Annotated in this window: 60 protein-coding genes and 1 tRNA gene (2 of these 61 cut by a window edge); 26 read left to right on the top strand and 35 right to left on the bottom strand. The window is 62.9% G+C overall.

The window, feature by feature from the left end:
* Positions 1–1,357, bottom strand: the 5' portion of a protein-coding gene (menD, locus tag BLR34_RS13415; protein WP_092703888.1) for a 2-succinyl-5-enolpyruvyl-6-hydroxy-3-cyclohexene-1-carboxylic-acid synthase. Its footprint begins 398 nt before the window's first position; the window shows 1,357 of its 1,755 coding nt (coding positions 1–1,357); the start codon lies at positions 1,355–1,357; its stop codon lies beyond the left edge, outside the window.
* Positions 1,354–2,685 (bottom strand): isochorismate synthase, encoded by a 1,332-nt coding sequence (locus BLR34_RS13410; RefSeq protein WP_092703886.1) that lies wholly within the window; start codon positions 2,683–2,685, stop codon positions 1,354–1,356. Before BLR34_RS13410 ends, menD begins: the two co-directional genes overlap by 4 nt.
* A 205-nt stretch (positions 2,686–2,890) precedes the next feature.
* Here BLR34_RS13410 and BLR34_RS13405 point away from each other — a divergent pair, with 205 nt between their 5' ends.
* Positions 2,891–3,106 carry a ribbon-helix-helix domain-containing protein gene (locus BLR34_RS13405; RefSeq protein ID WP_092703884.1) on the top strand — a complete coding sequence of 72 codons (216 nt, stop codon included), beginning with the start codon at positions 2,891–2,893 and terminating at the stop codon, positions 3,104–3,106.
* A gap of 101 nt (positions 3,107–3,207) precedes the next feature.
* Entirely contained in the window at positions 3,208–3,486 is a 279-nt protein-coding gene (locus BLR34_RS13400; protein WP_092703881.1) for a UPF0058 family protein, read from the top strand.
* Positions 3,487–3,489: 3 nt separating this feature from the next.
* On the opposite strand, the gene BLR34_RS13395 is transcribed toward BLR34_RS13400, so the two are convergent.
* The 9 genes from BLR34_RS13395 to BLR34_RS13355 all read right to left on the bottom strand — a co-directional run bounded on the left by BLR34_RS13395 (position 3,490) and on the right by BLR34_RS13355 (position 12,965).
* Positions 3,490–4,278: an enoyl-CoA hydratase/isomerase family protein gene (locus BLR34_RS13395; RefSeq protein ID WP_092703879.1), complete on the bottom strand. Its 789-nt coding sequence runs from the start codon at positions 4,276–4,278 to the stop codon at positions 3,490–3,492.
* Between the two features lie 107 nt (positions 4,279–4,385).
* Positions 4,386–5,420: a geranylfarnesyl diphosphate synthase gene (gene idsA3, locus BLR34_RS13390; RefSeq protein ID WP_092703877.1), complete on the bottom strand. Its 1,035-nt coding sequence runs from the start codon at positions 5,418–5,420 to the stop codon at positions 4,386–4,388.
* Between the two features lie 3 nt (positions 5,421–5,423).
* Positions 5,424–6,770, bottom strand: coding sequence for a ribonuclease J (locus BLR34_RS13385; RefSeq protein ID WP_092703903.1), 1,347 nt, complete (start codon positions 6,768–6,770; stop codon positions 5,424–5,426).
* 266 nt (positions 6,771–7,036) lie between these two features.
* Entirely contained in the window at positions 7,037–7,909 is an 873-nt protein-coding gene (locus BLR34_RS13380) for a CheF family chemotaxis protein (RefSeq protein ID WP_092703875.1), read from the bottom strand.
* A gap of 106 nt (positions 7,910–8,015) precedes the next feature.
* Positions 8,016–9,125: a midas domain-containing protein gene (locus BLR34_RS13375; protein ID WP_092703873.1), complete on the bottom strand. Its 1,110-nt coding sequence runs from the start codon at positions 9,123–9,125 to the stop codon at positions 8,016–8,018.
* Between the two features lie 54 nt (positions 9,126–9,179).
* Entirely contained in the window at positions 9,180–9,929 is a 750-nt protein-coding gene (locus BLR34_RS13370) for an isopentenyl phosphate kinase (protein WP_218120891.1), read from the bottom strand.
* 6 nt (positions 9,930–9,935) lie between these two features.
* Entirely contained in the window at positions 9,936–10,922 is a 987-nt protein-coding gene (gene mvk / locus BLR34_RS13365) for a mevalonate kinase (protein WP_092703871.1), read from the bottom strand.
* Positions 10,923–10,995: 73 nt separating this feature from the next.
* A complete protein-coding gene (locus BLR34_RS13360; RefSeq protein ID WP_092703870.1) occupies positions 10,996–12,177 on the bottom strand; it encodes a thiolase family protein in 1,182 nt (393 codons plus the stop codon).
* 38 nt (positions 12,178–12,215) lie between these two features.
* On the bottom strand, positions 12,216–12,965 hold the full coding sequence (locus BLR34_RS13355) for an enoyl-CoA hydratase/isomerase family protein (protein ID WP_092703868.1): 750 nt from the start codon (positions 12,963–12,965) through the stop codon (positions 12,216–12,218).
* A gap of 113 nt (positions 12,966–13,078) precedes the next feature.
* Between BLR34_RS13355 and BLR34_RS13350 the strand changes: the two genes are divergently transcribed.
* Complete coding sequence (locus tag BLR34_RS13350) at positions 13,079–13,549, top strand: MaoC/PaaZ C-terminal domain-containing protein (protein WP_092703865.1); 471 nt, start codon at positions 13,079–13,081, stop codon at positions 13,547–13,549.
* Here BLR34_RS13350 and BLR34_RS13345 read toward each other — a convergent pair whose 3' ends face one another.
* Entirely contained in the window at positions 13,550–14,629 is a 1,080-nt protein-coding gene (locus BLR34_RS13345; RefSeq protein ID WP_092703863.1) for a matrixin family metalloprotease, read from the bottom strand.
* A gap of 93 nt (positions 14,630–14,722) precedes the next feature.
* Here BLR34_RS13345 and BLR34_RS13340 point away from each other — a divergent pair, with 93 nt between their 5' ends.
* Positions 14,723–15,166, top strand: a complete 444-nt coding sequence (locus BLR34_RS13340; protein ID WP_092703860.1) for an acyl-CoA thioesterase — start codon at positions 14,723–14,725, stop codon at positions 15,164–15,166.
* A 3-nt stretch (positions 15,167–15,169) separates the two neighbouring features.
* Here the strand turns inward: BLR34_RS13340 and BLR34_RS13335 are convergent, their stop codons facing one another.
* The 7 genes from BLR34_RS13335 to BLR34_RS13310 all read right to left on the bottom strand — a co-directional run bounded on the left by BLR34_RS13335 (position 15,170) and on the right by BLR34_RS13310 (position 19,507).
* Positions 15,170–16,579 carry a dihydrolipoyl dehydrogenase family protein gene (locus BLR34_RS13335; RefSeq protein ID WP_092703858.1) on the bottom strand — a complete coding sequence of 470 codons (1,410 nt, stop codon included), beginning with the start codon at positions 16,577–16,579 and terminating at the stop codon, positions 15,170–15,172.
* 114 nt (positions 16,580–16,693) lie between these two features.
* Entirely contained in the window at positions 16,694–17,176 is a 483-nt protein-coding gene (locus BLR34_RS13330) for a hypothetical protein (protein ID WP_092703856.1), read from the bottom strand.
* 82 nt (positions 17,177–17,258) lie between these two features.
* On the bottom strand, positions 17,259–17,801 hold the full coding sequence (locus BLR34_RS13325) for an NUDIX hydrolase (RefSeq protein WP_092703853.1): 543 nt from the start codon (positions 17,799–17,801) through the stop codon (positions 17,259–17,261).
* A gap of 54 nt (positions 17,802–17,855) precedes the next feature.
* Positions 17,856–18,014, bottom strand: a complete 159-nt coding sequence (locus tag BLR34_RS17075) for a hypothetical protein (RefSeq protein WP_176765327.1) — start codon at positions 18,012–18,014, stop codon at positions 17,856–17,858.
* A gap of 48 nt (positions 18,015–18,062) precedes the next feature.
* A complete protein-coding gene (locus BLR34_RS13320) occupies positions 18,063–18,773 on the bottom strand; it encodes a DUF1028 domain-containing protein (protein WP_092703899.1) in 711 nt (236 codons plus the stop codon).
* A gap of 162 nt (positions 18,774–18,935) precedes the next feature.
* Entirely contained in the window at positions 18,936–19,190 is a 255-nt protein-coding gene (locus tag BLR34_RS13315) for a hypothetical protein (protein WP_092703851.1), read from the bottom strand.
* 101 nt (positions 19,191–19,291) lie between these two features.
* Positions 19,292–19,507, bottom strand: coding sequence for a DUF6199 family natural product biosynthesis protein (locus BLR34_RS13310; protein WP_092703849.1), 216 nt, complete (start codon positions 19,505–19,507; stop codon positions 19,292–19,294).
* A gap of 133 nt (positions 19,508–19,640) precedes the next feature.
* Between BLR34_RS13310 and BLR34_RS13305 the strand changes: the two genes are divergently transcribed.
* A complete protein-coding gene (locus tag BLR34_RS13305) occupies positions 19,641–20,678 on the top strand; it encodes an ABC transporter ATP-binding protein (RefSeq protein ID WP_092703847.1) in 1,038 nt (345 codons plus the stop codon).
* Complete coding sequence (locus BLR34_RS13300; RefSeq protein ID WP_092703844.1) at positions 20,675–21,484, top strand: ABC transporter permease; 810 nt, start codon at positions 20,675–20,677, stop codon at positions 21,482–21,484. Before BLR34_RS13305 ends, BLR34_RS13300 begins: the two co-directional genes overlap by 4 nt.
* 4 nt (positions 21,485–21,488) lie before the next feature.
* On the opposite strand, the gene BLR34_RS13295 is transcribed toward BLR34_RS13300, so the two are convergent.
* Positions 21,489–22,424 carry a DUF106 domain-containing protein gene (locus tag BLR34_RS13295; protein WP_092703842.1) on the bottom strand — a complete coding sequence of 312 codons (936 nt, stop codon included), beginning with the start codon at positions 22,422–22,424 and terminating at the stop codon, positions 21,489–21,491.
* A gap of 87 nt (positions 22,425–22,511) precedes the next feature.
* Positions 22,512–22,883: a CHY zinc finger protein gene (locus tag BLR34_RS13290; protein ID WP_176765326.1), complete on the bottom strand. Its 372-nt coding sequence runs from the start codon at positions 22,881–22,883 to the stop codon at positions 22,512–22,514.
* Between the two features lie 55 nt (positions 22,884–22,938).
* On the opposite strand from BLR34_RS13290, the gene BLR34_RS13285 reads away from it, so the two are divergent.
* Together BLR34_RS13285 and BLR34_RS13280 are read left to right on the top strand one after the other, a co-directional pair.
* Positions 22,939–23,589 carry an adenylate kinase gene (locus tag BLR34_RS13285; protein WP_092703839.1) on the top strand — a complete coding sequence of 217 codons (651 nt, stop codon included), beginning with the start codon at positions 22,939–22,941 and terminating at the stop codon, positions 23,587–23,589.
* A 60-nt stretch (positions 23,590–23,649) separates the two neighbouring features.
* Positions 23,650–24,540 carry a DUF106 domain-containing protein gene (locus BLR34_RS13280; protein WP_092703837.1) on the top strand — a complete coding sequence of 297 codons (891 nt, stop codon included), beginning with the start codon at positions 23,650–23,652 and terminating at the stop codon, positions 24,538–24,540.
* Between the two features lie 118 nt (positions 24,541–24,658).
* Here BLR34_RS13280 and uvrA read toward each other — a convergent pair whose 3' ends face one another.
* Genes uvrA through BLR34_RS13265 form a run of 3 tightly spaced genes read right to left on the bottom strand, consistent with a single transcriptional unit; the run spans position 24,659 to position 28,488 of the window.
* The gene (uvrA, locus tag BLR34_RS13275) at positions 24,659–27,634 is read right to left on the bottom strand and encodes an excinuclease ABC subunit UvrA (RefSeq protein WP_092703835.1); all 2,976 of its coding nucleotides are present in this window, start codon (positions 27,632–27,634) and stop codon (positions 24,659–24,661) included.
* Positions 27,631–27,930, bottom strand: a complete 300-nt coding sequence (locus tag BLR34_RS13270) for a DUF8028 family protein (RefSeq protein ID WP_092703833.1) — start codon at positions 27,928–27,930, stop codon at positions 27,631–27,633. Before BLR34_RS13270 ends, uvrA begins: the two co-directional genes overlap by 4 nt.
* 42 nt (positions 27,931–27,972) lie before the next feature.
* Positions 27,973–28,488: a GNAT family N-acetyltransferase gene (locus BLR34_RS13265; protein ID WP_092703831.1), complete on the bottom strand. Its 516-nt coding sequence runs from the start codon at positions 28,486–28,488 to the stop codon at positions 27,973–27,975.
* A gap of 78 nt (positions 28,489–28,566) precedes the next feature.
* Here BLR34_RS13265 and BLR34_RS13260 point away from each other — a divergent pair, with 78 nt between their 5' ends.
* The 3 genes from BLR34_RS13260 to BLR34_RS13250 all read left to right on the top strand — a co-directional run bounded on the left by BLR34_RS13260 (position 28,567) and on the right by BLR34_RS13250 (position 31,603).
* The gene (locus tag BLR34_RS13260) at positions 28,567–30,012 is read left to right on the top strand and encodes an alpha/beta hydrolase (protein WP_092703829.1); all 1,446 of its coding nucleotides are present in this window, start codon (positions 28,567–28,569) and stop codon (positions 30,010–30,012) included.
* Positions 30,013–30,107: 95 nt separating this feature from the next.
* Complete coding sequence (locus BLR34_RS17070) at positions 30,108–30,788, top strand: SHOCT domain-containing protein (protein ID WP_092703827.1); 681 nt, start codon at positions 30,108–30,110, stop codon at positions 30,786–30,788.
* 101 nt (positions 30,789–30,889) lie between these two features.
* Positions 30,890–31,603: a class I SAM-dependent methyltransferase gene (locus tag BLR34_RS13250; RefSeq protein WP_092703825.1), complete on the top strand. Its 714-nt coding sequence runs from the start codon at positions 30,890–30,892 to the stop codon at positions 31,601–31,603.
* A 72-nt stretch (positions 31,604–31,675) separates the two neighbouring features.
* Here the strand turns inward: BLR34_RS13250 and BLR34_RS13245 are convergent, their stop codons facing one another.
* Positions 31,676–32,395 carry an SDR family oxidoreductase gene (locus BLR34_RS13245; RefSeq protein WP_092703823.1) on the bottom strand — a complete coding sequence of 240 codons (720 nt, stop codon included), beginning with the start codon at positions 32,393–32,395 and terminating at the stop codon, positions 31,676–31,678.
* A 280-nt stretch (positions 32,396–32,675) separates the two neighbouring features.
* On the opposite strand from BLR34_RS13245, the gene BLR34_RS13240 reads away from it, so the two are divergent.
* Complete coding sequence (locus BLR34_RS13240) at positions 32,676–33,224, top strand: type IV pilin domain-containing protein (protein WP_092703821.1); 549 nt, start codon at positions 32,676–32,678, stop codon at positions 33,222–33,224.
* 105 nt (positions 33,225–33,329) lie between these two features.
* On the opposite strand, the gene BLR34_RS13235 is transcribed toward BLR34_RS13240, so the two are convergent.
* From BLR34_RS13235 to BLR34_RS13215, 5 genes are all read right to left on the bottom strand, one after another.
* The gene (locus tag BLR34_RS13235) at positions 33,330–33,845 is read right to left on the bottom strand and encodes a hypothetical protein (RefSeq protein WP_092703819.1); all 516 of its coding nucleotides are present in this window, start codon (positions 33,843–33,845) and stop codon (positions 33,330–33,332) included.
* Positions 33,845–34,720 (bottom strand): sulfurtransferase, encoded by an 876-nt coding sequence (locus tag BLR34_RS13230; RefSeq protein ID WP_245683222.1) that lies wholly within the window; start codon positions 34,718–34,720, stop codon positions 33,845–33,847. The genes BLR34_RS13235 and BLR34_RS13230 overlap by 1 nt, the downstream gene beginning before the upstream one ends.
* A 295-nt stretch (positions 34,721–35,015) precedes the next feature.
* Positions 35,016–35,088: transfer RNA gene (locus BLR34_RS13225), tRNA-Pro, on the bottom strand.
* 71 nt (positions 35,089–35,159) lie between these two features.
* Positions 35,160–35,507 (bottom strand): hypothetical protein, encoded by a 348-nt coding sequence (locus tag BLR34_RS13220; protein ID WP_092703898.1) that lies wholly within the window; start codon positions 35,505–35,507, stop codon positions 35,160–35,162.
* Positions 35,508–35,690: 183 nt separating this feature from the next.
* Positions 35,691–36,194 (bottom strand): metallophosphoesterase, encoded by a 504-nt coding sequence (locus BLR34_RS13215; RefSeq protein WP_176765325.1) that lies wholly within the window; start codon positions 36,192–36,194, stop codon positions 35,691–35,693.
* 73 nt (positions 36,195–36,267) lie between these two features.
* Between BLR34_RS13215 and aroE the strand changes: the two genes are divergently transcribed.
* The 5 genes from aroE to BLR34_RS13190 all read left to right on the top strand — a co-directional run bounded on the left by aroE (position 36,268) and on the right by BLR34_RS13190 (position 40,588).
* The gene (aroE, locus tag BLR34_RS13210) at positions 36,268–37,098 is read left to right on the top strand and encodes a shikimate dehydrogenase (RefSeq protein ID WP_092703815.1); all 831 of its coding nucleotides are present in this window, start codon (positions 36,268–36,270) and stop codon (positions 37,096–37,098) included.
* 86 nt (positions 37,099–37,184) lie between these two features.
* The gene (locus BLR34_RS13205) at positions 37,185–37,562 is read left to right on the top strand and encodes a helix-hairpin-helix domain-containing protein (RefSeq protein ID WP_092703813.1); all 378 of its coding nucleotides are present in this window, start codon (positions 37,185–37,187) and stop codon (positions 37,560–37,562) included.
* A 39-nt stretch (positions 37,563–37,601) separates the two neighbouring features.
* The gene (gene pabB / locus BLR34_RS13200; protein ID WP_092703811.1) at positions 37,602–39,080 is read left to right on the top strand and encodes an aminodeoxychorismate synthase, component I; all 1,479 of its coding nucleotides are present in this window, start codon (positions 37,602–37,604) and stop codon (positions 39,078–39,080) included.
* On the top strand, positions 39,080–39,724 hold the full coding sequence (locus BLR34_RS13195; protein ID WP_092703809.1) for an anthranilate synthase component II: 645 nt from the start codon (positions 39,080–39,082) through the stop codon (positions 39,722–39,724). The genes pabB and BLR34_RS13195 overlap by 1 nt, the downstream gene beginning before the upstream one ends.
* A gap of 3 nt (positions 39,725–39,727) precedes the next feature.
* Complete coding sequence (locus BLR34_RS13190; RefSeq protein ID WP_092703807.1) at positions 39,728–40,588, top strand: aminotransferase class IV; 861 nt, start codon at positions 39,728–39,730, stop codon at positions 40,586–40,588.
* Between the two features lies 1 nt (position 40,589).
* On the opposite strand, the gene BLR34_RS13185 is transcribed toward BLR34_RS13190, so the two are convergent.
* Positions 40,590–40,904, bottom strand: a complete 315-nt coding sequence (locus BLR34_RS13185) for a twin-arginine translocase TatA/TatE family subunit (protein ID WP_092703805.1) — start codon at positions 40,902–40,904, stop codon at positions 40,590–40,592.
* Positions 40,905–41,010: 106 nt separating this feature from the next.
* On the opposite strand from BLR34_RS13185, the gene BLR34_RS13180 reads away from it, so the two are divergent.
* From BLR34_RS13180 to BLR34_RS13155, 6 genes are all read left to right on the top strand, one after another.
* Positions 41,011–42,900, top strand: a complete 1,890-nt coding sequence (locus BLR34_RS13180; RefSeq protein ID WP_092703803.1) for a GLUG motif-containing protein — start codon at positions 41,011–41,013, stop codon at positions 42,898–42,900.
* A gap of 42 nt (positions 42,901–42,942) precedes the next feature.
* Entirely contained in the window at positions 42,943–43,725 is a 783-nt protein-coding gene (locus BLR34_RS13175) for an N-acyl homoserine lactonase family protein (protein WP_092703801.1), read from the top strand.
* Between the two features lie 110 nt (positions 43,726–43,835).
* Positions 43,836–45,026 carry a thiamine ABC transporter substrate-binding protein gene (locus tag BLR34_RS13170; protein ID WP_092703799.1) on the top strand — a complete coding sequence of 397 codons (1,191 nt, stop codon included), beginning with the start codon at positions 43,836–43,838 and terminating at the stop codon, positions 45,024–45,026.
* Positions 45,027–45,040: 14 nt separating this feature from the next.
* On the top strand, positions 45,041–46,876 hold the full coding sequence (locus tag BLR34_RS13165; RefSeq protein WP_092703797.1) for an ABC transporter permease: 1,836 nt from the start codon (positions 45,041–45,043) through the stop codon (positions 46,874–46,876).
* Complete coding sequence (locus BLR34_RS13160; protein ID WP_092703795.1) at positions 46,857–47,915, top strand: ABC transporter ATP-binding protein; 1,059 nt, start codon at positions 46,857–46,859, stop codon at positions 47,913–47,915. Before BLR34_RS13165 ends, BLR34_RS13160 begins: the two co-directional genes overlap by 20 nt.
* A gap of 63 nt (positions 47,916–47,978) precedes the next feature.
* Complete coding sequence (locus tag BLR34_RS13155) at positions 47,979–48,746, top strand: class I SAM-dependent methyltransferase (RefSeq protein WP_092703793.1); 768 nt, start codon at positions 47,979–47,981, stop codon at positions 48,744–48,746.
* On the opposite strand, the gene BLR34_RS13150 is transcribed toward BLR34_RS13155, so the two are convergent.
* Positions 48,743–49,420 carry a cytochrome c biogenesis CcdA family protein gene (locus BLR34_RS13150; RefSeq protein ID WP_092703791.1) on the bottom strand — a complete coding sequence of 226 codons (678 nt, stop codon included), beginning with the start codon at positions 49,418–49,420 and terminating at the stop codon, positions 48,743–48,745. The two genes, BLR34_RS13155 and BLR34_RS13150, sit on opposite strands and share 4 nt — an antisense overlap.
* Positions 49,420–49,947 (bottom strand): TlpA family protein disulfide reductase, encoded by a 528-nt coding sequence (locus BLR34_RS13145; RefSeq protein WP_092703789.1) that lies wholly within the window; start codon positions 49,945–49,947, stop codon positions 49,420–49,422. Before BLR34_RS13145 ends, BLR34_RS13150 begins: the two co-directional genes overlap by 1 nt.
* A 110-nt stretch (positions 49,948–50,057) precedes the next feature.
* Between BLR34_RS13145 and BLR34_RS13140 the strand changes: the two genes are divergently transcribed.
* From BLR34_RS13140 to BLR34_RS13135, 3 genes are all read left to right on the top strand, one after another.
* Positions 50,058–50,258: a hypothetical protein gene (locus BLR34_RS13140; RefSeq protein ID WP_092703787.1), complete on the top strand. Its 201-nt coding sequence runs from the start codon at positions 50,058–50,060 to the stop codon at positions 50,256–50,258.
* 126 nt (positions 50,259–50,384) lie between these two features.
* The gene (locus BLR34_RS17515) at positions 50,385–50,519 is read left to right on the top strand and encodes a hypothetical protein (protein ID WP_281240906.1); all 135 of its coding nucleotides are present in this window, start codon (positions 50,385–50,387) and stop codon (positions 50,517–50,519) included.
* A 290-nt stretch (positions 50,520–50,809) separates the two neighbouring features.
* Positions 50,810–51,211, top strand: a complete 402-nt coding sequence (locus BLR34_RS13135; protein ID WP_092703785.1) for a DUF4864 domain-containing protein — start codon at positions 50,810–50,812, stop codon at positions 51,209–51,211.
* Positions 51,212–51,343: 132 nt separating this feature from the next.
* Here the strand turns inward: BLR34_RS13135 and BLR34_RS13130 are convergent, their stop codons facing one another.
* Complete coding sequence (locus BLR34_RS13130) at positions 51,344–52,795, bottom strand: aldehyde dehydrogenase family protein (RefSeq protein ID WP_092703783.1); 1,452 nt, start codon at positions 52,793–52,795, stop codon at positions 51,344–51,346.
* Positions 52,796–52,898: 103 nt separating this feature from the next.
* A protein-coding gene (locus BLR34_RS13125; protein ID WP_092703896.1) for a 5'-nucleotidase C-terminal domain-containing protein crosses the window boundary here: on the bottom strand, positions 52,899–54,751 show its 3' portion. The gene runs 352 nt beyond the window's last position; the window shows 1,853 of its 2,205 coding nt (coding positions 353–2,205); its start codon lies beyond the right edge, outside the window; the stop codon is at positions 52,899–52,901.

The following is a 54,751-nucleotide window of genomic DNA, read 5'->3' as shown; positions in this document are numbered from 1 at the left end:
CACTCCCGGCACCGAGGCCCGTCGAGATGACTCCGTCGATACCGCTGACGCCGCGGTTTCCGAAGACTCGTACCGGCGCCGGACGCGGCTGTCCGAACCGGTCGAGGTCCCGGACCGGCATGCTGTTGGAGATGAAAAGCGTCGACCCTGCCGGACAGTGCTCGGCGACTTTCCCGACCACGCCGCCCTCGAACAGTCGGTCCGCCCGGGCGTGTTCGACAATGTCCCAGTACGTCTGCTCGGCTGACTCGAACCTGTCTCGGTACGCCGTCGACGGGTCGTCGACTGCACTGGCGAGTACAGACGCAAGCCACGTCGGGTCTGCACACACCAGGTCCGTCGCAGTGAACTCGGCTTCACGCCAGCCGCCGGCGGGGTCGACGACGAACTGGCGCGCGTCGGTCTCCGCGAGGTACTTCCGGAGGTTCTTCGAGGTCGGTGAGGCCCCGAACCTGACGACAACGTCGGGGTCGGGCCAGTCCGGGTCGTCGAGATACGAGTCGTATCCCCCACATACCATCACACCGTCTCGGGAGGAGCCAAACCGGTGACCCGACAGCGGGTCGGCGAGAACCGGGAAGCCGGTCGCGGCCGCGAGGTCAGCCACCGCCTCGCGGGCCGGCGTCGGGGCGTCGGCCGGCCCACAGACCAACAGCCCGCGGTCGGCAGCGGTTAGCGCGTCGGCGAGGCGGTCGACGGTGGCCGCGTCGGTCTGTTTGTGTCCCTGTGTCGTCGCGACGAACGGGCCGTCTCTACCCTCGACAGCCAGGGGAGCGCGCTCGGCCAAGTCGGGCGGAACGTCTCCCTCGACAGGACGTGGCTCTAAGGGCTTGCGAAACGGGACGTTGAGGTGGACCGGTCCGGGCCGCGTTCCGGTCGCTTCAGTCAGCGCACGAGCCGCCGTTACCCTGAGTGATCGGAGCTTGCGGTCGTCGGCTTCGGGCTCAGGGAGTTCTCGATACCAGCGGACCGCATCGCCGTACAGTTTCACCTGGTCGGCCGTCTGGTTCGCGCCGCTGTCGCGAAGCTCCGGGGGTCTGTCTGCGGTGAGTGCGAGAAACGGGACGCGACTCTCGCTGGCCTCCAGCACCGCCGGATGGAAGTTTGCCGCGGCGGTGCCCGAGGTACAGACGACCGGCGTCGGCGTTCCGGTCTGTCGCGCTCTGCCGAGTGCGAAGAAAGCGCTTGCGCGTTCGTCGAGATGGGAGAACGTCTCCACCTCGGGGTGCTCGGCAAACGCGACGGTCAACGGTGTCGAGCGCGAGCCCGGGGAGAGACAGGCCGCATCGACGCCACCGGCGACCAGTTCGTCGACGAGCACGTCGGCCCAGAGTGTGTTCCGGTTGGGTGCAGTCATGTGAGTTCGTCCAGAATCGGGCGGAACTTCAGCTGTATCTCGTCGTACTCCTCGTCGGGGTCGCTGTCGGCGACGATACCCGCACCGGCGAACATCGTCGCTGTCGTCCCGTCAGTGACGGCCGAGCGAATCGCCACGAGAAACGTGCCGTCGCCGTGTTCGTCTATCCAGCCGACAGGAGCGGCATACCAGCCGCGGTCGAACGCTTCTATGTCTCGTATCGTCCGCATCGCCGCGTCGGGCGGGAGGCCGCCGACCGCCGGCGTCGGGTGGAGTTGCTCGACGAGGTCGAGTACGTGTCGGTCCTCGTCGAGCGTGCCACGAATCGGCGTCTGGAGGTGCTGGACGTTCGAGAGTTTCCGGACGGTCCGGTCGCCGGTCTCGATGTCGGTCGCCATCGTTCCGAGTTGACCACGGACCGCGTTGACTACCAGGTCGTGCTCGTGGTTGTTCTTCTCGCTGTCACGGAGCTGTGCTTCGAGCCAGTCGTCTTCGTCTTTTGTCTCACCGCGGCCGATAGACCCGGCAAGCGCCACCGTGTCGACAGTCCGGCCGCGCACCTTGACGAGTCGCTCCGGCGTCGCCCCGAGAAAGCTCGGACCGGTGGCCGGCTCAAACAGGAACTGATAACAGCCCGGGTACGACTCGCCCAACCGCGTCAGCGCGTCGACGACCCGGAGCTCTCTGGTGAGGTCGGCCGACAGCGACTGAGCGAGTACCACTTTCCTGAGGGCGCCGTCTCTGATTCGTTCGACGACCGACTCGACTCCCGTGCGCCAGTCGCCCAGCGTGGGCGTGTGGCGTTTGGTCTCGATACCGGGAGGCGTGCCCGGTTCGAAGACGGGCAAGGCGGCGATACGGTCCCGCCAGCGGTCGAGGCGCTCCGTTGCGGTCTGGCCGGCGTCCGGCCCCGTCGCTGCGGTCGTCAGCCACGTCCCGTTTGAGGTGATGCTCACCTGAACTGCCGGGAGTGTAAACCGTGCGTCGGGGTAGTCACGCCACGGCGGTTCGCGCGACGAGTCGGCAGTAAACGAAAAGCCACCGAACAGCCGAGGTTTGGCGCCTTCCGGTAGTGGTTCGGGCGTCTGAACCCGGTCGAAAAGGTCCTCGGCAGCCGCTTTGAGACGGCCGAACCTGTCGGGGCCGGTCGCCGAGAGTGTCGCCGTCGCACCGCCGGCGACGACAGATGTCGTCGGGGCGGTCCACCCGGTCCGCGGCGCGTCAAAAACCTCGAGTACAGACCGCAACGCAGGGGTCTCGATAGAACACCCACGGACAGCAATTGTCTCGTCGCCGAGAGCTGCATCGTCACCACGAGGAGACTCCATTTCTCAGAGGGTTGGGGCGCAGCCCCTTTGAGCCTGACTATTATAGAAATCCAATCGCCAGAGGTGACGCTGGTCCCGTTGTGTCCAGCAGAACTGAAATTGGGGGTGTAGATGAGATATTTGTGGTTCCAAGAGGTCATTTTCGCCGAGCAACAACGCTCCCCGTCAGTTTTAAATACCCCTCAGGCAAAGAGTCGCACGTCCGATGCCTAAGGTAGAGATAACTATCCCGGAGCATCTCGAAATGCAGATCACCCAGCTCGTCGACGAGGGTGAGTTCCTCAACCGAGAGGAGGCAATCGAGGAACTCGTCGCGACGGGTGTCAAAGCCTACAAAACGAGCGGTCCCGTCGACGATGACGGTGAACCCGGATACGAAGACGACGGTATGATGGGTCACGACGACGAGTACGTCTTCTAGCTTTTCGAGCTGCGTTCGGTGCGCGCGCGTGCACAGCCCTCAAATCAGGTCGGGGAGAGACCAAACATACTTGACCCGATACCGCGTTATTTCTTACACGGATGCACAAAGACGAACTGCTTGAGCTCCACGAGCAGATGGTCATCATCATGGAGTACTTCAAGAGCCTCGAGACCACCGATGACGAACTGTTCGAGCCCTACGACGAAATCGAAGTGACGCCAGACGACGTTCATATGTCCAAAAGCGAGCACAAACACGCGGTTTTCGTCCTCGGGAACGCGCTTGCAAACGCCATGAGTGACGACGAGTTCTCCGACGCTGGCCGCGTCGGCAAGCGCATGAAAGAGCTCGCCGAAGACGCCGAAAACAAGCTGTAGCGGTCACGTCCCCTCGAACTCGGGAGAGCGTCCTTCGAGGAACGCCTCGACACCCTCTGCGAAGTCGTCGGTCCCGAAAGCAGACTCGATAGCGTCGACCTCCGCGTCGATTACCTCGTCGAACGAGCGGTCGAGGCCGCGCTGGAGGAGTCGCTTCGAGTGTGTGAGCCCGACTGTCGGTCCCGTGGTGACGTTTTCGACGTATTCCTCGGCCGCCTGGTCGAACTCGTCGGTCGGATACACGCGGTTGAACAGGCCTAGCTCGTGTGCTCGCTCCGCGTCGAGTACGTCTCCGGAATAGACGAGGTCTTTTGCGGTGTTCTCGCCGACCATCCGCGGCAGGAGATATGACGTACCAGAGTCGACCGAGAGACCCACCCGTCGGAATCCAAAGCTGATTTCGGCCTGCTCGCTCGCCAACACCACGTCACACGCGATTGCGAGCGACGCGCCGGCACCGTAGGCAGGGCCGTCCACCTTCGCAACTGTCGGGATAGAACACTCGTAGACGCACTGGACGGTCCGGTTGATCGGATAGGCGGCTTCTTCCATCAACTCGGCAGTTTCGCGCTCGCTGGTCAGCCCTTCCATCATCAACTCGATATCACCACCGGCACAGAACGTCCCCGACGAGCCCTGCAAGACGACACAGCGCGCGTCGCTGTCTTCGATTGTTTCCAGTGCGTCAGTCAGCGCCTGCGCTGTCTCCAGCGTGAGCGCGTTTCGCAGCTCCGGGTTCGTTATCGTAATCGTCGCTCTGTCGTCGTGGATCTCGTAGTCGAGTACCGACATTGTCCGACGTTTCGGACACGCGGTCATAAAGGTACGCCGCCCGGCTCACAGCGATTCTCGCGGTTATTCTCAGGACCCGGTTAGGTAACGACTCGCAATAATCGCTATCAGTACTCGCGTTCGACGAGGTAGTCGGCGATGTCGAGCAGCCGGTCGTTGGCTTCGTTGTCGGGCAGCGCATCGAGCTGTGCCTTGCCGTTTGCGACGAACTCGCGGGCCGTCTCACGTGCGTACTCGATGCTTCCGGCGTCTTCGAGCACGCCGACAGCCTGCTCGATTTCCGCCTCGGAGACGGCGTCCACTGAGTCGGACTCGACGAGGTTGTCGACATCGACACCCTGCTTGCGCGCGTGGACCGTGATGAGTGTCTGCTTGTTCTCGACGAGGTCGCTCCCGCGCTGTTTGCCAAGCTTCTCGGTCGGCGTCGTCAAGTCCAAGAGGTCATCCTGAATCTGGAAGGCCCGCCCAATCGAGAGCCCGTAGCTATGGAGTGGGTCGACAGCATCGTTGTATCCCAGGAGGACGGCCGGAATGCTCGCGGCCGCCGCGTACAGTACCGCCGTCTTCAGCTCGACCATTTCGAGGTAGTCCTCGGGCGCGACGCTCTCTCGGGTCTCGAACTCGATGTCCAGCGACTGCCCCTCACAGATTTCGGTACAGGTCGTCGCAAGCTCCGAGAGCGCCCGGACCGACCGGTCCGGCGGTGCGCCCGTCCGGAGAATGTTCTCGAAGGCTTTGGAGTAAAGCGTGTCACCCGCGAGAATGGCCGTCGAAACGTCGTACTCGCGGTGGACAGCAGGGACACCACGGCGCATGTCGTCGTCGTCCATGATGTCGTCGTGAATCAGCGTGAACGACTGGATAATCTCGATGCTCACCGCCGCCGAGAGCACGTCGACCGCCTTGCTGTCTGCGGCCGGGAACTGGCGGTAGGACTCGGAGTCGGGGTCGACATCGGCAAGGGCGTCAGCCCCGAGCAGGAGGATTGTCGGCCGGAGGCGCTTGCCACCGGCGTCGAGCAGATACCGAGAGGCCTCGTAGAGCCGCTCCGGGTGTTCGACCGGGAGGTCCTCTGTGATTGCGTCGTTGACCTGCTGGCGACACCGCGCGATAGTCTCCTCGACTGCCTGCTGTCGTGTCATTGGTTACTCGACCAGCTGAATCATCTGGCCGTTGCGGCTGATGTGGAGGTCACGTCCTGCCTTGTACCCCTCGTCCTCGGCGAGACTGACGTACGAGGAGAGTCCCGAGAGGTCCTGGTGGGCGGGGACGACGTGCTGGGGCTGGAGAGCGTCGAGCATCTGGTAGTGACCCTCGCGGTTGAGGTGTCCCGAGACGTGGATGTCGTCGTAGATGCGTGCACCCTGCATCGAGAGCAGCTTCTCGGACTGGTAGCGCTGACCCTCGTTCGTTGGCTCGGGAATGACGCGTGCCGAGAAGATGACCTTGTCGCCGTCGTCCAGTTCGTAGGGCGTCTCGCCACGGCCCATCCGGGTGAGCATCGCGCGGGGCTCGCCCTGGTGGCCCGTCACGATGGGCAGGAAGTCCTCTTTGCCCTCGTTCATGATGCGTTTGAACGTCCGGTCGACGGACTTGCGGTGGCCGTACATCCCCAGATCCTCGGGGAACTCGACGAAGTCGAGTCGCTCGGCGGTGCCGGAGTATTTCTCCATCGACCGCCCGAGCAACACGGGCTGGCGTCCGATGTCGTCGGCGAACTCGACGAGGGATTTCACGCGGGCGATGTGCGAGGAGAACGTCGTCGCGACGATGCCGCCGTCGTAGTCCTCGATGCTGTGCATCACGTCTTGGAGGTGACGGCGTGCGACGGACTCGCTCGGGGTACGCCCTTTCTTGCCGGCGTTCGTACAGTCCTCGATGTAACACAGCACGCCCTCTCCCTCGCGGCCGATTTCGCGGAACCGCTCCATGTCGATTGGGTCGCCGATGACCGGCGTGTGGTCCATGCGCTTGTCCAGCCCGTAGACGACTGCGCCTTCGGGCGTGTGGAGGACCGGGTTGATTGCGTCGATAATCGAGTGCGTGACGTTGACGAACTCGAGTTCGTTGTGGTCGCCGATGCGCATCGTCTCGCCCGCCTCCATCTTGACGAGGTCGTTCTGGACGCCGAACTTCTGTTCGCTCTCGATGTCCTGTTTGACCAGCTCGATGGTGTACGGCGTCGCCACGATTGGCGCATCGTAGCGGTGAGCCAGCTTCGAGATGGCACCGATGTGGTCAAGGTGACCGTGGGTGGGGACGATAGCCTTGACGTCGCCCTCCAGTTCGGACATGACGCGGTCGTCCGGAATCGCACCCATGTCGATGAGATCGAGCGAGTGCATTCGCTCGGTCTCGACGTTGTCGTGAATCAATACCTTCGAAAGGTTGAGACCCATGTCGAAGATGACGACGTCGTCGCCTGCGCGAACTGCCGTCATCTGACGCCCAACCTCTTCGTAGCCGCCGATTGTTGCGATTTCGATTTCCATCGTATCACGCCGAGGCGGTCGTCGCCCGGGAGGCCCGGCGACTGCGAGGACGACCGTCTGTCCGGCCGCGCGCAGTCCCGACTCTGTCGGTCGGCCGCCGTCTGACCCGATGGCCGCAAAGCCATCGCGTCGTCGTCCGGCGGCGCGCCGGTCGCCCATGACGTTTCCCGGGGCGACCGTTCGCTCGGATACGCCTATATTTTACCGCAAGCCTTAAAAACACGTTGATTGCTGTACGGACCCTGAGGGCGGCGAATATCCCGGTCTCAGTCGTTGATACGTTCGAGATACTCGTTGACGACAATCTGCCCTTTCGCGGTCAACACCGGTCCGTTTTCCCCGGACTCGACGAGCCCGTTGTCGTGTAGCGAATGGAGGACGCGTTTCACTGTCTTCGGGTCCATCCCTAACACGCTCGGCAGTGAGACATCCATGTCACCGGTCGAATAGATAGTGGTCAGGGCCTCGGTTTCGGAATCTGACAGCGAAATCTGCTTGAGCGATTCGAGCAGGCGCTGGTACGTGCCACGGAGGTAGCGACCCAGAATCGACAGCTTCCGCGAGGAGTCCGCCGCGGCGACAGTCTCCAGTGCTTCGCCGTTGTCCATGTGGCTGACGACCAGCACCGGCCGGTCTTCGCCGTTGACGGTCCGTTGCTCCCGCGAGAAGTCAACGATACCGTCGAGCGGAATCTCGATTGGTCCCTCGTCGGTATCGAACTGGACGGCTCCCGCCGACAGTCCCATGATGCCGCCCTGAAACTCGGTGTCCATGACGCGGCCACCGACCTTCGACGGATGTTTCAAAATCGTATACGTCCCGTTGAGAATTGCCTTGAACAAGACCGTCTCGAACTTCTTGCTCGTCGTCTCGTCGGCAGAGACGACCGCAGTCGCGCGGCTGTCACCTTCACGGTACGCGACCGTGACAGGCCGGCCCGGCATCGGGTCGACGAACTTCGGCGTCGTTTCCGTGTTGATATCGAAGACGGCATCGATTGGGATTGCCTTCTTGGTATCTTCGTCTTCGGCCAACACGAGTTGTGTCTCGCTCAGCAGGACCCGCCCCTCGATGGGGTCCTCCCAGTCGGCTGCCTCGACGGTGAGATGAGCAACAAAATCCGCAAGCACTGATGCCATAGGCTCTCTCGTTATCACTCTCTCCGGGTAGGAACATATTGAACCTTTGTAAATTATCCGCGAACAACGACGGTGTGGCCGGCGAGTCGGCGCCAGCCCCGGACGGTCACGCGAGCGGGTCCGTATCGGAGGCCTCGCTGTCCTCGTCCGAGATGGCCTCCTCTGTGCCCGAATCCGTTTCCTCTGTGTTCTCCTCCTGTGACACAGACTCCTCGGCGGAGTCTCCAGCCTCAGAGGAAAAGAGTTCGTCAGCGCCGCTATCGTCTGTCTGTGGCTCGCTCACCGGTGTGTCATCGTCAGTGTCGCCAAAGCCGTCGGTAGATTCGTCCGCGCCAGCGCCGGTGAATCCGTCGGAATCGCCGTTTTTCACGCTGTCGACCGGACTGGCGTCCTCAGCCCCATCCGACGAGATAGTTGGGTTGTCCTCGATTACGTCTGCCATCGTCTCAGTTCCGTCTGTGTGGTCGTCCGCATCGGGAGAATCAGTGTCGTCCGGCGGCGCCTCTGTCTCAACTGCCACGTCGTCCTCGTCGTCGGCCGACGGCTGGCGGTCCGGTCCCGCCTCGTCGCTGTCGCCGAAGGCTATCTCTTCGGCCGTCCGTTCCTCGGTACTCGGCGAGTCGTCGGCGAACGACTCCGTCTCGTCGTCTTGGTCGGCGGTCTCGGCCGCGGCGGCACCCGCGGATTCGTCGGCTGTCGGTCCAGTCTCTGGCGGTGTCTCGTCGCTTCCAGCGTCTGTGGTCGTGGGCTCGACAGCCACAGAGTCACTCGGTGCTGTCACGCGGTCGGGCACGTCAGCCGCACCGGGAACGGTCGACTCCGACCCGAACGAGCGGGCGGTCTGTTCGCCCGGCGACGGGCCGACCGGCTCGACTCGGCGCTGTTGTCGTGTTTGCTGTTGGTCCGGCGACCCCTCCGGTGTGGGCGCAGACTGCAGGTCGTCCGGGATACCGCGTGTGACGGCATCCGCAAGCAGCTTGTACGTCAGGCCGAGCGTGCCGGTCACCCAGACGATAACGCCGAGCGCAGCGAGTACCACGCCACCGAGCAGTTCGGGCGACGAGAGTTCCTCGGTGACGGAGCCATCGAGCACGATAGGACCGGCAAGTGCGCCACCCAGCGCCATCCCCCCACCACCCAGGACGACGACGACCAGAAGATACGCGAACAATTTGAACCCGTAAGTCAGACTCTCTGAAACGTCGACAGTTGTCATATCCGATGCATCGAGAACGACGACTAAATAAATTCCGACGGCTGGGACTCCCGGTCACCCGTCGATGACGGTGCCAGCCGCTCCGCGCTCGAAAAACGTCTCTATGTCGTCCAGCTCGAAAATCGACGCGGGAACATCGAGGTCGAGTAGCTGTCGGACCTTGTGTGCCATGCCGCCGGTCACGTCGGTCGCCTCGCTCCCACCAAGTGCCGGCGCAACGTCCTCGTAGGCCTCTATCCGGTCAATGACCTCGCCGGCTGTGTCGAGGACGCCGGGGACCGTCGAGCAGAGCCCGACGTGGTCGGCCGAAAGCGAGCGGGCAAGCGAAACGACGATGTCGTCGCCGCTGAGTATCGTCCCCCCGCGCCCACTGTCGACGACAACGTCGCCGTGGGCGACCGGAGTAAATCCCTCATCGAGCATCGCTGCGACCGAGCCAGCCGGGAAGTCGAGGTGCTCTCGGTTGCGGTGTGCAACCGACAGCGGTCGAACAGGAAGGGCGTCGACGCCGCGGTCCTGTAACGCGTCGACGACCGTCTCGTTTAGCTCGCCCATTGCGCGGTGAATCGCCGTCAGTCCGCGGGCGTCTGTCGTCCCGTCAGTACTGGAGACGCCGTGTTCGGCGGCGTGGTGGTGGCCGAAACTCCCGCCGCCGTGGACGATGACGAGCCGACTATCAGCCGAGCGGACGGCTTCGACGGCGTCACACGCGCGTGCAAGCGAGTCGTCGTCGACAGCCTCGCGCTGGTCTTTGTGTGTGATGACGCTCCCGCCGAGTTTGAGGACAGTCAGTTGGGTACTCACGGGGAGTCACTCCGTTTCGACGCGGACGCCGTCGGTGTCGAGTTCGGCGCGAAACGCCTCCTCACAGCCCGGCGTGTACTCCAGTGCAGTCAACGTCTCGGGCGTCTCGTCGAGCGCGACGATACAGCCGCCACCGCCTGCCCCTGTCAGCTTCGCGCCGAGACCGTCGGCGTTGCGTGCCGCCCAAACCATCGAATCCAGCGTCCGCGAGGAGACACCGAGCGCCGACAACAGCCCGTGGTTGAAATCCATCAGCTTCCCGATTTCCGTGACGTTCTCGGCAGCGAGTGCCCGTTCACCCCGTCTGACGACATCGCCGATGGCCTCGACGGTGTCTGCGGCGAAGTCGTACTGGTCTCGGAGGTCTCGGACACCCGCCACAAGCGCACCCGTATCTCCCGCGCCGCCGTCGTAACCGATTACAAACGGGAGGTCGGGCGAGTCGATAGGCTGGCAGTCCTCGCCCTCGACCCGGACCGCGCCGCCCATGGTCGAACAGAATGTATCTGCACGGGATGCCTGTCCGTTCTGGACAGTGTTTTCGACCTGGTAGGCTCGCTCGGCGATTTCCTCGCTGGGGAGTTCGACGCCGAGTTCGCGCGTCCCGGCCTCGATTGCCGCGGCGGCGACGGCAGCCGACGAGCCGAGTCCAGCGCCAAGTGGAATCTCGCTTTCGATGGTGATGTCGAACCCCGCGTCGGGAGCGTCGGCGGCGTCTCTGACCTGTGCGACGGCCTCGTCGACGTAGCCCATCGCCGCCTCGACCAGCGAATCCGGGGCGTCGATGTCCGGACGGTTGTTGCTGTCACCATCGTACTCGACGGTAAACCCGGAAAGCGAGAGGTCGTCCGCTCGAATCCGCAACCCCCCCTCGCGCTCGTGTGCGGTCACGCTCGCACGCAGTCCGATTGCACACGGGACCGCTGGCTCACCGTAGACGACCGCGTGCTCCCCGAAGAGATACACCTTGCCGGGGGCGCTTGCAGTTACCATGCCTCCACCTCTGAGAGCGAGCCTGTTTTACATATCGGTTTACGTGTCGGCCACGAGACACCCAGAACCGCAGTCACACCCGCTCGATGAGCGTCGCAATCCCCTGGCCGAAGCCGATACACATCGTAGCGAGGCCATACTGGCCGTTACACTCGGCAAGCTGGTAGGGGAGTTTGCCGAGCAGCGCCGCGCCGGTCGCGCCGAGGGGGTGGCCGTGCGCGATGGCCCCGCCCCAGACGTTCGTCCGCTCCCAGTCGGCACCAGTTTCTGCCAGCCACGCGGTCACGACCGGCGCGAACGCCTCGTTAACCTCGAAGCGGTCGATATCCCCGACGGCGAGGCCGTTCTCGTCGAGGATCGTCTTCGTCGCCGGTATCGGGCCCGTCAGCATCGTCGTCGGGTCGACGCCGACGACGTGGGTGTCGACGACGCGAGCCAGTGGCTCCCAACCGTGTTCCTCACAGGCCTCGCCAGAGGCGACAAGCACGCCAGCAGCGCCGTCGACGATACCGGAGGCGTTGCCCGCGTGGACGACGCCCTCCCCGTCCTCGCGGACGAGAAGCGGTAGCTCTCCGAGTGTCTCCAGGTCCGTCCCCGGACGCGGATGCCCGTCCTCCTCGACCGTGACTGCCTCGCCGTCGACGGTCGTTTCGACAGGGACGACCTGTTCGTCGTAGGCACCGGCGTCGGCGGCCTCGCCCCACCGGCGCTGTGAGTCGACCGCTATCTGGTCGACCGCCTCGCGGTCGTGGCCGTATTCGTCGGCGATGCGTTCGGCCCCCTCTCCCTGCGTGGTCAACTCGTCAAAATGCTCGAAGTACGTTTCGGTGACGATGCCCTCGTCGGCGTAGTGTTGGCCGTCGGTGTCTACGTCGCTGGCCAGCGGGACCCTCGTCATGTGTTCGACGCCGCCGGCGACGAGTACGTCCGACAGCCCGCCTCGAATCTCGGCAGCGGCGAAGTTGACCGCCTGCTGGCCAGAGCCACACATCCGGTTCAACTGGACGCCGGGAATCTCCTCGCCCCAGCCGGCCACCAGAGAGGCGACACGGCCGATGTTCAGCCCCTGCTCGCCGACCGGTGAGACACAGCCGTAGATGACATCCTCGACGCGGTCGCCGCGGGCGAGGTCGTTTCGCCTATCGAGCGCGCAGAGCGGTTCGGCGGCCAGGTCCTGTGGGTGTGTGTCCCTGAACGCGCCGCCCTGCTTGCCGAATGGAGTTCGGACGGCGTCGACGATGTACGCATCGGGCATAGGTACAGAAAACAGGCTCTGGCTCTTTATTGCTCGGGTTACTCGTCGTCGAGAAACGCCCCAACGCCGTCCTCGTGGGCCTGTGACCCGTAGGCCTGTATCTGTAACATCGTCTCGTGGTCGAGTGCGTCGTCCCACCCGTGGCCGAGGTTGTCGTGAATCGCCTGCTTTGCGAGTGCGATGGTTTCGGTCGGTCGGTCCGCGAGCGTCTCCAGAAGCGTCGAGACGCGCCTGTCGAGGTCATCGGCCTCGACTGCCTCGGTTATCAGTCCGAGCTCGGCCGCCTCGCTGGCATCGAAGTACTCACCCGTGAACGCGAGTCGCTTTGCCGCCCTGAGTCCAACCAGCTTCGGCAAGAGATACGAGCCGCCGGTGTCGGGAATCAGGCCGACGTGGACGAACGCACAGCCGAAGGTTGCGCCCTCGACGGCGTAGGCGAAATCCGACAGCGCCGTCACCGCCAGCCCCGCGCCGACGGCATCGCCGTTGATTTTCGCGACGACCGGAACGGGACAGTCGAACAGTTCCTCGGCGACCCGGCCGTAGGTCCGGTTGTACCGCTCGTAGGCCTCGCGTGGCCGTTCCTCTCGTTCGGCCATTGCTTCGATGTCGCCGCCGGCGCTGAAGGCCTCGCCCTCGCCGGTCAGGACGACCGCGTCGTGTGTCTCGGGGTCGGCTTCGGCTACCGCGTCCGCGAGTGCAGCCGCTTCCCCGCCGTTGAACGCGTTCATCGACTCCGGCCGGTCGAACGTGACAGAGAGAATCCCGTCTTCCGTGGTGGATTGCATACCGGGGGTTGTAGTCGGGGCGTCTTAACTGTGGAGTTCGATGCGGGCGTAATCGACGTGAGTTCCGGACATTCGAGCGGAACGTATTTACTGATTCTGTGAAACACATGAGTATGGCATACAGTTACGAGCCACACCACTGGGAAGACTTCGAAGTTGGCCAGACGTTCGAGACAGTCGGTCGAACCGTCACCGAGTCGGATTTCACGCTGCACTCGATGTTTACCGGTGACTGGACAGAACTCCACAGCAACGCCGAGTACGCCGAGGATGGCCCGTTCGGTGCGCGCGTGGCTCACGGGCCGATGACGTTCACGCTGGCGACCGGTTTCGTCTACCGCTCCGGTATCGTCGAACGGACCGTCTACGCGTTCCTCGGGATGAACTACATGGACGTCAACGAGCCAGTGTTCATGGACGACACCATCTCGATGGAGATGGAGGTCACCGACAAAAAGGAGATAGACAGCGTCGAGGACGCCGACATGGTTACTATCGACACGGTCGTCACGAATCAGGACGACGTTGCGGTCTTCGAGGGCGACATGAAGTTCCTCATCTACAACCGCGACGCCAAGGAGTGACTACCCCTCGCCGGATTCGACCGTGATGTGAACCAGACCGACGGCCGCGATGTACGCTTCGGTCTCGGGAAGTGACTGCTGGACCGTCGCGTTGTAGCGGTCGACGCCCTCGTTGTACGTCTCGTATCCCCCGTCGCCGCTCGCGATCTGTTCGCTTCCGCTCTTGAGGTACTCGATTGCCGACTGCATCGAATCGACAAACGAGCGTTCCCTGTCGAGTAACTCGACGAGGCGGTCCCGGTCAGCGGGTTCGAACGTGCTCAGTTCGCTGGCGGTCTCGGCGGCTGACTCGACCAGTTCGCTCGCGGTCTGGTAGTGTTCGCCGGCGGTTTCGTACCTGCCCGCGGCCGTCTCGTAGTCCTCGTCGTCGGCGTCGTCGAAGGCGGCCGACAGGACTTCCGCGGCGTCGTTGTACTCTGTAATCCACTGTTTGCGCAGGTCGAGAATCTCCCGGCGCTGTTCGTACTCTGGATACCGCGCTTCGACCGAGTTGTCCATGATGGTTGCTGGCTCGTCGTCGTGGCCAAGCCCGAGGACGTGGCCCAACTCGTGTTTGATGACCGTCCGGTACAGCCAGTCGCTCGCGTCCGGAGCCAGACGCACCTCTGCCGGGAGAGACTCCTCGCTCCCGGCGGTGAGGTAAGTCGCACAGCCGGCGAATTTACCGCTGTCGTGGGTGCCACACTCCTCGATAGCCGGGACCTCGGAGACGAGGATAGCTGGCTCCTCGGCGTCGGCCTGGTATTCCAGTGTCGTCGTGTATTCGAGATACTGCGGATGGGTGTCGTTCCAGAACGCAGTCGCCTCCCGGAGTAACCGTTCGAGTCTGTCGCGGTCGGCCTCGACGCGCTCGACGGTTACTGTCGCCGTCCGGTCGGCCAGCGGGTGTGTCCCGGGCGTCGCCGTCTCGTCGTCTGTCGCCCTGTCCGCCGAGGACTCCCCGGTCGTCGTCTCCTGTGTTGGTTTCTCCTCGCCCGAGCCGCCGTTTTCGAACGACTCCAGACAGCCGGCTGCCACAACTGTGCCAGCAGCGACCAGAATCCCTCTCCGTGACCGCCTCGGTCCGTCTGTCCGACCCATTGTACACGGGTAATTAATCGCAAGGGAAAACAGTATCGCGCGGAAGGCCACCACGTGCGCCGCGCTTTTTGCTATCAACACCCATGATAAACTGTGACGAGTATAAGTAAGACGTATATCGAGAACCGCGAGCGAGTCCAGCCAAACGACACGAACAACCACGCGACAGCCCACGGCGGAAACGTCGTGAAGTGGATGGACGAGGTGGGCGCAATGAGCGCGATGCGACACGCCGGTGCGAGCTGTGTTACGGCACACATCAGCGACCTGGATTTCCGTCGGCCGGTCCCCCAGGGCGACACCTGCGTCATCGAGTCCTACGCCTACGAGACGGGGCAAAGTAGCATCCGCGTCCGTGTTCAGGTCTACCGCGAGAATCCACGCACCGGCGAACGCGAGCAGACTACCGACTCCTATTTCGTCTTTGTCGCCGTCGACCAGGAGCAATCGCCGGTCACGGTACCGGAGTTGACCGCCAACTCAGAGCGGTGTCGAGAGCTCAGAGACGCGGCTCTCGACGGCGAGGGAGACGTCTGAGCGTCAGTCTTCGAGCGCCGCGGTCGTCTCGCGGAACAGGCCGTCCAGAATCTCGGGCGTCGTCGGATGGTATGCCCGGTCTGGCACGTCACGGACATCGACGCCGAGTTCGACGATGACCTGAAGCGTCTTCGCCATCACGTCGGCGTGATAATGCAGTCCCTGATAGCCCAGCACGGTGCCGTCGTTCGCGTCGACGACGAGCGTCGCCAGACCGTCAGGAACGTCTTTTGTCTTGAATACACCGTCGTCAGATGCCCGTCGCGTCGCCGTGACAACCTTGTGTCCGGCCGCCCGTGCTGAGTCCACGGTGTGTCCAACTCGGGCAAAGGGGTAGACACCGAGCCCGGAGAAGATGACGTGATGATGGACGTTCTCGTAGGATTCGAGCGCTCTGCCAGCGTCGTGTGCCAGGATGTTGTCGGCGGCCTGGAAGGCCTGTTCTTTGGCGACGTGGAGAATCGGCTCTTTCATGTTCACGTCGCCAACGACGAACACCCGCTCGTCGTCGGTCGCCTGCATCGTGTCCTCGACCCACCAGCCGTCGGTGTTGAGGCGTGTGTTGTCGAGCCCGAGTCCATCGAGCGACGGCCGGCGACCGGTGAAACAGAACAACTGGTCTGCCTCGACGACTTCCTCGGTCCCGTCTTCGCCCTGCAGATAGAGCCGGACGCCACCGTCGTCGGTCGGTTCGAGACGCTGTTCGTGGACGTTCGTCGGAATCTCGATATCGAAATCCTCGCGGTAAATATCGAGTAACGCCTGGCCGAACTCCGGCGGTGCCTCGTCGATTGGCTGGGCATCGTGTTCGATTGCCGTAATATCCATTCCGGCGGCTTCCGCGAGATAGGGAGCCATCTCCAGACCGACATACCCTAGCCCGAGGACGATGCCCGAGTCCGGGAAAGTCGTCGCGTCGAGTACGTCCGCGCTGGTCATGTAGTCGACGTCATCGATACCCGGAATGTCGGGGATGTTGACCGACGAGCCGGTTGCGACGACGACGTAATCGGGCTCGATTGTCTCGCCGCCGGCCTCGATGACCCGGTCGTCGACGAACAGGGCGGTGTCGTGGATGAACGTCACGTCCTCGCGTCCGGCGTAGTCGTGGATAGAATCGCGGCGGTGGCCAGCCCACCCGAGCGTGTGGTCGTTTTTCCGCTCAACGACGCTGTCGAGGTCGACATCCGGGAGGTCACCGACGAGACGGTCGTCGTGGCGTGCCTGGTAACGGTGTGCTCCCGCCGAGAGAACCTCCTTCGACGGCATACACCCACGGAGGATACAGAGTCCGCCGCCGGGGTCACCGTCGTCGATAAGCGTCAACTCGACGTTCGGTTCGTCGACGAGTTCACCCGCGGCGGCTGCGCCTGCGCTCCCGTACGCGCCGATGATTGCAACGTGGATGCTCATACCCCCGTCTTTGCTGGCACACCAATAACCCTACCGGGTCCGTGCCCGCGACTCGGACGGCCACCGGGCGCGAGTCTAGGCCCGAGGGCAGCAAGCGCCGCCGGCGCGGTGGGCCTACAGGTCGAGGATTTCCGAGAAACTCTCGCCGGTGCGGAAGGCAATCGAGCTGTCGAGGTCGTCGGCGTCGAGTGCGACGAGTAGCATCTCCTCGTCGGGGTTGGTAATAGACACGGTTTCGGTGGCACTGCTGTGGCCGTCGATCTCAGTGTCGTCCAGTTCGATAGTAGCCTCGTACTCGCCTTCCTCAGTCCAGACATCCGGGTAAAACTCCATGTTTCCCTGCTCTTCTTCGCCGGCCGCATCCGAGGAGACGAGGTCGAACTGCTCGTCGAGGACGACCGCTCCGTCAGCCCCGACGATTTCGAGGCGGCCGCTGACGGGGCCGTCCGTGCCGTTGAGGACGTTGACCGCTTCGAGGGCCTGCTCGCCAATCCAGTCGAGGACCGTCGAGCAGCCAGCGACCGCCGTCACCGCCGCTGTGGTCGCTCCAGCGAGAACGTCGCGACGGGACAGCCCCGAGATAGGCTGGTCGAACATGCGAGGAGAAACATCCCAGTCAGAAATAAGAGTAGCCCGGCGTTTCTGACAGAGAGACGACAGCCAGTGTGTCGGCCGCCGGTCAGTCGCGCTCGAACAGCGCGTAGTGGGCGATACCGTGTGCCGAGCGACCGTCTCGAAGGTCGCCGGCTTCGAGGTCGTCGAGAAGGGAAGCAAACGAGGCCTGTGTCACCTCGATGGACTCGTTCTCGTCGAGGTCTTGTGTGGCAGTCGCCTCGCAATCGCGGGCAACGTAGTAGTGAAAGACAGCATCGGAGAAGCCGTTGGCCGGTTCGACTGTCGACAGGTGTTCGATGTCGTCGGTCTCGTGGCCGGTCTCCTCGCGGAGTTCGCGATGTACAGCCGTCTCGGGCATCTCGCCGGGTTCGAGATTGCCGGCCGGGAGCGCACGGTTGCGGCGTCCGACAGCGTGTCGCCACTCCTCGATGAGCACCACGTCACCCTCGGGGGTAAATGGCAGGATGACCACACTCTCCGAGGACGAGAGATAGTCGAACTCGCTGGTCTCGCCGTCGGGCAACTGGACTGTGTCGTTGACGACATCGAAGCCGCCACAGGAGTAGGCGACACTCGATTCGAGCGTCTCCCAGGAAAGGTCAGTCATACGGCTAGTTCGTCGTGGCCCGTAGAAAGGGCTACGGTACCTGTCTGGCGGTTGTCAGTCGATGCTGTGGATGTCTGTCGAACCACACTCCGGACACTGAGTGATGGTTCCGAGCGACGGATGTGTCGTCGTCTCCCACGCCCCGTCGTCAGCCGACGCCTCGAACCGGCACTCGAAACACTGTTTTGGCCGTTGACCGGTCTCTGACGCCATACATGTCACTACAACGGCATCCAATAAAACAGTTATCGCGGGTGTCGGTCACTCCGCGGTGTCGTCCATCTCGTCTTCCTCGTAGGATTCCTCGTAGCGCTCCATCGACATCTCGTGGCCCTCTTTCGCCAGGGCGAGCGTCTCCTGGAGGTCCGTGATCGGCGTCTCGCTGGCGTCGACCCGGATATCGTTGTAGGCGGGGTCAAGCGGGTGGTCCTGCGTGTCACAGACGACGACCGCGGCGCTCTGGACGTGTAGTTCCTCGCGTTTGTCTCCGCCTTCAGCGTGGCCGGCGGCAAGCGCGTCGGCCAGTCGGAACGCAAGCGGGCGGTCCTCGTCACGGCTCTCCTCGTATGCGGTGGCCGTCGCCTCGACGACCGACTCGCCGGTGAGTAGATTCCCCGCAACGGTGTAGTTCTCGCCGACGGTGTGTCCGTACCAGTCTTTGCACTCCTCGCCCGAGAAGGCGAATTCGCCGTCTGTGTCGACGCCGTGGAGTTGGCGCTGTGGTGCCCCGTCGTCGGCGTTCAACAGCGCCTCCAGCGCGTCCTCGACGGCGAGGCCGTCCGCCAGATACTCGATGCCGGTTCGCCCGAGGTCGACGTTGACGAGACTCTGTGTCGCGACTGCGCCGTGTTCGTTGGCGAACGGACAGAGCGTGCCGACGCCGGCCAGTCGGGTCGTCACCGCGACGCCGAAGCGGTAGTGCTCCGTTCCCTCGTCTTCGTACTGCTCGCGCACGCAGATACTGAAGGTCATACGCTGTTTATCGGGCGACGGTCGCATAATTCTCCCGGTAGGTGTTACGCTCGAATCAAGTCACTGAAAGAGAGGGAACCAGGCCACGAGTGAGGCCTGCGGTGTGGACGGGCATCAATCCAGAGAACGGTCTTCCGGAGGAACGTGTGCCGGTCGGCGAGTCTATGCCCTATCGAGACGGGCTTGCAGCGAGACATCCCTGCGAGCCACGAACCAGAGGCCGGCACCCAACACGGCGAGGACCAGACCGAGAATCGCGTAATACCCCCACAGCGCGCCGTTGAAGTTGACGCCAGACGTGCTGCCGACGTAGCCAGCACTGAACCCGGCCATCAGGAGACCACCGGCCAACAGCATAACGGCACCGAACGGCTTCCACGGGTGAAGGTACGTCTTGAGAGGTTCGAGTGGATGCATATCTACAGATTAGCAGGAAACCCCCTATAAACCAACCCTATAAAACGGGGGTGATTGAAAAAGGCCGACCGGCGTAGCGTCGAGAAACTGCTGACGAGCAGCTAGATGTTGAACAGGACGAGGACGCCGAACAGAGAGATGCCCACGCCGAAAACACGGGTGAGCTGGACCTTCCACTCTGCCGGTTCGACCGCGGACGACGAGCGTTTGCTCCCGATGGCGTCGATTTGCTCTTCGAACCGTGCAACCTCGTAGGGCCAGATGGCACCGGCGGCCCCGATTGCGATGATGAGGGCTCCGAGTACGGGGTTTGCCATAGCTTTCCTTCAGAGCAATCTGTTGAGTATTTTCCGGTGGTCGGCGGGGCGTTTTTGATGCTGGCTTTCGGATTACTGGTATGACCATGCTGTTCGTAAGCGCTAGAGCGGGTCCTGACTGGGGTGTGGCGTGATGAGCGAGCGCCTCGAACAAAGAGGAGAGTCTGTCACCCCTGACGAAGGCCGGGAAACTGAGAGCCGAGCCCCCGCGCTGGCCGTCGACGGCGTCTCGAAGACGTTCGGAGACGGCGAGGACGCTGTCACGGCCGTCGATGACGTGTCTTTCGATATTGAATCCGGCTCGATTGTCGGCCTGCTCGGTCCGAACGGCGCGGGGAAAACGACACTCATCAAGTCGATTCTCGGCATGGTCCTGCCGGACGAGGGAACGGTTCGGCTGAACGGTATCGATATCCGCGAGCGGCCGAGAGCGGCCTACGCACAGGTCGACGCGATGCTCGAAGGGGCGCGAAACGACTACTGGCGGCTGACTGTCCGGGAGAACCTCCGGTACTTTTCGACGGTAGCAGGCGTCGACCCGGACGCTGTCGCCAACCAGCACCAGCGACTGCTCGAACAGCTCGAACTCACAGACAAGGCAGACACGGCAGTCAGGGACCTTTCACGAGGGATGAAACAGAAAGTGTCACTGGCGAGCGTACTGGCCGGCGGCGCGAGTATCGTCTTCCTCGACGAGCCGACGCTCGGCCTCGACGTCGAGAGTTCGCGGACGCTCCAGACCGAACTGCGGCGTCTCGCCACCGAACAGGATATCACAGTCGTTCTGTCGAGCCACGACATGGACGTCATCGAGACGGTGTGTGACCGCGTGCTTATCATGTCCGACGGCACTTTCGTCGCTGACGACAGCGTCGAAGAACTGCTCCGGAGTACCGACGTGTACGGCGTCCGTGTCGTCAGCAGTGACTTCGACGACGACCTCCTCTCCGCGTTACAGAACGCATTCGAGGTTCGGAGCGTCGAGCGGCTCTCACCCGGAGCACGCGTCGAAGTCGAAACCGAGGGAGACGGCATCTACGAGCTGATGGACTGGCTCCGCACACGCGATGTGACGCCCGAACGCGTCAGGACAGTCGAGCCGGGACTCGAAGACCTCTTTCTCGATTTGACCGACCGGGCTGTCCAGCCCACAGGAGGGAGTCTCGAATGAGTGCCAGCCAGTCGCCGGCCGAGAGTCGACGGACGGCGGGTTACCCAAAGCTCATCAAGGCAGTGCTCTACCGCGAGTACCTCATTTTCGTCCGCTATCCCGCCAACGCTATCGGCGGTATCTTCATCTCACTGTTTTTTTTCGGTGTCCTCTTTTTCGGCGGGCAGGTGCTCAGCGGGCAGGCGCTCGATGACTCGCTCGAGGGGATTATCGTCGGCTACTTCCTGTGGACGCTCTCGCTTGGAGCCTACCAGTCTATCTCGAACGACATCGGGAGCGAAGTCCAGTGGGGCACCCTCGAGCGTCACATCATGACGCCGTTTGGATTCGCACCAGTGGCGCTGTTGAAAGGCGCCGCGAAGGTCGTCCGGACGTTCATCACCTCGGTAGTTGTGCTCGGCGTGATGCTGTTGTTGACCGGAACGACACTTGCGCTGAACGTCCTCACCACGGTCGTTATCGCGACACTGAGCGTGCTGTCGGTGCTCGGTCTCGGCTTTGCCGCGGGCGGTATCACGGTGCTGTATAAGCGTATCGGGAACTGGCTGAACCTCCTGCAGTTTCTGTTTATCCCGCTCATCTCCGCGCCGATATTCGAGCAGCCGCTGTTGCGAATCCTGCCGCTCGCACACGGGAGCGGACTGCTTCAGCGGGCGATGGTCGACGGGACGCGGCTGTGGCAGTTCTCTGCAGTCGAGCTCGCGACGCTGGTGGCGGTTGCCTTCGGCTACCTGTTTGGCGGGTACATTATCTTCCAGTATGCAACCAGGCGAGCGCGGCGGCTTGGCGTCCTCGGTGACTACTGACCGGCTACGCCGTCCGTCGCTCTGTCCAGAGCTCTGCGAACTTTCGAATGACTTGGCGTGACGCCGTCGCGCAGACGAAATACCAGACAATCCACGTCGCCATCGGGCCGAGCAGCGCCTGCTGCCAGGTCACCTCGCCGGCGAGGGGGACAACGAGGCCAGTCTCGTCAGTCCCGAGATGACCGTCCCTGACCTTCCAGCGTAGCCACAGAAAGATGGGAATTGTCAGGAGCATAATCCAGACCGTCGCGCGGAACTGGAGTTTCATCATGCCAAGCTGGTCGCCGGCGGCCTCGCGTTGTTTCTCCTGAAGCTGTTCGAGCGCGTCGTCGTCGTCGCGGTCTCTGGCCTCCCGGCGGTACTCTCGCAGCGTCTGCATGCGGTCGCGGTACTGCTGGAGCTTGTCTCGGTCGACGAGCCGCAACTGGAGCGCGGTCGAGTAAAATCCAGTGGCGACAGCGAGCGCCAGCACGACGAGATAAAACGGAGCGGCGCCGAGAAGCGAGTCGACGACCGTGTTCTCGACGGACGCGATGGCGTCGCGCACGTCGCTGCTCCAGTAGCCGGTGAACAGGAGCAACGCGAACCCGCCTGCTGTCTTGTCGTACACCGACCACGAGACCGGTTCGACCTCTGGCAGTTCGAAGTCGGCGAGCAACGGTTCCTGGTCGCTCTCCGCTGGCTCTGGTGGGTCGTCGACGACATCGTAGTCGGCGAGCTGGTCGTGAACTCGTTCGGGCTCCGCGAGGGCAAATCCATCGCCACTGCCGACGAGCACACCAGCGTCGAGAAGACGGCCCCACTGAGAGCCCGTTATTTCGTCGCTCACGTCGCTCCAGTCGATTTCGTCGGCTCCCCCGTCGGACCGGTCGAAGACGACAGCGACCGCGTCCCGCATCGCGGAGTCGGCGAGGAGCGTATCGAGCTGTTCGGCGGGCATTCAATCCGATAGATGGATGACGTGCCGTTATCAATCCTTTGCTCGGAGCGGTCTCCGCTGGGGTCGGCTCGGCGTCGAACCGGGACCTCACCGCTCGAAATAGAGGTGGTGGTGCTCCCGACAGCCCGGATTGAAGGCTGTCCCACAGGCCGGACAGTTATCCTCACAGTCGAGGTAGGCCTCGACGGTCAACGCCTCACGACAGGCACCACACAGCACGGCTGGCTCGTCGAAGCGGTCCGTCGGCCACTGTTCGGGCTCGTGGTCAGTCGCCTCGGCGTGACACGCATAACAGGGGTAGTAGGCCTCACAGCAGGCAAACCGAAGCGCTACCACGTCCACCGCGTCATCCCAGTGACGACAGCGCGTCTCCGGGTCGACAGCGACACCGCGGAGCGGTACCTCGAAGCGGTCGTCCGTCTCGGGTGCAGTCGTCGTTCGTGTCGTGGAGTGGGCCACTACTTGATGCGTCAATTTGGACAATCATTTAACTACCGCCTGGGAAGACCAGCGTATGACAGCGCCGAAACTTCTCATCATGGGACCGCCGGGCGCAGGGAAAGGCACACAGAGCAGCAACATCGCCGAGACATACGGCGTCGAGCACGTCACGACTGGCGACGCACTGCGTGCCAACAAGCAGATGGACATCAGCGACATGGACACCGAGTACGACACTCCCGCCGAGTACATGGACGCGGGCGACCTCGTGCCCGACGAGGTCGTCAACGCAATTGTCGAGAAGGCGCTGAACGATGCCGACGGATTCGTCCTCGACGGCTATCCGCGCAACCCCGCCCAGGCCGACGAGCTCGAAGGGATGACCGACCTGGATGTCGTTTTGGCCGTCTCGGTCGGACGCGAGGAGCTGCTCACGCGCTTGACCGGTCGTCGCGTCTGTGACGACTGTGGCACTAATTATCACATCGAGTACGACCAGCCCGACCAAGAGGGCGTCTGTGACGGCTGTGGTGGCGAACTCATCCAGCGAGAGGACGACACCCGCGAAGCCGCCGAAAACCGTCTGGATGTCTACGAGGAGAACACCGAGCCGGTCATCGAGCGCTACCGCGACCACGACGGATTCGTCGAAGTCGACGGCGAGCAGTCCCCCGACGAGGTCTGGGCGGACATTCAGCAGGCCATCGACAACCACACGGCCTGACTGTCGGCACGAACCGGGAGATACAAACCTCATGACTGTTGAGTACACTATCAACAGACGATGCCACGAACAGCACAGAAGGTAGACGAACTCGCCGACGAAGGCGAGCACATGACCGACGCGCTCGCGACGGTCCTCGACGTCGCCGAGGAGCAGGGGACCGTCAGCTGGTCGGACGTGAGCGACGAGATGACCTCGGGCGAGTGGGGTCGCCTCATCGAGAAGGGTGTGCTCGTCGACGCAGACGGCAACGGATTCGTCATCGACGACCCCGAGGGGACCCGGGACGCGCTCGACGAGGCCGACCCGACGGCGATGACCGATAGCGTCGACTTCTCGTTTACCACCTACGACAAGATGGCGGTCGCGACGGTGTTCGTGATGATGATTGGCTACGCGGTCAACCCCGTCCGCACACTCGTCGGGCAGACCCTGAACATCGTACTCGGACCGCTCGAATCCGTCCTCCCGTTTTACCTGGTCATTCTCGTGTTGGCCGTCCTGACGGGACTGTTCTCCGCGCTCGTTCAGGACAACCTGATGAACGCCGAAATCATGGCGGGCTATCGGGAACAGACACAGAAGCTCAAAGAGCGCCGCGAGAAGGCAAAAGAGCGCGGCGACGACGAGGAACTCCAGAAGATTCAGGAAGAGCAGATGGCGATGATGAGCGAGAACCTCGACGTGTTCAAAGCCCAGTTCCGCCCGATGATCTGGATTATGTCGTTTACAATTCCGGTCTTCCTCTGGATGTACTGGATTGTTCGCGACCTGGGTGTCACCGTCGCCTCCCCGGTCATCGTCTACCCGCTCGCCGGTGAGGTGAGTTCCTGGACGACCGGCATCCTCGGACCCATCGAGGCCTGGATTGTCTGGTACGCGCTCATCTCGATGAGCTTCGGTCAGGTGATGCGGAAGGCCCTAAACGTCCAGACGTCGCCGTCAGGATAGACGAGCTATTTTTACCGGACCGGTTTGAACCCCCGAAATTGTGTCTGTACGTCTATAGACACAGAAACAGCCGGTAGCGTAGACAGAAGTCGGTATCCGCGAATCGAGCAAGCGACTGTCAGTCGTCGTCGGCGGTCAACGCCTGCTCGTCGGGGTCCCGGCCCGCGCGCGGTCCGTCGAGGTCGACATCGGGCAACAAGTCACGGAGGTACTTCCCGGTATACGAGTCCTCGGTCCGGGCCACCTCCTCAGGCGTACCAGCCGCGACGACCTGGCCGCCGTTCTCGCCGCCTTCGGGGCCGAGGTCGACGATGTGGTCGGCGTTTTTCACGAGGTCGAGTTCGTGCTCGATGACGACGACCGTGTTGCCGTCGTCGGTCAGGCGGTGCAGTACGTCGACGAGTTTGCGCTCGTCTTCGGGGTGGAGTCCCGTGGTCGGCTCGTCGAGCAGGTACAGCGTGTCGCCGGTGTCTTTTTTCCCCAACTCCTCGGCGAGTTTGACCCGCTGGGCCTCACCGCCCGAAAGTGTCGTCGACGGCTGTCCGAGGCGCATGTAACCGAGGCCGACATCTTTCAGGAGCTTCAGCCGGCGACGCAGTTGGCTGTGGCTCTCGAAGAAGTCGTAGGCCTCGTCGACGCTCATATCGAGCACGTCCGAGATGGTCTTGCCCTTGAACGTCACGTCCAGGGTCTCGTCGTTGTAGCGCGCGCCGCCACACTCCTCGCAGGGGACGTACACGTCTGAGAGGAAGTTCATCTCGATTTTGACGGTGCCCTGGCCGCCACACTCCTCACAGCGGCCGCCTTTGACGTTGAACGAGAACCGCCCCTTCTCGTAGCCCCGCTGTTTGGCGAGTTCCGTCTCGGCGAACAGCTCGCGGACGAAATCGAAGACGTTCGTGTAGGTCGCGGGATTCGAGCGCGGCGTCCGTCCGATTGGCGACTGGTCGATGAGCCGTACCGTCTCGATTTCGTCCAGCCCCTCGATTGCGTCGTGCTCGCCGGGGTCGACGCTCGTGTTGTCGTTCATCTCGCGGGCCAGCCCCTTGTAGAGCACGTCGTGCATCAGCGTCGACTTCCCCGAGCCCGAGACGCCCGTGATGGCGGTGAAACAGCCGGCCGGTAGCTCGATATCGAGGTCGTCGAGGTTGTGCTGGCGCGCGCCCCGGACGACGAGTTCGCCGTCGCGCTCGCGGCGGCTCTCGGGGACCGGTATCGCCTTCTCGCCGCCGAGGTAGTCGCCGGTGACCGACTCCTCGCTGTCGAGGACATCCTCGAACGAGCCGTTGACGACGACCTCGCCGCCGCGTTTGCCCGGCCCCGGTCCCATGTCGATGATGTTGTCCGCCCGGCGCATCGTCTCGGTGTCGTGTTCGACGACGAGCAGCGTGTTCCCCAGGTCTCGTAGCTCTTCGAGCGTGTCGAGCAGGCGGTCGTTGTCGCGCTGGTGGAGCCCAATCGAGGGCTCGTCGAGCACGTACAACACCCCGACGAGTCCGGAGCCAATCTGTGTCGCCAGGCGGATGCGCTGGCTCTCACCGCCCGACAGCGTCGATGCTTCGCGGTCGAGGGTGAGATAGTCGAGTCCGACCTCGCACATAAACCCCAGCCGAGCGCGAATCTCTTTGAGAATCTCCGAGGCGATTTTCGTCTGGCGCTCGTCGAGGTTCGCCTCCATCCCCTCGAAGTGTTCCAGGGCATCGCCGATTGACATCTCGCTGACCGCGGTGATAGAGACGCCGTCGAGGAGGACGGCCCGCGACTCGGGTTTGAGTCGGGTCCCCTCACACTCGGGGCAGGTGGTGACGGCCATGTACTCCTCAATGTGTTCGCGTGCGCGGTCGCTGTCTGTCTCGACGTGGCGGCGTTCGAGGTTCGGAATGACGCCCTCGAAGCGCTCGGTCTTCTCGCGGGTGCCGTTTTTCGTTTCCCACTCGAAGTGGACCTGCTCGTCGGTGCCATAGAGGAACTGCCGTCGAATCGACTCATCGAGCTCCTCGAAGGGGGTCTCGAGCGAGATACCGAAGTGCTCGGCGACGTTGTCGAGTTGCCGGGAGTAGTAGGTGCGGTTGTAGCTCCAGGGTTCGAAGACGTGTTTGAGCGGCTTCGAGGGGTCCGTGACGACGAGGTCTTCGCTCACCTCTTTTGTCGAGCCGAGTCCCTCGCACTCGGGACAGGCACCGTGGGGACTGTTAAAGGAAAACGACCGCGTCTCGATTTCGCTGATGTCGATGTGACAGTGCATGCAGGCGAGTTCCTCGGAGAACTCGACGACGAGACGGTCCCGATCTGTCTCGTCCGTCTCGGCTTCGTCGGCCAGGTCGCCCGTCGAGCGGGCGCGCGAGCCACCCACATCGAGGTCGTCGGGTGGGTCGGGGAAGATGACCTTCAGCAGGCCCTCGGCTTCGTCGAGGGCCGTCTCGACGGAGTCGGTGATGCGCGAGCGCTCGTCCTCGGAGACCTTCACGCGGTCGACCACGACGTCGACGGTGTGGTCGTAGTTCTCGTCGAGGTCGGGCCGCTCGACAGTGAGGTCGTATCGGTCGCTGTCGACTTCGACCCGAGTGTATCCCTCGCCGACGAGGTCGTCGAACAGGTCCTCGAAGGCACCCTTCTGGTCGCGGACGACCGGCGCACAGAGTTTCGCGCGCGTCCCTTCGGGTGCCTGCATGAGCCGTCGGACCATCTGCTGGGCGCTCTGGTCGTCGACTTCGCGTCCACACTCCGGACAGTGTGGTGTCCCCACGCGGGCATAGAGCAGTCGGAGGTAGTCGTGTAGCTCCGTGACCGTGCCCACGGTCGAGCGTGGGTTGTTGGCGGCGTTTTTCTGGTCGATGGAGATGGCCGGCGAGAGCCCCTCGACGTTCTCGACCTGGGGTTTGTCCATCTGTCCCAGGAAGTTCCGGGCGTAGGCCGACAGCGACTCGATGTAGCGGCGCTGTCCCTCCGCGTAGACCGTCTCGAAGGCGAGCGACGATTTGCCCGACCCCGACAGCCCCGTGACGACCGTTAGCTCCTCGCGCGGTATCTCCACGTCGATGTCCTTGAGATTGTGTTGTTCGGCCCCACGAACCTCGATGTAGTCGCGGCTCATTCGTTATCCGTGTGATTGTCTGTGGAAGTGAAACGCTGTCGGTTCACCTTCGCCCCGAGACAGCCGGGAGTGTCGGCGAGGGTGAACGCCGCCGTACAGATAGTCGGCGAGCAAACAGACGACGTTGATACCGCGAGAAACAGGAGGATACCTGCGTGTGCGTCGCCCGCGACGAACAACGGGACGTACAAGAACGGAAGGGCGACAGCAATCCAGAACGCGGTCCATCGAATGCCAGCGCGGACGCCAGAGACCAAGGCGGCGACGCGGAGGGGTGGACGTGACTGGAGGGGCACGTGTTCACGGAGGAGGACGGACGGCCAGAACCTAACCGTCAGTCAGACGCACACGTCACAGCTTTTCGACATGATGAGAAATTCGAGGTCTGTTCCGTCGATGGCACGGGTTTCAGTCTCGACGACACGGTAGTTCGGGCCGCGATAGAACTCCCGTGCGTCGAGCGAGGACACGAGCGTCAGTTCGGCGATACCGCCCATGCTGGCTCTGGATTCGAGCTGTTGTACCGGCGAGGTAGCGATGCCTTGGCGGCTGTGCTCTGGGAGAACGAAGACGGCGTCGATGCGCTCGTCTAAGCGGTTGAGAACGCCGTATCCGACTGTCTCGCCGTCGGCTTCGGCGACGATAACGTCGAACGTCTCGCTGTCGATAGCGCGTCGAAAGTCAGAGATAGCGCCGCTTTCGGGCATCCACGCCGCCAACTCGGCGGTAGTGTACTCGTCGGTCTCGACGGCATTGATTGCGCTGTGTTTGGTCGACCAGAGGACTCTGGCGTCGTTCGTCTCGGCTTCACGGAACCGGGCGGTCGCCATCACGCGGCGGTTCGTCGGGGACATATAAGACCGTTAGCCGGCCGCTCTCATTATCTGAAACAGAGCGGACCTGTTTTATTACTCTGTGAAAAATACTGGAATATGCGACGACGGAAGTTTCTCTACGTTGCTGGTACCGCCGCACTGGCCGGCTGTCTCGGGGGCGACGACGACTCGGAGACCCCAACGGCAACGATAACGCCGACTGCAACAGCGACGGCGACGCCGACGCCAGCCGAGACACCGACACCAGAAGAGACACAAACGCCAGAAGAGACGCCGACGCCCGAGGAACCAGAAGATGTCGTCGAGGCGGGCAAGCAGGTCGTCGACGATATGAACGCCGGCGCGTTCCCGCAGGCGCTCGGGCGGTTCCGGTCAGACCTCCAGCGACGGCTTTCTGCCGGACAACTCGAACACATCTGGCTCGGCTACACTGCTGTCGGCGGCCAGTTCCAGGGAGTCGTCGAGAGTGAGGAGACCGTCCAGGGTGGGTTCGACGCTGTCGACCTGACGCTCGGATTCGAGCGTGGGGACCACGTCCTTCGAGTCATCGTCGACAGCGCAGAGGGGAACGCAGTTATCAGTATCCTCGTAAACGACACCTACGAACGGCCGGACTACGTCGACACCGCCGCGTTCAGCGCCCGAGATACCCAGGTCGAAACGGAAGACTGTCTCTTGGACGCGACGCTGACGGTCCCCGACGATGAGGAAAGCGTTCCTGGCGTCGTCCTCGTCCACGGCAGTGACCCGCCTGCCGTCGGCGGTGCGGATAAAGACCTGACCGCAGGTGGGTCGAAGATCTTCAAGGACATGGCAGAGGGACTCGCCAGTCAGGGGGTCGCTGTACTCCGGTACGACCGCCGCTCGCATGGCTGTCCGAACTCGCTGTCTGCATCGGAATGGACGCTCGACGCCATCACTGTCGACGACCCACTCGTGGCGGTAGACCAGCTCCGGGGTGTTGATGGGGTCGACTCCGACCGGGTGGTCGTCGCCGGCCACAGCCTCGGAGGACTCGCAGCGCCACGGATTGCAAAGCGCGACGGGAATCTCGGGGGTATCGCGATGCTGGCCGGTCCCGCTCGGGACTTCTACGAGATATTCCTCGAGCAGTTCAAGCACCTCGCCACCCTCGGCGAATACGAGTGGGAACAGATGGCTACCATCTACGAGCGCTGGCAGAGCCGCATCGACCGCATCCGGAACGGCGACTACAACGACGGCGATATCGTCCTCGATTACCCGGGGGCGCTCTGGCGCACAGTCGACGAATACGACCAGATTGGGACGGCAAAAGAGATCGAGACGCCCACGTTCGTCTTGCAGGGTGAACGAGACTACCAGGTCTCCCCGGAGAAAGACTTCGGCCGCTGGCAGGAGGAACTCGCGGAGCGACAGAACACGACGTTCAAGCTGTACGACGGGCTGGGCCACACGTTCCAGTACGGCGAGGGGCCGTCCACCCGGTCGGAGTACGCCCTCTCGAATCCGGTTTCAGAGACCGTCATCGAGGACCTTGCTTCCTGGACAGCCTCGCTGTGATGGCAACCGGCCCGTGCTGTGAGGCCGGTCAGTAGCGTACTCTGAGTGACAGCATCCGGCGCAACACTAACCTTGGTCCAAGCCAAACTGTGTCCATGCACGGTATCGGCGAGCAGCCGGAGTGGCCGTCTGAGGACCCCCAGTCGGATTCCGAGCCGAGTGCGGGCAGACCGTTGTTTTTCGTTCTCGGCATCCTCGTACCGCTCGTCTTGATGGTGATGACACAGCTCGGACAGGCCCTGTTAGCAGTCGGCGGCGGTGGATACGTACTCGCGTTTCTGCTCGCGTCGGTTCAGTTTTTCTCGCCGCTATTTAGCGTCGGCCTGGCCGGAGCCCTCATCTGGATGTCGCTCGACAGAGCAACGGCCGACCGCGAGTCACTTGGCGAGCCGTTCGAGATTCTGGAGACCCGGTATCTCGACGGCGAACTCGATATCGACGAGTACGAGCGGCGTCTCGACCGTCTGTTCAACCACGACGTTCCGACAGCACCCCCAGCTGTCGATGCCGTTGCCTGCCAGTACGCCCGTGGTGAGATAGACGACGATGACCTGACGAAACGGCTCGAGTCCGCTCACACGATGTCGACCGAAGCCGAGCGTGCACAGGCAGCTGCCGGAGAGGCGGCCGTCCCAGATAGTTCGTCCGAGACGAACACAGGGGAGCGGGGCGCTATTGCCCGCCTCCGCTACCGGTACGCCGAAGGCGACCTCACCGAAGCGGAGTACAAACGGCGGTTGGCCGTGCTTCGGGAGACCGAGCGCGAGCGGAACTGAGTAACCACCGACGACGAGACAGCAGACGCCGACAGATTGTGGTGTGCTCTCACGAGACCCCAACCGACAAGCAACACCGGCGAGACTGTTCGAGGACAGGCATGAAAACAACAGTCAGAACGAACTTCGACGAGAGTGCCGGAGCGTACGCCGCCTACGAAGCAGCGACCGGCCAGTTCTCAACGCTCGCGGCGCGATTGGCCACGGAAATGGCAGACCGAGACGACGGCTCACTCGGGTGCCTGCTGGACGCGGGTGCTGGCACGGGTGCAAGCGCCACGCCGCTCGAATCGAAAAGCGAAACCGTCGTTCCACTGGACATGAGTCGGGCAATGCTCGCCCAGCATCCGTCCGCCCGACGGGTGCAGGGCGATTTCGACGCCCTCCCGTTTCCGGCCGGTAGCTTCGACGCGGTTGCCTTTACCGCCTCGTTGTTTCTCACCCCTTCGCCAGCGACCGCGCTCAGGGAGGCCCGTCGTGTCCTCTCTGACGGTGGCGTCGTCGGTGCTGTCGCTCCAGAAGGGTGGTATATCGACGGCACGGACGTATTCCAGCAGGTCGACCGCGAGTCGCGTTCGCCAAGCTCTACAACGGCAGTGCGCGAGGCGTTCGAGGAGACTGTCGACACTGTCTCGGGGACCTGGGGGCTGGAAGTCACCGCAGAGCAGCTCCGACAGTTCTATCAAATTCCCGCCGTCGCGGCACGGGTGTATCCGCGGCTGGCACCTGAGGCGCGTGTCGAGCGCGTCGAAACCCTCCTGGCCGACATAGATGGGACCGGAGAGCAGCGCTGGCGGTGGATGGTCGGCCAGTGAACGGCAACGCATGGCCACGGTCAGTCCATCGCTACCTTTGTGGGTTGGCCTGTGGCATCGGTTCCCCGGCGTTCAAAACGAGGGGGCGTCTTCCGGGTGTCGGAGGTCGATTTCGCTCGTGTGGACCGAGTCGGGCGCATCGACGAGACGTCCGAGGACCGTCGCAATGTCGTCGGGTGTCATCCATCGCTCGTGGTCCGGGAACTGCTCGTGGAGCGACGGTTTCGATATCCACCCGTCGACGATAACGTGGACCGCCTGAATGCCGTGACTCCCCAGGTCCGGGTCGGCGGCTATCGAGCGCGTCAGCCCACGGCACGCGTGTCTGGCTGTCGAATCGACTGTGTTCTCGGATGGCGTTCGCGAGGTACCAGAGTTGACGACGACGACTGTACCTCCGTCGTTATCACGCATGTCCGCCGTGGCTTCACTGACACACTCGAACAGGCCGTGGACTCGCACGTCGAGCGCACCGCGGAGTTGGTCGGGGTCCGTATCGAAGACGCCACCACCGCCGCCGCCTCCAAAGGCCGTGAACACGAGCCCGCCGACCGGCCCGAGTCGCTCGCGAAGACTCGCAAACGCGTCGGCGACCTCGGCACTGTCAGCCAAGTCAGTCGGAAACGCCGCCGCCCGCCCCGGTGTTGATTCGGAGAGGTCGGCTGCGAGGGTCGTTATGAACTCCGACGAGCGGGCAAGAAGTGCAACATCGTCACCGCTCTGTGCAAACACTCGGGCGACTGAGGAACCCAGCCCCTCGCCAACGCCTGCAATCACAATCGTGCGCGACATGGTAGGCTACCCTGGTGTAGCGAGATACTTAATACTCAAGTGACATGCTGGCCGGTCGTGCGCCGACGTGCCACGATGATTTATTATGGATAAATTATACGTATTCGAAATTACATAAATACCAGTTTCTCCAGTATCTCGGCTGCTACCCGTACATTATCAGATGCGAAGTGAGTATATAGCAGTATATTCACGGCGAGAAAACACGGCGAAAATATTGAGAGCGGAGAAAACGTCGCTATGATTTATATTGGCTACGAGTGCAAGGTCCAGATGCAACATGCAGATTAAAAATCTATTCGAGGAAGACGACGCGGTGTCGCCGGTTATCGGCGTCATCCTGATGGTCGCTATCACAGTCATCCTAGCGGCTGTCATCGCATCGTTCGTGCTCGGGCTCGGAGATACGGCAGGCGAAGTACAGCCCCAGGCCACGTGGAACTTCGAATACGAGGAAGCAAACACGGATAGCTACGATTTTACAGGTAACACAGACTACGGTAGCATCGCTGACGGGACACTCACAGAAGGAAATGGGACGTTAGAAATTACGGTCTCAGATGGTGAGGCTGTCGAAACAGCGGACCTCTACATCAGAGGGGACGGTATCTATGAAGATACATCTGACGGCGCGACTGCCGGTACTGCGGGCGATGCGACTGAGACTGACGAGATTGTGGTCGCTGACATAGCCGATGTCTCTGAAGACGAGTTCTCGGCAAGTGAAGGCTTCACGATTCCGGTTGATGATAACTACGACATCGACCTCGTCTGGGACACCGGTGACGACTCCTCAACGCTCGACGAAGACAAAGGCCCAGAAGCGTAACGGATAATCGCATCACACACTTTTTATTACTCGATTACTGAGAGGCCGGCGACAAATTCACCTCGTTGAGCTGAGTTTCCGATAACTAGAAGATGATATCAACGCCTACCACCGAACGTCAAAGGTCGTTTCGGTGCCGTCATCGTCGACGTTCGCGTGAGCGTATTCGGCTCCGAAGTGTTGGGCTGTCCCTTCGAGAAAGCCCTTCTCCCATTGTGCCGGGTACGGTGTCGTCGAAGTGACCATCGCCCGGCTCTCGTCGACTTTCTCGTACGTGTACTCGCCAGCGGCCTGGCGATGCTCGGCATCGTACATCTCTGGGAGGTGGCTCAGCCCTTCGTGTGGCGAGTCGATAGTTGCTGTCCAGTCGAGAAACCGCGGCGTCGACTCGCCAATTTTCGCCAGTGCGCTCTCGCCGGTGTTCCGCTCGACGGTCGTCAGCACGTGCAGGAAGTCCGCGAGCGGGTACCACTCGTCGGGCTCCGGGTCCGGCTTTTCGATACCCTCCTCGTTTAGCATGTTGCGCATCCGACTCTGGTAGACGGACATCACGCCGTCGATGCAGACCTGAACCAGTTCTCCGCGGACAGTACCACTCGGCTCGTTTGCTGTGAGTGTCATTAGAAGTCACCCTCCGTGACCGCAGGCTCGGGAGCGTCCTCGACCGGTGCTGTTTCGTCGGCAGCCCACTCCGTCCACGACCCGTCGTAGTTGACCGCGTCGGCACCGAGAAGCTCCGAGAGGACGAACCACGTGATAGACGAGCGCTCCCCGATACGGCAGTATGCGACCGTCGAGCTGTCTGGGTCGATGTACTCCCCGTAGATGTCCCGGAGTTCCGACTCGGGTTTGAATGTGCCATCTGCGTTGACCGCTTTCCCCCACGGGACGTTCGCTGCGGTCGGGATGTGGCCCTCCCGGTCAGTGGTGTTCGGAATCTCCGCCGGGGGTTTTTCACCGCGGTACTCCTGTGGGTTTCGAACGTCAATAATCGGCCTGCCCTCGTCGAGGCTCTCTCTGATGTCGTGTTTGTACCCGCGGATGTCCTCGTTGGTCCCGTCGATAGTGTACTCACAGGACGGGTACTCGGGCTCATCTTGTGTCTGCTCGTAGCCTTCGAGCCGCCAGGAACGCCGACCGCCGTCGAGCAACTGGACGTTCTCGTGCTGGTAGTACCTAAGCACCCAGTACGCGTGGCCGGCAAACCAGTTTGCCTGGTCGCCGTAGACGACGACTGTGGTGTCCCGTGTAATCCCCAGCTCGCCAAACAGTGACTCGGCCTCACTCTGGTCGACGACGTTGCCACCGAGCCCGTCGATGATATCTTCTTCCCAGTTAATCTGGACTGCCCCAGGGATATGCCAATCGTCGTAAACACCCGGGTCCATATCGACTTCGACCAGTCGATAGTCCGGCTCGTCGGTCTGGAACTGGTCCAGATGCTCACGAACCCATTCGGCTGACCGTATGGCGTCACTGTCGAGATGGGAGGTCACAGGTGAAAGTAACTCAGTGTAACACAAATACCTGTCAGCACTTCCCACAAAGTGAAAACTGTGTTATCAGTACTTATCCTGTCAGGAAGCTTGTAGCAGTCACGTATGAGCCGTGGTGCACAGGAAACTCCCGGTCAGGGCGAGAGACTCTTAGGAGGGGTGGTGATTGATAGGCCGAGTTGTTCACTCCCTCTGAATTCAGGCCGTTGTACGTACCGACATTTCACTGGACAGGTACCGAGTGGTTGTGTCAGATATACGATGTAGTCTGTACTCCGTCTCAGTACGTCAGAAGTGGGACCGCCCGGATTTGAACCAGGGTTGCGGGCACCCAAGGCCCGGAGGATACCAAGCTACCCCACGGTCCCGCATATACACGTGCTGGAGTGTCGGTTGTAAGCGTTTCGTTGCGCGCCGTCTGTGAGAGGAGACCCCACACTCACAAAAAATCACGAACGTCCGAGTACCACATATCGTGTTCGTCGGTTTCGTCGAGCGCACGGGCGATACGGACGGCAATGGCGTGCCAACAGAGCTGTTCAGGGTCGGTCGAGTCGAGGTTGTACTCGGCGTCCTTGCAGCTACAGGCATCGTCCTCGACAACGTACTCGTCCTCGTGACCGACGACGACGATGAAATCCCGATAGGACTTGACGCGGTTCTCGCTGACCGCCTGGATAGCGCGCTGGGCGCGGTCGCCGTGGAGCCCAACGATACGGTCAACCAGGTCTGGAGAGAGGTCTCCGGCCTTGGCAAGCTGTTGCTCCCACTCGTCGACTGCTGTCACGTGTAGAGGTTCTACGTCGAACGGCAAAATGCCGTCGGTCACCGCAGCATAAGTAAAATCGCTCTTTGAGCCTCCGGCGGCTATTTTATTATCCCGGCCATAGCAGAAAATGCGCTGACCCGCTTCGGCCCTCACTCCAGACCCCCAAGTCATGCCCCAAGCTGTCACCTTCCCGTGCGGGACTCACAAGAGTTCGCGCTCCCGTGTGTGTCCCTCTGCCGTCTGGATTGTTACCCGCAAGTTGGCCCCTGTCTGCTCTATCACGGCGAACGTCGGTTCGCCTCCACGCGGGTCGGCGTGACTGCCCCCATTCACGACCACGGTTTCCCCGACGTGGTCGATTTCCGCCCTGTGTGTATGCCCCACAATCGCTACGTCCGCTCCCTCTTGTCGTGCCAGTAGCGAGAGAGAGGTGCGGTCGTGGCGGTGTCCGTGTGTCACAACGAACTGTCGGCCGCCGAACCCGAACGTTCGGGTCGTCGGCAGTCGCTCCGTGACAGTTCTACTGTCACTGTTTCCAGACACTGCGACCAATTTTTCCGCGCGTCGCTCGAAGTTACGTAACGTTTCGGCCGTGGTAAAGTCGCCGGCGTGTACAACAACTGTAGCTGAGTCGATCGCATCGGCAACCGTCTCTGTCAGCCGCATCTCCCCCTGACTGTGGGTATCTGAAAGCACGACTAGCATACGTGTCCTCAGCGTCCCTGCCCGCAAAAGCGCTATGCACAGCACGTATCCCGGTGGCGTTCGAGGAGCGGATATGGACGTGTACGGACTCATCGGTAATCCTGTCGAGCACTCGCTGTCACCGCCGATGCACGAGGCGGCATACGAGGAACGCGAAATGGACGCTCGCTACGTGACGTTCGAGCCGTCGGCCGACGCCGCCGGTGAGGCAATCGAGAGTGCACAGACGCTCGATATCCGTGGACTGAACGTCACAATTCCGTTCAAACAGGACGTGCTGGCAGCCGTCGAGCCGACACCGCGTGCCGCACAAATCGGCGCAGTCAATACGGTCGACCTCTCGACGACGCCGCCAACCGGCCACAACACCGACGCGAGCGGAGCGGTTCGAGCACTCACACACCACGGCATCGAAGTCGACGGAGAGGCTGTTGTCGTCGGTGCTGGCGGTGCAGGCCGTGCGATAGCGTTCGGTCTCGCCGCCGAGGGCACAACAGTCACCGTCGCAAACCGGACTGTCGAGCGTGCCAACGACGTGGTAGCCGACCTGAACGAGACTGCGGAGGCGGCCAGTGCGCGCGCAACGTCACTGGATGCGGTCCCTGGTCTGCTTTCGGATGCCGATATCCTCGTCAACGCGACGAGCGTCGGCATGGACGAAGACGTGTCACCGGTACCGACCGACGCCATGCATTCCGAACTCGCTGTGCTAGATGCGGTGTACTCGCCGCTGTCGACGCGGCTGCTCACCGACGCCGCCGAGGCGGGTGCGACGACGGTCGATGGGGCGTGGATGCTCCTGTATCAGGGCGTCGAAGCGTTCGAGTTCTGGACCGGAGCCGAGGCCCCGGTGGGGGTGATGAACGATGCGCTCCGTGACAGGCTGTCCGACGGCGGACAATGACACCGGGACAGGCGCACACGGTGACAGTGAGCGAACCGCATTACAGTCTGCGTACAATTAAGTAACCGCCGACCCTATGCGTTCGTATGAGCGCAAAGAGCCTGATACAGAAGATAAAACAGTTCGTCGGGCTCTCGGACGGGTCAGGGTCCAGCGCGGGCCCGTCCGCGCCCGAGGAGACGGACGTGACTATCGAGCGTGAGCCTGAACCGGCCGAGACGACCAGTGAGGAACAGACGACGACAGTCGAAGACGACGGAGGCGACGAAGACGAAGCCCCGGTCGACAGCGAACCTGTCGAGAGTATCAAAGGGATTGGACCGACCTACAGCGACCGGCTCGAAGCGAATGGACTCGGGACGGTAGCGGCGCTGGCCGACAGCGACGCCAAAACAGTCGCTGAGGCGGCAGAAACGTCAGAGGGTCGGGCAAGCGAATGGGTGAAACGCGCAAAAAACAGGTAGGACCGCAAGACCGTTACCCCCGCTTTTCTATGTAGTCGTATGGAACCGACGGTCCGGACAGAGAAGCCGGCGTTTTGCTCTGTCGCCAGCGACGCCCCGGCAGGGGCGCGCATCCCGGTCGAGGCCCGCGTCACCGTCTCGGACCCCTTCGACGCTTACCGTCGTGCACGGACAGAGAGCGCCGGTGCGTACCTCGCTACCACCGGCGGACAGACAGGCTGGGGCTATTTCGGCGTCGACCCCGTCGCCGTCCAGTCTGTCGACCCCGGTGAGTCCGACTCCCTCGACACGCTCGAAGCGTTGCTGGCCGAGGAGACACTCGTCCGGGGGGAGTGTGATGTCCCGTATCCCTGTGGCGCAATCGGCTGGCTTTCGTACGATATCGCGAGAGAACTCGAAGCACTGCCGACGAGCGCAGCCAGAGACCGGGCGTTGCCCCGGTTGCAGGTCGCGACCTACGAGACGCTTGCGGCCTGGGAAGAGCCACGCGGCGAGGCCGTCACGCTCCGAATCACCTCCTGTCCTCGTGTCGAGGACCCTGCAGACGAGGCGGTGTGCCGAGAGGCATACGAGCGCGGCCGCCAGCAGGCGCTCGCACTCGCACGCGAGGTACTGGATGGCGACCCGACCGTCGACTCTCCGGCAATCGACACGGCCACAGTCGAGTTCGAAAGCGACTGTAGCCGGGACGCCTTCGCCGAACGCGTCCGGCGTGTCAGGGAATATATCCGGGACGGCGACACCTTCCAGACGAACATCTCCCAGCGGTTGCGGGCACCGGCAGCAGTCCACCCAGTAGCGGCGTTCGATGCGCTCCGCGAGGTAAATCCCGCACCGTACTCGGGTCTCCTCGAGTTTCCGGGGGTCGACCTCGTGAGTGCTAGCCCCGAACTGTTGCTCAAACGCGAGGGCGACAGGCTGGTGACCGAGCCGATTGCCGGGACGCGACCGCGTGGCGAGACCGAAAAGGAAGACGAGGCGCTCGAAGCCGAGTTACTCGGCGACGAGAAAGAGCGCGCCGAACACGCGATGTTGGTCGACCTAGAGCGAAACGACCTCGGGAAAGTCTGTGCGTACGGGAGCGTCGACGTGACCGAATACCGTCGCGTCGACCGCTACTCCGAGGTGATGCATCTCGTCTCGCTCGTCGAAGGACGGCTCCGGCCGACGTGTTCACTCGCAGATGCCATCGGCGCTGTCTTTCCCGGCGGGACGATTACCGGGGCACCGAAACCCCGAACGATGGAGATTATCGACGAGCTGGAGGCGAGTCGGCGCGGCCCGTACACCGGCGCTATCGGTCTCTTCGGGTTCGACGAGCGTGCGACCCTGAATATCATCATCCGGACGCTCACCCGTTACAAAGAGGAGTATTTCCTGCGTGTGGGGGCCGGTATCGTCCACGATTCGGTGCCAGCACAGGAGTACAACGAAACGCTCGACAAAGGCCGCGCGCTGGTGAACGCAATCGACCGCGCGCTCGGCGAGCAGGGCAGTATGACTGTCACAGAACACTGATGAAGATACTCGTCATCGACAACTACGACTCGTTTGTCTACAACCTCGTCCAGTACGTCGGCGAGGTCACGACCAGCTACGGGGGTGAGGTCGTCGTCCGCCGTAACGACGGCCTCTCTGTCGAGGGCGTTGACGACCTTGACCCGGACGGTGTCGTCGTCTCACCCGGCCCGGGAACGCCTGCCGATGCGGGAGTCTCTCTGCCGTTGTTTCGACAGCGCCAGTATCCGACACTGGGCGTCTGTCTGGGCCACCAGGCGCTGTGTGGCGCGAACGGCTCGGCGGTCGGCCACGCCGACTCGGTCGTCCACGGGAAATCCTCGGTTGTCTCTCACGACGGCGAGGGCATCTTCGATGGCCTGCCCGCAGAGTTCGAGGTCGGTCGCTATCACTCGCTGGCTGTCGACCGGCGCGACCTCCCGCACCCACTCGTCGAAACCGCCCACACGACCGACGAAGAGCAGGTCCTTATGGGCGTTCGCCATCGGAGCCGCCCTCACGTGGGCGTTCAGTTTCACCCCGAGAGCATCCTGACAGATGTCGGCCTCCGACTGGTCGAGAACTTCATCGACACGTACGTGACAGACGATGGGCAGGCTCCAGACAGCCGACGCCGTGAGCAAAGAGCAGAGGGAGATGAGTAAGCGATGAGCGAGTACTACCACGTCGACGGCGAACTCGTCCCGGCCGAGGAGGCGACGGTGAACGTCCGGGACCGCGGATTCATGTACGGCGACGCTGCCTTCGAGACGCTCCGTGCCTACGGCGGAGGCCTGTTCGAGTGGGAGGCACATGCCGACAGACTGGGCCGGACCTGTGAGACACTCGGGTTCGCCGATGCCCTCCCGGCAGCGACAGAGCTTCACGGCCGTGTCACGGACACGCTCGCTGCCAATGACCTGACCGACGCATACGTTCGTCTCGCTGTCACGCGCGGCGTCCAGCCCGGCAAGCTTAGTCCCGAGAGTCAGGTCGACCCGACCGTCGTGGTCACCGTCGCGGAACTCCCTCGCGGCGGGCGTGAGGGGACACGCGTCTGGGACGGTCCGGCGACAGTCGAGACCGTCGACACCCGGAAGATTCCCGACAGCGCGCTTCCGGCCGACGCGAAGACACACAACTACCTGAACGGCATTCTCGCCCGACTCGAACTCGACGAGGCAGACGAGTCACTGCTGTGTTCGACCAGCGGGTACGTGACCGAGGGAGCGACGAGCAACGTCTGTTTTGTCCGTGACGGCGCGCTGTGTACGCCGACGACAGAGCTTCCGCTGTTGCCGGGAGTTACCCGAGGCGTTGTCCTGGAGCTTGCCAGAGACGCGGGAATCTCGGTCGAGACCGGACGATACGAGCCTGCGACGGTCGCGACCGCCGACGAGGTGTTTGTGACGAACTCGACGTGGGAGATTCGTCCGGTCACTGTCCTCGACGGCCAGTCCGTTCCGGTCGGTCCCGTCACTCGGCGGCTTCAGGAACTGTTCGACGAACGCGTCGAGGAGCTGTACTGAGCTACGCGTCGTTCGAGTCGTCCGAACTCCCGGTCAGCGAGAGGTCGTCACCAGCTGCGTCGATGTCTTCCTCGACCGATTCGAGGTCTTCTTCGACAGTCTCGACTTCCTCTTTGACGGGCTCGAACTCGGAGCGAACGTCGTCGATTTCGCTCTCGGCTTTGGCTCTGGTCGAGCGGACCTTTCCGGCGGCGGAGCCGGCTTCTCGGGCGATGTCCGTGGCACGCGAGCCAAACAGCAAGACGAGAACAACTGCCCCGACCAGCATCAGTTCGACTGGCCCGATAAACAGCGGAACGAACGCGATGTCTTGCATATCTGGGGGTTCGACGCCAACAGTTGTATGTGTTTTGCCACAATCTCACGTCGGCGGAAGACACAAGACAGATAGGCGGAGCCATACCACAGGTGAGACAACAAGTATGAGCGGCGAGAGATACGAGCTCGGTCGTCGACAGTTCGTCCAGGCGACCGGTGCAGGCGTCGCCGGCGCGGCCCTCCTGTCGGCAGGCGCTGGCACGACGGCAGGGCAACAGGCCAGAGAGGCACCCGACGAGGACGAGTACGAGGATATCATAGCCGAGATGGACGGTGATGGCTCGAAAGAGAATCCCTACGTCGTCACCGACGTGGTCGAGCTACAGGCGATGAGCGGCGAGACGAGCGCACGGTACGAACTCGGAAACGATATCGACGCCACGGCGACCGCCGACTGGAACGACGGCGCGGGTTTCGACCCGATTCTGGCACCACAGCAAACAGACCAGGACGACACGCAGCAATCCACTCGGGCGTTTACCGGTGAACTCGCCGGAAACGGCCACGAGATAACCGGGCTAACCGTCGAGCGGCCGGACGAACCGGGTGCAGGCCTTCTGCTCGCAAATCAGGGGGCAGTCGTCGACCTCACAATCAGCGACGCGACGGTGTCAGGCGACGTGGCAGGTATTCTGGCCGCATCGAGCAGTGGTGGTCTCCGGGGCGTGACGGTGAGTGGCTCCGTCTCGGGCGGGACAAACGTCGGTGGCATCCTGGGGACGAACCGGGGTGCGATAGCGGAGTGTGACGCGACCGTCGAGGTGCGTGGCCAAGAGCGGGTCGGTGGACTCGTCGGCAAGAACAACGGCAACGTCGGCGGGTCTACCGTCGACGGGAGCGTCGAGGGCACGGTCGACGTCGGCGGCGCATTCGGGACTGTCTCTGGTACCAGCAACCTGGGGCGTATCGACGCGACGACAGCAGTCACCGGCACCGAGCGCGTCGGCGGTTTCGTCGGCGACCACTCGGGGAGAATCTCCGGGAGTACGGCCACCGGGGATGTCTCGGGCGAGCAGATGGTGGGTGGCTTTGTCGGCGAGAGCTGGGGGCAATTGCTAGGCGTCACCGCCCAAGGAGCCGTCGACGGTACCGAGAACGTCGGCGGACTCGCCGGCACGTGTTACGACAGGATACGCGCCTGCTCGGTCCACGGAGACGTGACCGGAACGACCAACGTCGGCGGCGTGGTCGGCTGGGGTTCGGCAGGCTCTGTTGTCACGCAGGTGTACACCCTCGGCTCGGTAGACGGCGAATCCGCTGTCGGGGCACTCGTCGGGTTGCTCGGCTGGGAGTTTTTCGGAGAGGGCGATACAGCTAAACTCCGCCGTGGCTACTGGGAGACAGGCGCGACAGACCGCCAGCCGGTTGGTCTCGTCAACGCGGGGAACGGAACGGTTTCAGTCGACGAAGAGACGCTGTCCGGGCTCGGCGCCGACCAGTTCGTCGGGACGGACGCCCCCTCTCGGCTGTCCGCGTTCGACTTCGAAAAGCAGTGGCGGGCAGTCTCGGACGAAGCGCCGGTCCCCCGCGCACAAGCCCCGTCGACGTTCGAAATTACGGATGGGCCGACGACGACGATAACCGTCAGACAGGACGAGACCTTCTCGGTCGAACTCGGTATCGAGAACACGGGAGAGTACGGCGGCAGGCAGACAGTCACGATGGTCGTGGACGGTGAGGCGTTCGCAAGCATCGAACAGGAACTCGATGCCGGCGAGTCGGCCACGGTCACGCTGTCGGAGTTGCAGGCTTCGGAGCTTCCGGTCGGCACCTACAGTTTCCGGGTCCAGACACGCAACGATGCCGTCGAGGGAACTATCGAAGTCCAGAACGCCCTGCCGGGCGGCACCGACACGCCGAAGGAAACTGACGGCACCACGCCAGACGAGGCAGACGGCGACGGCCCCGGATTCGGCGTCGGAAGCGCACTGGTCGGCATCGGCACCGGCCTCGCGGTGCTGGCGCGGCGGTTCGGTCCCGACACAGACGAGTAAGACACCGATAGTGCTACTTTGCTCGCGTCGTAATCACCGTGTATGGAGCTCCATCTGCTCGACAGAGGGACCATCCGCGCAGACCTGAATTTCGCGCTCGATGCCGAAGTCGCGGCGGTCAAAAGCCAGCAATCACCGGAGTTGATCTACGACGACTACGCCGTCTGGAACCTGCTCATCGACCATCCCGAGGCGACGATTCTCTGGGACACCGGTTCGAACCCGGACGCCGAGTCCGTCTGGCCTGCCCCGCTGTTCGAGGCATCCGCCCACGAGGACGCCGACGAACACGACCTGGAGTCCGCACTCGCTGCTGTCGGCTACGGCGTCGACGATATCGATATCGTCGTCCAGTCACACCTCCACCTCGACCACGCCGGCGGGCTGTATCACTTCGACGGGACAGATGTGCCGGTCTACGTCCACCGGCGCGAACTCGAACACGCCTACCTCAGCGCCAACACCGCTGTGGGCGGCGACGCCTACCTGACTGCCGACTTCGATTGTGACCTCAACTGGCGGGTCGTCCACGACGACCGGCAGCTCCTCCCCGGCATCGAGTTGCTTCACCTCCCCGGACACACACCGGGACTACTGGGCGCACACATCCACCGCGAGGATGGCGATGTTCTCATCGCCGGTGACGAGGCCTTCCTCGCGCCCAACTACGAGGAAGGCAGAGAGATGGGAACGAGCCTCGTCTACGACTCCCAAGCCTGGGAAGCGAGTCGGCGCAAGCTCGAAGACCGCGAGCGCCGCAGTGACGCGACAGTTATCTACGGCCACGACCCCGACCAGTTCGAGTCGCTGCAGGGCACACTATGACTGCCGTATTCGTTGTACTGCTGTGAATACACGACGCTGGGCGGCCAGACCGACCGCTCGGAAACCACGTATCACACGCCTTTTGTACCACTAGAAGTTATCACTCGGTAATGAGACGACGAAAAGTACTGGCTGCGCTCGGAACGGGCGCTGTCACGGCGGTTGCAGGGTGTCTCGGCGGCGACGACGGAGAAGACGGCGACGACACGCCAGCCGACACAGAGACACCGGCAGATACAGAGACCCCGACCGACACAGAGACGCCAGCCAACACGGAGACCCCGACCGACGACGGGTCGGGCGAATCCAACGACGGAGGGACGACCGACGGCGAGCAAGCGACACTGACAGTCGGAACGTACGGCTCGTTTCTGGACGCACCGTCGGTCAGTCCCGGCGCGCGTGTCAAAGAAGAGTTCGAGTCCGAGTTCGATGCGACGTTGGAATGGGCCGCCCCAGACCAGGAAATCAACTACTACATCGAGCGACAGCGCCAGGGAGTCGACCTCGATGCCGATATGTATCTCGGGCTGAATACCGACGAACTCGTCCGCATCGACAGCGAACTCGACGACGGACTGTTCGCAGAGGCCGGTGATGTTGGACGCGTCGGCGACATCCGCGAGGGGCTCCAGTTCGACCCCGACGGCCGCGCCCTGCCGTTCGACACCGGCTATATCAGCCCGGTCTACGACAGCACCGAAATCGAAGCCCCCGAGACGTTCGAAGGGCTCCTCGACGACGAGTACGAGGGCGCCCTCATCGCACAGAACCCTGGCACGGCGACAACCGGCCGGGCGTTCCTGTTCCACACCGTCCACTACTTCGGCGAAGACGGCTACCTTGACTTCTGGGCAGACCTCCAGGACAACGGCGTCCAGATTCTCGGCTCGTGGAGCGACGCATACAGCGCCTGGCAGGAAGGCGAAGCACCGATGGTCGTCTCGTACTCGACCGACCAGGTGTTCGCCGAGGCCGACGGCGCAGACCTCGCAGAGCACCAGATTCGCTTCCTCAACGACCAGGCGTATGCGAACCCCGAAGGGATGGCCGTCTTCCAGAACGCAGACGAGCCGGAACTGGCCCGAGAGTTCATGAACTTCGTCCTCGGCCCGGAGCTACAGGGCATCATCGCCGAGCAGAACGTCTCGTTCCCGGCAACGGAGACAGCGACCCTCTCTGAGGACTACAACGAGCTCGCAAAGGAGCCCCCCGAACCGGTCACGTTCAGCTACAACGAGCTCAAAGGCTCGATGGAGGGCTGGGTCGAAGACTGGGAGCGGCAGTTCATCAGCAACTGAGGGAGGCGTCTGCGATGGGGTCCCGCCAGGAGCACCGCGACGGCGACTCGCCGGGTCGGGAGTATCTCGGCCCGGCCCGGCGTTTGCTCCGTGGCGTGGTCGACCGGGTCGGGCTCACCTTCGTCGCTCTCGCCTCGTTCGTGCTGTTGGTGGTCGTCTTCTACTACCCGGTGGCGACGGTTCTGGTCGAGGCCGTTCTCGTCGACGGGCGGGCGACGCTCGATATTTTCGTCGATATTCTGCGCGACCCGTTTTATTTCGGCGAAGTCGCCCGTCTGTTCAGTGGGGAATCGCCAGTTGCCGTCGCCGGCGACCTGCTCTCGGCTGACCGCCGGCTTGGCATCGTCGGCTTCACTGCCTACCAGGCCCTCCTCTCGACGCTCGCGAGTGTCGCACTCGGCGTCCCGGCCGCATACATCCTCGCGCGCTACGAGTTTCCGGGCCGGCGGACGATTCGGTCGCTGACCATCCTGCCGTTTATTCTGCCCTCGATTATGGTCGCCGTCGGCTTCGTCGCCACGTTCGGCCAGAACGGGCCGCTCAACTCCGCGCTCGAAGCGGTGGGACTCCCGACGTTTGACTTGCTGTACAGCCTCGAAGCAATCATCATCGCACACGCCTTCTACAACGCGCCGCTGGTGGCGCGGATGACGACGGCGGCCTGGGAGTCTGTCGACGCCAGCTCTGTCGAGACCGCCCGGAGTCTCGGCGCGAGCCCGTTCCGGGCGTTCCGTGATGTCGTTGCCCCACAGCTGTATCCCGCAGTGTTGATGGGGGCGACGCTCACGTTCGTGTTCACCTTCGGAACCTTTCCCATCGTTCTCGCGCTCGGTGGGATAGAGTACGTCACCGTCGAGTACTTCGTCTACCGGCTTATCCAGGATTTCGATTACGCCGAGGCCGCGGGACTGGCGCTCATCGAACTCGCCATCTCGCTGTCGGTGCTGTACGGCTATCTCCGGTACGAGGCTCGCCAGTCGATGCAGTCTCGCGGTGCGCGCCCGCTTCCCCGGAAGCCGCTTCGACCGCCGTCGCTGTCGGTCCGGGCGCTCTTAGTGCGCGTCGGCATCGTCTGTTATGGGCTGGTCGCTGTCGTCGTCTTCGTGCTCCCGCTGGCGAACATGGTTCTCGCAAGTGTGACCGACGCAGGCGGGTTCACGCTCTCACACTACCAGTTTCTCCTCGAACGACAGGCAGAGGGGGCAGCCTTTCAGGTCCAGCCCTGGCCCGCTATCCGGAACTCGTTACTGTTCGGTGTGGCCTCGCTTGCGGTCGCGCTCCCGATTGGAGTCGTCATCGCCGTCTTGACGACCAGAGAGTACCGCGGTCGCAAGCTGGTCGACACGCTGGCGATGGCCCCTCTCTCGGTGTCGGGTATCGTCGTCGGTCTGGGGCTGCTCCGCGGGCTGGTCTTCGGCGTCGAACTCGGCGACACACGCGTCGCTGTCGGCGGTGCACTCGCCATCGTCGCCGCCCACGCCGTCGCGGGCTACCCCTTCGTCGTCCGCACCGTCGCGCCAGGCTTAGAGAACCTCGACGACCAGCTCGTCGAGTCCGCGCGGGCGCTGGGAGCCTCCCGGACTCGCGCGTTGCTCGACATCGAGTTGCCGCTGGTGTGGCCGGGTGTCGTCGCCGGCGCGGCCTTTGCCTTTGCACTCTCTATCGGCGAGTTCTCCTCGACGGTCATCCTCGCGACCGGGACCGACCAGTTCACGATGCCGGTCGCAATCGAACGGTTCATCGGTCGTCGGCTCGGACCGGCGACCGCTATGGGCGTCGTCTTGCTCGTCGTCACCAGCGTCAGTTTCGTCGTCATCGACCGGCTCGGAGGTGACCACCGTGGCCTCTGAGCCCGTGGTCTCGCTGGAGGGACTCACCAAACGCTACGAGACGACGACCGCCGTCGACGACCTCTCGTTTACCGTCTCGGAAGGCGAGTTCTTCACGCTGGTCGGGCCGTCGGGCTGTGGGAAGACGACGACGCTGCGCCTGCTGGGGGGGTTCGAAGACCCGACCGAGGGCTCGATTCGCCTCCGCGGGCGCGACGTGACCGGCGTGCCGCCGGAGGCCCGAGACATCGGCGTCGTCTTCCAGAGCTACGCGCTGTTTCCCCACATGACCGTCGGCGAGAACGTCGGTTACGGCCTCAACTTCGAGGAGCCGCCGGGCGGCATGAGCCGTGAAGAGCGTGTTGCGGAGCTACTAGAGTTGGTCGGACTCGATGGGTTCGAGGAGCGCGACCCGACAGCACTGTCGGGTGGACAACGCCAGCGTGTCGCCATCGCGCGCGCACTCGCACCGGGCCCGGACCTGCTCTTGCTCGACGAACCGATGAGCGCACTCGACGCTCGGCTCCGGGAGCGGCTGCGCGTCGAGTTGAAAACGCTCCAGCAGGAACTCGACATCACGACGGTCTACGTGACCCACGACCAAGAGGAGGCACTCGCAATCTCCGACCGAATGGCAGTCATGCACGACGGCGCGGCCGAACAGGTCGGTACACCCCGGGCCGTGTACGACCGACCGGCGACGCGCTTTGTCGCCGAATTCGTCGGCGACAACAACGTCTTCTCGGGCACGGTCACGGGCCGCGACGGCGAACGCATCAGTATCGACCTGGGGCCGACGACGGTCGTTGTTCAATCTGCGTGTGACGCCGCGCGTGGCGATACTGCAGTCGCCTGTGTCCGGCCCGAACAGTTCAGCCGCGACGGCGGGACGAATCAGCTCGTGACAGACGTCGAGAGCGCCGAGTTCCTCGGCTGGACGACGCGGCTTCACCTCGACTGGCACGGCCAGGAACTGCTCGCCCGGACCGACGCCGCCCTCTCGGGAACTGTTCCCCTCTGCTTCGAGCCCGAAGACGCACACATCGTCACCGTCGAGTGAGCGGATGCGACAGAGTGACATACCGGAGCAACGCTCAAGTGTCAGTCATTCGTTACAACGACCATGACACACTGGACAGAAGAGATGTTCGTCGAACACGCCGACGTGTTCGAGCGGACGATGCAGGGTCGTGTCGAAGGCACCGACGAAGAAGTCGACCAGTTACTCGACCTGCTCGACGACCACGGTGTCTCCCCCGACTCCGTTCTCGATGTGGCCTGTGGCATCGGCAGACACACCGTCGAGTTCGGCAAGCGCGGGCTCACCGTCCGCGGCCTCGATATCTCGCCGGCCTACGTCGAGTCCGCCAGAGAGCGGGCCGGCGAGGCTGGGGTGGCCGACGCGGTGACCGTCGAGGTCGGCGACATGCGCGAACTCGGGGCAAGAGACGGCGAGTACGGTCTCGTGACGAACATGTGGACGGCCTTTGGCTACTTCGACGAGGCAACCAACGAGGCAGTCGCGGCCGGCTTTCGCGAGCGGGTCGCCGACGACGGCGCGCTCGTGATGGAGCTCTCGAACAAGGAGTACACCCTCGGCAACTACCGCGACTCCCACGCCGGCCTCGACGACGGAACGCTCTACGTCGAGCGAAACGAGTACACGCCTTCGACTGGGCGGATGGAGACGACGTTCGGCCTCTTCGAGCAAGACGGCGACGACTACGAGCATCTCGGGGAGGTGGAGTGGGACCTGCGGTTGTACGCCCCCGCGGAGTTGCGTTGTCTGCTCGAACGCGTCGGCTTCTCCGAGGTGGCTCTCTACGGCGGACTGGACGGGGCACCCCTGACGCGGGAGTCGAACCGGCTGGTCGTCGTCGCCCGGCCCTAGAACGGAATCGTCTCGGCCGGTTCGACGCTGTAAGCGATTGCGAGTTGGGCGACTCCAGCGAGAATCAGCACGACACCGGCGACTTTCGTCAGCGTGCCGGCCCGTGCGAGAGCCGTATCGAGCAGCGCCTGGCGACCGACCGCCGTCATCACCGTCGCCGCGAGCATGAGCACGGCGAACCCGGCGGCGTAGGCACCCAACACGACCGCGGTCCCGCCGACAGAGAACTCGAAAGAAAGGACGGTGACCGACAGAAAGAGCGGGAGTACACACGCCGTCGCAGCGAGTGCGTACATCACGCCAAAGAGCGCGAATCCGAGGACGCTGGCGCGTCGCTCCGGGAGCGGGACGGTAAACGAGAGCGCCCCTTTTCTGAGGACGAACACACCGAACACGACCAGAGAGACGCCAACGAGCACTTCGAGCAACGGAATCGCACGCTCCAGCAGTTCACCGGCAGCGAGGGCAACGACCGACAGCACCGCAAAGGCGAGCACAGCACCCAGACTCGCCGCGCCACCGCGGGCAAGTGCACCCGCGAGTGGCGCTCGCTCTCCGTCGACAGTCGCCACGTAGTAGCCGATGTAGCCGGGCAGGAGTGCGACGACACACGGTGAGAAAAACGCCGTCATACCAACCCCGAAGGCAAAACCGGCTTCTGCTGTGAGTGACATTACCGTGCCTCGTCGATACGGCGCAGAATAGTCGCTGTCTCCTTGTAGCCACCATCGGCCCAGGTGAGTTGATTGTCGGCGTCGATGACCGCCGAGTAGGGGACACCCGAGGCGTCAAGTGCCTTCGTCAGTTCGAGGTCCTCGTCGTGGGCGACCGGCCAGTTGCCGTCGTGTTCGCGCCACCAGTCGACGACATCGGCGGGCTGAATCGTCTCGCCGATCGGTTCGTTAGTCACCGAGACGAATTGAACGTCCGCAGGGACGGCGGCCGCGGCGTCGTTGAGCGAGTCCATCTCGCGGCGACAGGTCCGACACCACGTTGCAAACATCGTCACGAACGTCACCCGGTCCGATTCGGGGACGACCTCTGTGCCGGCAGTGCTCCCTGGTGCCTCAAACCGGGGGAGTTCGACCGGCTCGACTCCGCCGTCACCGCCCGCGAAATCGAGTCCACCGAAAGCGACGGCTGCACCGCCGCCGAACACTCCGAGCGCGCCCAGTCCGGCGAGTGCTTCACGACGACGCATACTGTATCGTTTGTGAGTTTGCCTGCGTGTTGTTAAATCTGCTTCGTTCGGTTCCGCTTCGTGCAACCGCGGACCGCGCCATTGATACTGCCGCAACGACAACCAGATGTATGCACACGTCGATGGAAATGCCGTCCGTCGACCGTCTGGACGGGCTGGCACTGCTTGCAACTGCCCTTCTCCTCGTGTTCGCGTACGTCGTCTATCCGGACCCGATGGTCAAGTTCACTGTCTGGCTGATTATCTTGACCATCTACATGACGTGGTTCTGTTATTTCGGCGTGAAGTGGCTCTACGACGTGTACATGTAATCGGTACCGGGCCGGGGCGAAGCTGTCCACTCTATGAACACGCAGAGAGTGAAATCGCGGGTCTGAACAGTTCTACCCCGACGGGCGAAGCTTTGAAATGTATACAGTCGTATGCTATGGTGAACCATGTGTCACGGACACTCATACCGCGCCGACGATAGCGACGAGACAGAGACGGAGTACGAGCCCGAGTTCCTCAACAAGGAATCGAGTGCCGACGCAGAACTCGTTACCGACGGCGGCGACGAGGACGACGAGTAACCGCGAGCGCGCGGTTGTCGCCAGCATTCCTATTTTTTGACCGCCCGTAGTCGCTACGTTGGCTGTTCGAGTGCCTGACCGCCGTCGACGCTTGTCCGGAGTCCAGCGCCGGTGGCTGATTGTGCCACGCAGAGTGACTACAACCTGTCGGGAAGTCTGAGATAGCAATCACCGTGAGGGACTGTCTACAGTTGTGTGAACGTACAGAGTGTGGATACTGTCGTCTCAGACACGGACAGGCGGTTGAAGAGGCTCCAGCCAGTATACTAGAATCCAACGCGGGTTCTACGATGACACACTCAGATTATCCCGTCTCTGACCTCCCGACACCCGACCCAAGGCACGGGCCGGAGACAGTCGTGGAGATACAGCTCGAGGCGCTTGCTGACAACGACGACCCGGTCGAGAACGCCGGTATCAAGACCGCATACAATTTTGCATCGCCAGCCAACCGTCGTGTGACCGGCCCACTCGACCGGTTCGTCAGAATGGTCGAGGGACCGCGGTACGCGCCGATGATTGACCACGTCGAGGCGGAAACCGACCCGGTCGAGCGGTCCGGCGAGCAGGCCAAACAACGGGTGGCACTTACTGGCTCTGCGGGCCGGACAGTCAGCTACCAGTTCGCGCTCTCTGTCTGTGACAGGGAACCGCTCGATGGGTGCTGGCTCACCGACAGCGTTCTCGACTGAGAACGGGCGCTGTGTCGAGTTACCGTGGAGGTGTCCTCTCAGACGCCAGTCAGCACGAAGCTCGTACGAGAGTCGGCCACGTCGTCAGACATGGGACAGGGCGATACCGAGCAGTCGGATACTGCTGTCGAGTTAGCCGAGGTTGATGTTGACGTTCTTGACGCGGGTGTACTCCTCGATGGCGTACTTACCCTGCTCGCGGCCGGTGCCGCTCTCTTTGACGCCACCGAAGGGAGTCTGTGGGAACGTGTTGGGCGTCTCGTTGACGTTGACCATGCCGTATTCGAGGTCACGCGCGAACTCGTGAGCGCGCGAGAGGTCGTTCGTCCAGACACAGGACATCAGGCCGAACGGCGAGTCGTTGGCGACTTCGAGGGCCTCCTCCTCGTCGCTGACCTCGATAACCGATAGGACCGGGCCGAAAATCTCCTCGCGGGCGATGGTCATGTCGTTTGTCACGTCGGTGAACACCGTCGGCTCGACGAAGTAGCCCTCGTCTTTGCCCTCGGGGACGCCGCCGCCGGTGGCGACGGTCGCACCCTCCGATTTGCCCGTCTCGATGTAGTCGAGGACCTCCTCGCGCTGGGACTCGCTGACCATCGGTCCCATCTGGGCGTTGTCGGTGATTCCGTCACCGAGCGGGATGGATTCGGCCTGGTCGACGACCATCTCGACGAGGTCGTCGTGAACGTCCTCGTGGACGACCAGCCGCGAGCCAGCCCAGCACATCTGGCCGCAGTTCATGAAGATGCCATAGCGGACACCCTGGGCGGCCGCGCCGAGGTCGGCGTCTGGGAACACGACCTGTGGGCCTTTCCCGCCGAGTTCGAGGGTGACGTTCGTGACCTGCTCGCCGGCCGTGGCCCCGATTTCGGTCCCGATTTCGGTGCTGCCGGTGAAGGTGAGGTGGTCGACGTCGTCGTGTTCCGCGAGCGCACTGCCGGCAACGCTGCCCCGCCCGGGGAGGACGTTGATGACGCCGTCGGGCAGGCCCGCCTCTTCGGCGGCTTTCGCGTAGTACAGCGCAGACAGCGGCGTCTGACTGGACGGTTTCACGACGAGGCTGTTGCCACAGGCCAGCGCGGGCGCAATCGACCGACCCGCGAGTTGGAAGGGGTAGTTCCAGGGAACGATGTGGCCCGTGACGCCGACGGGCTCGCGCAGCGTGTAGTCGATGCGGTTGCCTTCGACGGGAATCTGGCTTCCCTCTACCTTGTCTGCCCAGCCGGCGTAGTATCGGAGTGTGTCGATAACCATCCCGTGTTCGAGTTTGGCCTCGAACTGGGTCTTGCCGTTGTCGCGTGCTTCGGCAAGTGTAATCTCCTCGCGCCAGGACTCGAGTGCGTCAGCGAAGTCGTGCAGCATGGACGCACGCTCTGACGGAGCCATCGTCCGCCACTCGCTTCCCGTCTCGACGGCCTCGCGGGCCGCTTCGACGGCCGTTTCGACGTCCTCGGCCGTCGCCGCCGCGACCGTCGCGTAGACGTCTTCTGTCGCCGGGTCGACAGACTCCAGTTCCTCGCCGCCCGCAGCGTTCGTCCACTCGCCATCGATGTACAGGCTGGTCGGACCTTCGTAGCTCATGCACCCGAAACCACGTGGCCCAGTACTGTATAGGTCTAGCAAACGCCACAGCCAGGTCGGGAGCGCACTACCTCGCGGATACGGCTCCCGCGCTGCCAGAGCGTTACCGTCGTCGGCGAATCGCAAGCAGCGTCCCGCCAAGGGCTGCGAGGACCGCAATGGCAGGCGTAAATCCGGGACCGCTCGAATCGGAGTCGTCGGTTTCGGAGCTGTCACTCTCGAGTTCTGCGATGCGCTCGTCTTTCTCCTCCAGCTGTGCTTCGAGGTCTGCGATTTCGTCGTCGCGGTCACTCAGTTGGGATTTGAGGTCGCTTAGCTGGGACTCTAGCTCCGCGATTTCGTCGTTTTTGTCGACGATATCCTCCTCGAGCGCCTCGAGTGTCGCTCGGGCGTCCGCGAGTTCGTTTTCGAGAAGCGTCGCCTCGGAAATCATTGCGTCACCGTTCAGCCGCGACGTGTCGAACCCGTTGCGCTGTGGGTCAATCACGGAGTCGTTGTATGTGCCGTACATCTGAACGGTGTCACTGCGTTCCGAAAGTGCCACCAGAGCAGCCTGGTTGACCGACAGACGGAGCGTGTTGTCGGTGAGTTCGGCTGACTGGACAGCGAGCTGTCCCGCAGTCTCGTTCATCACGGTGAACGACGACCGCTCGATGGAATCGACGGCGTCGGGCACGTCGTATTCGAGTGTCGCCACGTCACCGTCGAGCGAGATATCGGCCTTCCCGAGTGAGCGGGTTGTCCGGCGGATTCGGTCCTCCTCAGGTGGCGTTATCGTTCCCTGCTGTTCGACGTAGTTGACGACTGCGGTGCCGTACAGCGTGAGGTTTTCATCGACCGTTTCGAGCTCCGAGAGCATCGGACCGCCGGCCATGTAGGAGTTGACAGCAACCTCGTAGGTCTTTCCCAGGTCGATAGGGTCTCCCTGGACGTAGACATCAGTCACCTTTCGCTCGGGGTCGGGACGGTCGACGACTTCGTAGGAGAGGCCACCGACCTGCAGCTCCGGCTGAACGCCGAAGTCGTTGTCGAAGGGGGCGGCAGTCCGCGAGAGGTAGTCGACGATCTGCTGGCCGGTCATCGCCTTTGTCACGAGCGTGTTTCCGAAGGGAAGCGACGTGTAGATGTCGTCGTAGGTAACCTCGCCCTCGTCGATGATGAAGTTCCCACGGATGCCGCCAGCGTTTGTCATCGCCAGGTCGGCACCGGTCTGAGCGAGGAACGCGTCGCCGATAACCCGGCCCCAGCCGGTGTCGTCGGCGTAGTTTCCGAACGTCGAGTCGAGGGAGGCAGTCGCTTCACCGGCGACCTGTGTGAGGTCCTCGGTACGGCCAGCCTGGACGACCTCGTCTGCCGTCTCGTTCATCGACCAACTCCCTTCCTCAAGGTTGTAGAGGCTGCCGCCGTCAAAGCCGACCGCGTCGTCACCGACAGTGAGGTTGACCTCGCCGAGGTGTGTCGCTTCGCCGCCGGCCTCAACGATAGCGGTTCCAGAGGTGACCTGAGGCCCGTAAAGTACCTCGTCGTCACCGGTGACGATAACGTCGATGTTGTCGGTGTTGTTGGCGATCTCTTTCGACTCGGGGACGCCAGTGTGGGTGAGTGCAACGACGACGTCGACGTTTTCCTCCTCTTCGAGCGTCGTCGCGACCTCGCTACCGGCTTGTGACCAGTCGGTCACCTCGTACCCCTGTTCCTCGAAGTCGACCGCTGTCTTTGGGTCGATGGCGTCGTCGACGAGGCCGAGAATCCCGATTGTGACGCCCCCGCGTTCGACGGTCGTGTAGTTCTGTGTCCCCGGAACGTTGCCGCCGTCCTCGGCTCTGATGTTTGCGACGAGCCACGGGAACTCAGACTCCTCGGTGAAGTTCTCGACGGCCCCGAAGCCGTAGTCGAGGTCGTGGTTTCCGAGGACCTCTGCTGCAGGGTTCAACACGTTCAGCGCGTCGACCGGAA

The organism is Halovenus aranensis, from assembly GCF_900100385.1.
GTDB classification, from domain to species: Archaea; Halobacteriota; Halobacteria; order Halobacteriales; family Haloarculaceae; genus Halovenus; species Halovenus aranensis.
This window is presented reverse-complemented; position numbering and strand designations above follow the sequence as displayed.

Coding starts and splice junctions, on each gene's coding strand:
- BLR34_RS13410 (WP_092703886.1), bottom strand. CDS start 2,685: ATGGAGTCTCCTCGTGGTGACGATGCAGCTCTCGGCGACGAGACAATT.
- BLR34_RS13405 (WP_092703884.1), top strand. CDS start 2,891: ATGCCTAAGGTAGAGATAACTATCCCGGAGCATCTCGAAATGCAGATC.
- BLR34_RS13400 (WP_092703881.1), top strand. CDS start 3,208: ATGCACAAAGACGAACTGCTTGAGCTCCACGAGCAGATGGTCATCATC.
- BLR34_RS13395 (WP_092703879.1), bottom strand. CDS start 4,278: ATGTCGGTACTCGACTACGAGATCCACGACGACAGAGCGACGATTACG.
- idsA3 (WP_092703877.1), bottom strand. CDS start 5,420: ATGACACGACAGCAGGCAGTCGAGGAGACTATCGCGCGGTGTCGCCAG.
- BLR34_RS13385 (WP_092703903.1), bottom strand. CDS start 6,770: ATGGAAATCGAAATCGCAACAATCGGCGGCTACGAAGAGGTTGGGCGT.
- BLR34_RS13380 (WP_092703875.1), bottom strand. CDS start 7,909: ATGGCATCAGTGCTTGCGGATTTTGTTGCTCATCTCACCGTCGAGGCA.
- BLR34_RS13375 (WP_092703873.1), bottom strand. CDS start 9,125: ATGACAACTGTCGACGTTTCAGAGAGTCTGACTTACGGGTTCAAATTG.
- mvk (WP_092703871.1), bottom strand. CDS start 10,922: ATGGTAACTGCAAGCGCCCCCGGCAAGGTGTATCTCTTCGGGGAGCAC.
- BLR34_RS13360 (WP_092703870.1), bottom strand. CDS start 12,177: ATGCCCGATGCGTACATCGTCGACGCCGTCCGAACTCCATTCGGCAAG.
- BLR34_RS13355 (WP_092703868.1), bottom strand. CDS start 12,965: ATGCAATCCACCACGGAAGACGGGATTCTCTCTGTCACGTTCGACCGG.
- BLR34_RS13350 (WP_092703865.1), top strand. CDS start 13,079: ATGGCATACAGTTACGAGCCACACCACTGGGAAGACTTCGAAGTTGGC.
- BLR34_RS13345 (WP_092703863.1), bottom strand. CDS start 14,629: ATGGGTCGGACAGACGGACCGAGGCGGTCACGGAGAGGGATTCTGGTC.
- BLR34_RS13335 (WP_092703858.1), bottom strand. CDS start 16,579: ATGAGCATCCACGTTGCAATCATCGGCGCGTACGGGAGCGCAGGCGCA.
- BLR34_RS13330 (WP_092703856.1), bottom strand. CDS start 17,176: ATGTTCGACCAGCCTATCTCGGGGCTGTCCCGTCGCGACGTTCTCGCT.
- BLR34_RS13325 (WP_092703853.1), bottom strand. CDS start 17,801: ATGACTGACCTTTCCTGGGAGACGCTCGAATCGAGTGTCGCCTACTCC.
- BLR34_RS17075 (WP_176765327.1), bottom strand. CDS start 18,014: ATGGCGTCAGAGACCGGTCAACGGCCAAAACAGTGTTTCGAGTGCCGG.
- BLR34_RS13320 (WP_092703899.1), bottom strand. CDS start 18,773: ATGACCTTCAGTATCTGCGTGCGCGAGCAGTACGAAGACGAGGGAACG.
- BLR34_RS13315 (WP_092703851.1), bottom strand. CDS start 19,190: ATGCATCCACTCGAACCTCTCAAGACGTACCTTCACCCGTGGAAGCCG.
- BLR34_RS13310 (WP_092703849.1), bottom strand. CDS start 19,507: ATGGCAAACCCCGTACTCGGAGCCCTCATCATCGCAATCGGGGCCGCC.
- BLR34_RS13305 (WP_092703847.1), top strand. CDS start 19,641: ATGAGCGAGCGCCTCGAACAAAGAGGAGAGTCTGTCACCCCTGACGAA.
- BLR34_RS13300 (WP_092703844.1), top strand. CDS start 20,675: ATGAGTGCCAGCCAGTCGCCGGCCGAGAGTCGACGGACGGCGGGTTAC.
- BLR34_RS13295 (WP_092703842.1), bottom strand. CDS start 22,424: ATGCCCGCCGAACAGCTCGATACGCTCCTCGCCGACTCCGCGATGCGG.
- BLR34_RS13285 (WP_092703839.1), top strand. CDS start 22,939: ATGACAGCGCCGAAACTTCTCATCATGGGACCGCCGGGCGCAGGGAAA.
- BLR34_RS13280 (WP_092703837.1), top strand. CDS start 23,650: ATGCCACGAACAGCACAGAAGGTAGACGAACTCGCCGACGAAGGCGAG.
- uvrA (WP_092703835.1), bottom strand. CDS start 27,634: ATGAGCCGCGACTACATCGAGGTTCGTGGGGCCGAACAACACAATCTC.
- BLR34_RS13265 (WP_092703831.1), bottom strand. CDS start 28,488: ATGTCCCCGACGAACCGCCGCGTGATGGCGACCGCCCGGTTCCGTGAA.
- BLR34_RS13260 (WP_092703829.1), top strand. CDS start 28,567: ATGCGACGACGGAAGTTTCTCTACGTTGCTGGTACCGCCGCACTGGCC.
- BLR34_RS17070 (WP_092703827.1), top strand. CDS start 30,108: ATGCACGGTATCGGCGAGCAGCCGGAGTGGCCGTCTGAGGACCCCCAG.
- BLR34_RS13250 (WP_092703825.1), top strand. CDS start 30,890: ATGAAAACAACAGTCAGAACGAACTTCGACGAGAGTGCCGGAGCGTAC.
- BLR34_RS13245 (WP_092703823.1), bottom strand. CDS start 32,395: ATGTCGCGCACGATTGTGATTGCAGGCGTTGGCGAGGGGCTGGGTTCC.
- BLR34_RS13240 (WP_092703821.1), top strand. CDS start 32,676: ATGCAGATTAAAAATCTATTCGAGGAAGACGACGCGGTGTCGCCGGTT.
- BLR34_RS13235 (WP_092703819.1), bottom strand. CDS start 33,845: ATGACACTCACAGCAAACGAGCCGAGTGGTACTGTCCGCGGAGAACTG.
- BLR34_RS13215 (WP_176765325.1), bottom strand. CDS start 36,194: ATGCTAGTCGTGCTTTCAGATACCCACAGTCAGGGGGAGATGCGGCTG.
- aroE (WP_092703815.1), top strand. CDS start 36,268: ATGGACGTGTACGGACTCATCGGTAATCCTGTCGAGCACTCGCTGTCA.
- BLR34_RS13205 (WP_092703813.1), top strand. CDS start 37,185: ATGAGCGCAAAGAGCCTGATACAGAAGATAAAACAGTTCGTCGGGCTC.
- pabB (WP_092703811.1), top strand. CDS start 37,602: ATGGAACCGACGGTCCGGACAGAGAAGCCGGCGTTTTGCTCTGTCGCC.
- BLR34_RS13195 (WP_092703809.1), top strand. CDS start 39,080: ATGAAGATACTCGTCATCGACAACTACGACTCGTTTGTCTACAACCTC.
- BLR34_RS13190 (WP_092703807.1), top strand. CDS start 39,728: ATGAGCGAGTACTACCACGTCGACGGCGAACTCGTCCCGGCCGAGGAG.
- BLR34_RS13185 (WP_092703805.1), bottom strand. CDS start 40,904: ATGCAAGACATCGCGTTCGTTCCGCTGTTTATCGGGCCAGTCGAACTG.
- BLR34_RS13180 (WP_092703803.1), top strand. CDS start 41,011: ATGAGCGGCGAGAGATACGAGCTCGGTCGTCGACAGTTCGTCCAGGCG.
- BLR34_RS13175 (WP_092703801.1), top strand. CDS start 42,943: ATGGAGCTCCATCTGCTCGACAGAGGGACCATCCGCGCAGACCTGAAT.
- BLR34_RS13170 (WP_092703799.1), top strand. CDS start 43,836: ATGAGACGACGAAAAGTACTGGCTGCGCTCGGAACGGGCGCTGTCACG.
- BLR34_RS13165 (WP_092703797.1), top strand. CDS start 45,041: ATGGGGTCCCGCCAGGAGCACCGCGACGGCGACTCGCCGGGTCGGGAG.
- BLR34_RS13155 (WP_092703793.1), top strand. CDS start 47,979: ATGACACACTGGACAGAAGAGATGTTCGTCGAACACGCCGACGTGTTC.
- BLR34_RS13150 (WP_092703791.1), bottom strand. CDS start 49,420: ATGTCACTCACAGCAGAAGCCGGTTTTGCCTTCGGGGTTGGTATGACG.
- BLR34_RS13145 (WP_092703789.1), bottom strand. CDS start 49,947: ATGCGTCGTCGTGAAGCACTCGCCGGACTGGGCGCGCTCGGAGTGTTC.
- BLR34_RS13140 (WP_092703787.1), top strand. CDS start 50,058: ATGCACACGTCGATGGAAATGCCGTCCGTCGACCGTCTGGACGGGCTG.
- BLR34_RS17515 (WP_281240906.1), top strand. CDS start 50,385: ATGTGTCACGGACACTCATACCGCGCCGACGATAGCGACGAGACAGAG.
- BLR34_RS13135 (WP_092703785.1), top strand. CDS start 50,810: ATGACACACTCAGATTATCCCGTCTCTGACCTCCCGACACCCGACCCA.
- BLR34_RS13130 (WP_092703783.1), bottom strand. CDS start 52,795: ATGAGCTACGAAGGTCCGACCAGCCTGTACATCGATGGCGAGTGGACG.